Genomic DNA, 57,671 nt, shown 5'->3' with positions numbered 1-57,671 from the left:
GCATCGTGCTGAAGGACCGCAGTAAGCGCGGCAGCCTCGACGAGGTGCTGGCGAGCCTGCAGAACGATGCGGCCGACATCCCCGGCGTGGCGCTGTACTTGAAGCCCGTACAGGACGTGACGCTGGATACGCGCGTGGCCGCTACCGAGTACCAGTACTCGATGTCCGACGTGAATGCCGACGAGCTTGCGACCTACGCCACGCAGATGACGCAGGCGCTGCGCCAGCGTCCGGAGCTTGCGGACGTGGACAACAACCTTGCCAACCAGGGCGACGCGCTCAAGCTCACCATCGACCGCGACAAGGCCAGCACGCTGGGCGTGCCGGTGCAGACCATCGACGACACCTTGTACGACTCCTTCGGCCAGCGCCAGATCTCCACCATCTTCACGCAGCTCAACCAGTACCGCGTGGTGCTGGAGGTGGAGCCGCAATTCCGTTCCAGCACCTCGCTGCTCAACCAGCTGACGGTGAAGAGCAACGGCAGCGGCGCGCTGACCGGCAGCAATGCCACCACCTTCGGCCAGGCGGCATCGAGCAACTCCTCCACCACCACCGGCATCGCGGTGGCCAACACCGGCATCATCCTGGGCACGGGCGGCACCATTCCGCTGGCCTCGCTGGTGAACGCCACCATGACCACGGCGCCGCTGGTGATCAGCCACCAGCAGCAGCTGCCCGCGGTGACCGTGTCGTTCAATCTCGCGCCGGGCTATTCGCTGTCCGAAGCGGTGGATGCCATCCATCAAGTGGAGAAGAAACTCAACCTGCCGCCGCAGGTGCGCGGCGAGTTCATCGGCAAGGCGGCGGAGTTCTCTTCCTCGCTGAGCAACGAAGCGCTGCTGCTGCTCGCCTCGATCATCGTGATCTACATCGTGCTGGGCGTGCTGTATGAGAGCTACATCCATCCGATCACGATCATCTCCACCTTGCCGCCCGCCGGCGTGGGCGCGCTGCTGGCGCTGATCCTGTGCAACATGAGCCTGTCGGTGGACGGCATCGTGGGCATTGTGCTGCTGATCGGCATCGTGAAGAAAAACGCGATCATGATGATCGACTTCGCGATCGAGGCGCAGCGCACCGGCATGAAACCGCGCGATGCGATCCACCGCGCCTGCCTGCTGCGCTTCCGCCCGATCATGATGACCACCGCCGCGGCCATGCTCGGCGCCCTGCCGCTGGCGCTTGGCAACGGCATCGGCGCGGAACTGCGCCGTCCCTTGGGCGTGTCGATCGTCGGCGGCCTGCTGCTGTCGCAACTGGTGACGCTGTACACCACGCCGGTGATCTACCTGTACATGGAGCGTTTCTCCGACTGGCTGCGCGAACGCCGCGAACGCCGCGCCCTGCGCCAGGCCGCGCGCGGTGCGACCTGAGTGACCGGTTTGCGGCAAGGCTTTAGCCACGAAGCGAAAGCGCCACTCTCCCTCACACCGATCCCCTCCCCTACGTGCAGCAGGGGAGGGCTGGGGAGGGGTGAAGCCCTCACCCACGCGGCAAGCTTGAGCAACCCATCCCCAACCCTCCCCGGCGAGCAGAGGAGGGGGCCGATAAGCCTCAACCTTTCCGCCTCTCCCGCGTTGTTTCGAGCATGAACATCTCCGGCCCCTTCATCCGTCGCCCGATCGGCACCTCGTTACTGGCGATGGGGGTCTTCGTCGTTGGCGTGATCTGCTACGCGTTGCTGGGCGTCTCGGCGCTGCCGGACATGCAGTTTCCGGTGATCTTCGTCTCGGCCAGCCAGGCCGGCGCCAGCGCCGACAACATGGCCGCCACCGTCGCCGCGCCGCTGGAGCGCCACCTGGGCCAGGTGCCCGGCATCGACACGATGCGCTCGTCCAGTTCGTTGGGCAGCACGCAGATCTTCCTGATGTTCAACGCCGGCCGGAACATCGACGATGCCGCGCGCGACGTGCAGGCGGCCATCAATGCCGCACAGCCGGATCTGCCCACCGGCCTCAACAGCCCGCCCAGCTATGAGAAGGCCAACCCCAACGACGATCCGATCATCGCCTTCGCGCTGACCTCGCAGACGCAATCGGCGCGCGATCTGTACGATGTTGCCGATTCGCTGCTGGCACAGCGCCTGCGCCAGCTCACCGGCGTTTCGGAGGTGGATATTCTCGGCGCCGCCACGCCGGCGATCCGCGTGGATGTGAACCTGCGCGCGCTCAATGCCATGGGCATTTCGCCCGACCAGCTGCGCAATGCGCTCACCGCCGCCAACGTGTTCGAACCGCAGGGTTTCCTTTCCAACGGCAAGACCACCATGGCGGTGCAGGCCAACGATGCGCTGCATACCGCCGATGACTTCGCCAACCTGGTCATTGCCACCAACGGCAAGGGCGTGCCGGTGCGCTTAAAAGACATCGCCCGCGTCTACGAAGGTTTGCAGGATGCATACCAGGCCGCCTGGTTCCAGGGCAAGCCGGCGATCCTGATGTACGTCTACAAGCAGTCCAACGCCAACATCATCGGCACGGTCGACCGGGTGAAGGCCGAAGTGCCGCTGCTGCGCAGCTTCCTGCAGCCGGGCACCACGCTTACCCCTTACTTTGACGACACGCCCACCATCCGCGCCTCGCTGCACGAAGTGCAAGCGACCTTGCTGATCAGCCTGGCGATGGTGGTGCTGGTGATGGCGATGTTCCTGCGCCGGCTGGCGCCCACGCTGATCGCCGCGATGGCGGTGCCGCTGTCGCTGGCCGGCGCCGCGGTGATCATGTATGCGCTGGGTTTCACCTTGAACAACCTTACGCTGCTGGCCCTGGTGATCGCGATCGGCTTCGTGGTCGACGATGCGATCGTGGTGATCGAAAACATCATCCGCCACATGGACCAGGGCATGTCGCGGCTGGAGGCGGCGCTGACCGGCGCGCGCGAGATCGGCTTCACCATCGTGTCGATCACCGCTTCGCTGGTGGCGGTGTTTATCCCGTTGCTGTTCATGAGCGGCATTACCGGCATGTTCTTCAAGGAGTTCACGCTGACGCTGGTGGCGGCGATCATCGTCTCGGCGCTGGTGTCGCTCACGCTCACCACATCGCTGTGCGGCCGTTTCCTCAGCGGGCATGACGAGGCCAGTCCATCGAAACTCGGTCAGGCGCTGGAGCGGTTCCAGGAAGGGATGATCAAGGCCTACGAGAGCGCGCTGGATTTCTCGTTGCGCCACGCGCTGCTGCTGTCGCTGACGCCGCTGATGCTGATCGGCCTGACGCTGCTCATCGCCATGTCCGGCCAGATCAAGACCAGCCTGTTCCCCACCCAGGACACCGGCCTGCTGCGCGGCCGCGCCACGTCCGGCGCCACGGTGTCGTTCCAGGATTCGGCCAATCGCCAGCAGCGGCTGATCGACATGCTGCTGCGCGACCACGACGTCGCGGTGGTGGGCTCGCGCCTGGGCAGCACGCGCCAGGGTGCGGCGGGCACGTTCGATATCCAGCTCAAGACGCATGCCGAAGGCCGCAAGGACGACACCTTCGCCGTGCTGGCGCGGCTCAGCGCGAAGGCCGCCAAGTATCCGGACCTCAACGTGCGCCTGCGCGCGATCCAGGACTTGCCCAGCTTTGGCGGCGGCGGCACCAGCCAGGGCGCGCAGTACCAGATCTCGCTGCTGGGTAACGACACGGCCGAACTGCAGCAGTGGCTGCCCAGGCTGGTCGACGAGCTGCGCAAGAACCCCAAGCTGCGCGACGTCGGCAGCGATCTTGACGAAGCGGGCCTGCAGCAGAACATCGTGATCGACCGCGACAAGGCCTCGCGCCTGGGCGTAAACATCGGCACGATCGATTCGGTGGTCTACGACTCCTTCGGCCAGCGTCAGGTCAGCACCATCTACTCGGATCTGAACCAGTACAAGGTGGTGGTGAACGCGCTGCCGGGACAGACGGCCACGCCGCGTTCGATCGACGACGTGCTGGTGCCCTCCACCAACGGCACGATGGTGCGGCTGTCGGCGTTCGCGCATCAGGAACCGGGGCTGGCGCCGACGCAGGTGTCGCACATGAACCAGTACACCACCATGGATCTGAGCTTCAACCTCGCGCCGGGCACGAGCATGGGCGAGGCGCTGCAGATCGTGCAGGCCACGGCCACCAACATGCGCATGCCCGGCGACATCAAGCTCGATATCGGCGGCGACTTCCGCCGCTTCCAGCAATCGCAGAGCGGCATGCTGTGGCTGGTGTTCGGCGCCATCGTGACGGTTTACATCGTGCTGGGCATTTTGTACGAAAGCCTGATCCACCCGGTCACCATTCTCTCCACCTTGCCGGCGGCAGGCGTCGGTGCGCTGCTGGCGTTGTGGTTCACCAACACGGAATTGTCGGTGATTGCACAGATCGCGCTGGTGTTGCTGATCGGCATTGTGAAGAAAAACGCCATCATGATGATCGACTTCGCACTCGTCGCGCAGCGCGAGCACGGCAAGACGCCGCTGGAGGCGGCGCGCGAGGCGAGCCTGGTGCGCTTCCGTCCGATCATGATGACCACCATGGTGGCGATCCTGGCGGCGTTGCCGATCGCCATCGGCCTGGGCGAGGGTTCGGACCTGCGCCGTCCGCTGGGTATCGCGCTGATCGGCGGCCTGCTGATCTCGCAGAGCCTGACGCTGTTGAGCACGCCTGCGCTGTACGTGATCTTCTCCTGCCTCAGCGAGCGCTGGGCCGCCTGGCGCGCGCGGCGGCGCGCGCGCAAAGGCGGTGGCCGGCGCGTGCTGGTGCGCGAGACCTGATCGCCGCATCAGGATCACGCGCCATCCCATAAAAAACCCTCCCCTGCACGCAGGGGAGGGTTTGGATGCGGCGACGGCTGTTGCGCGGCCCTAGGCTCGAACTAGAAAAACTTCTGCTCGTATTTCAAATAAACCACGCGGCCGATGTCGTATTGCGGGTTGTATGGAAACTGGCTGTAGCCGTCGGTTCCGGTGGGCCCGAGCGGGCCGGCCACACTGAACACGCCGGTGTACGACAGCGGCGCCTTGCGGTTGAAAATATCCGTCGCGCCGATCGCGATGCGCCCGTGCCACGGCGCCTCCCAATTCAGTTGCAGATCGTTGAACGCGATGCCGCCCTGCACGTTGAGCCCCGTCGGCGAGATGCTTAGATCCTTGTTGGGGTTGTTGCAGGGAAACACTTCGCTCAACGCGGGATTGGGCGGAATGCACGGCTCCGACAGCGAGGAGTAGTAGCGCAAGGTCCAGGTTGCGCCGAAGTGCTTGTAGCTCCAGCTCAGATTGACGGTGGAACGGAAGCGCCAGATCGGACCTAGCACCGTGTCGTACGCGCCGAGCGTGTTGGAGGTGACCGGGCCGCCGGGCGTGATCTGCTCCTTCACCGAATTGATATACGTGCTGGTCGAATCGAACTTGAACTGGCCGACCGGCGTTTGCGGGAACAGGTAGCTCAGGCTTAGATCCTCGCCGCGCTCTTCCACAAAGCCCTGGTTGACCAGTGCCTGCAGCAGGTCGATCACCTGCCCGTACGAGGGGCCGGATGCGGTGTTGCGCTGGAACTGCGAGCACTGTTGCGTTTCGCCCAGCAGGTAGCAGTTGTCCAGAATGCTGCTGGCGGTCGGCAAGGTGATGACGTTGGCGATACGGATGCGATACCAGTCCAGCGTGGCATTGAAGCCGGTCAGGTAATGCGGACTGTAGACAATGCCGCCCGTGTAGCTGCGCGAGGTTTCCGGCTTCAGCGCGGCGTTCGCGCCGGTGAAATACGGCGTGGTGCTGGTGAAGTTCGGGTTCGGTATGGGTTGGCCGTTGGCGGTCAGCTGCGTGAAGCCGGCGGGCAGGCCCGGTAATCCGGCAAAGCCGTTCTGGCAGCGCTGTTTCACTACCGGATTGCCGGTGAGGCCGAAGTTGGCGTCGCAGGGATCGGTGTAGTTGGTGAAGCTCTGCATGGTGCCGCCGAACAGATTGGCGATGGCCGGCGCGCGAAAGCCGGTGCCGTAGCTGGCACGCACCAGGATGTCGTTGATCGGTTGCCACGACAGCTTGAACTGGTTGTTGTTGGTATTGCCGAAGTTGCTGTAGCGCGAGAAGCGATGCGCCAGGTCCACATCCAGCAGTTGCGCGCCGGGCATGTCCTTGAGCACCGGCAGGTTCACTTCCAGATACGCTTCGTTGAGCCCGTAGGCACCGTTACCCGGGTTTTGCTGCAGATTGGTGTTGAGGCCCAGCTGGGTATATGCGTCGGGCGTGGCGCCGCCGGAAACCGCGCGATGGTCGGCGCCGATGGCGAAGGTCGCATCGCCGCTGCCCAGCGATTGCGGGAAGGTGAACATGTCGCCGCTGAAATCCACGTTGGCGACCTTCATTTCGCTAAAGGAGCGCGTGCCGGCAACAATGTTGATGTAGTTGCTCTGCGCCTGCGTGATGCCGCCGGAACCGGAGAACGGATTGAGCGGTACGCAGCCGGCGATCACATGCCCCGGCGTACCGCACTCCACCACGCCATTGGGGCCCATGAACGAGGGGCCCAGTGCCTGATACACATTCACCAGGTTGAGATTGCCCGGGCCGAAGCTCGATTGGGTGTAGCGATAATCGCTGTAACCGGCGTCCCAGGAGAACTGCCGCTCGCCGATCGAGAAGTCGCCGTCGAGCCCGACACGTCCGCCGTATTGCTTGATCTTGTTGTCCACCACGCGGTTGGGATACTGCAGCGGCAAGTTGAACTGCAGGTCGTTGCCCGGCAACGGGTTGTAGTAACTATTGGCCGACAGCGTGGGGAAATACGTCGCGGGGAACGTGCCTGCCGGCAAGCCAAGCGCCTGGGCCAAATGCGGGCCATTGATCGGCGTGAGCGAACTGAGCGGATAGCCGCCGATGGCCACCGTCGAGTCGTTGCTGTTATACGTGCCGACGGCGCTGGCGGTGATGTCGTCGGTGATTTTGTAGTCGCCCTTGATCAGATACGAGCGCAGGCGGTTGTCCGGGATCAAGGTTTCCAGGAACGCCGAATTGGCGTAATCGTTCTTGAAATACGGCGACGGATACTGCGCGCCGAACGTATTGACATGGTAGTTGGCAATGTCCAGCCCGTTCTGGCCGGCATTGACCGTGATCGGACCGTTTGCCAGCTGCGGCAGGTTGACCGGCAGGCCGGTGGCCGGATCGAGCGCACCGGTGATCGTGCCGTAAGGCGACTGCTGCTGGCTCTGCGGATAGTTCGGACCGAAGCTGAAGTAACCGTACTTGCTATAGTCGCGATCGTCCGCGTTCAGCCCGTCACTGTTCTGCACGGTCATATTGACCAGGAACGAACCGCGCGAGAACTTCTTGCCGCCGGTAAGGCTGAACTGGCTGTTCCTGCCGTCGCTGCCGGGGGAGTACATGCTGTTGTAGGTATCCAGTTGCAGGCCGTCGAAATCCTTCTTGGTAATGATATTGACCACGCCGGAAATCGCATCGGAGCCGTAGATCGCCGAGGCGCCGTCCTGCAGGATCTCCACGCGATCGATGATCGAGCTGGGAATCGTGCTGAGGTCGGTCTGGCCGAAGATATCCGTGGTCCAGCGCTGGCCGTCGACCAGCACCAAGGTGCGCGGCGCGCCGAGCCCGCGCAGGCTGACGTATTGGCCCACCACGTTGCCCAGCGAACTCTGGTTGCTGGTGCCGGCCGAACCCACGGATGAAACATTCTGCAGAATCTGGCCGACGTTGACGAAGCCCTGCTGCTGCAAGTCGGCGTGCGAGAGTTCGGTCACCGGTTGGGCGGTTTCCACGTCCACGCTGCGGATCATCGAGCCGGTTACCGTGATGCCCTGCAGCGTGACGGTTTTCTGTTGCGCGGGTGCGGCGGCGGGAGTGGGTGATACGTTGGTTTGGGTTGCGGCCGGAGCCGGGGACGGTGTGGTCGCTGCCGTTTGTGCGGCGGCAACCGTCGTCAATGCACAGCCTCCTAGCGCCAGGGCCACCCGAATGGCCATGGCGAGATGTTGATATCTAGCGTTCACGACTAATCCTCCCTGCGAGCTTGGGTGTGGGGAACACGCATGCCGACTTCCTTCCCTGACGTTTGGGAATCACCAGGGTTGCGCGCGATGTGGGGTGTGGGGGATTTGCGCAACCCGTGAATGTTTTATGAAGAAACAGGGCGTTTCTAAAGAGCCAATTCGCCCGCGTTTGCGTTAAATGAAAAAGCCGCTATGAATCCTTTAAACGCCGCGCTTTTCTACCGGTCGCGGCAGTATTTGCAGGTTGAAACGTAGACGCGGCAGCCATGCGCACAAAAGCGCCGCGGACGCTTTGCGGTCCTTAACGTTCAAATGGCAAATAGACGTCTATGCCGCCAAGTAAGCGGTGGCGTCCCGCAGTGTTCGCTAGGGAGCTTGACCGATCGCCGACTTCAATCGGGCCAGGTCCGCGGCCGATACGTGGCAACGCAGCGGTGCCAGGCGCTCTCCCTGGTAGAGATAGAAGGTCGCCGCGCCATCGGTGTGTTCGTATACCGAAAGCCGGTCGCTCATGCCGCTGGAGTCCTGCAGCTGGAATTGCAGGGCGGGGTGTTGGGGAATGTCGGCGCTCATGCCCGAGCAATGGGTGTGGGTCTTGATCCAGGCGGTGAGGGCGGTGAGCTGGTCTCCGCTCAGCGCGCGGCCGGACGCGTCGTCGCTGTCGGGCTGCACGGTGACCTGCGCCGAGGTGATCTGGTGCACCTCCAACTGCTGGGCGCAGCCGGCAAGCAGGAGCAGACCCATCGATAACGGCAGCAAGGCGATACGTGCAGGCATGGTGTGTCCTCAGATACGGTGCGGTCGGCATGGCCGGGCCATGCGCGGGGGCGGTTACGCGTCCCCGGCGTCCCGCGCGAGCCGTTGCGGCCATGATTCCGTACGCTTAAGTACGTTTTATGACAGCCGTCAAGGCCTTGGATTTGGCCGGGCCAGCCCAAGATTCAAGCGCCACGTCGTCCCATCGGTTCGGAACACGCCCCGTACCCGGATGCACCCCTGTCACGCAGCTCCCGGCGGCGCTTTCGCGCTCCGGGTGAAAACGCGACAATGGGAAGCTTATTCGGACTTTCATCGCGTTCCCTGCCGATGACCGACCAGGAAGGCGCACTTTAAGTGTGCGCCATGCGCCGCCGCGACCGGTCGCGGCAGCTGCGCTCCCCATGAAATGTCGTAGCAACCAAAGGCCCACGCAGACCATGTCCCAGACGCCCAAGATCATCTACACGCTGACGGATGAAGCCCCCTACCTCGCCACGCAGTCCCTGCTGCCGATCATCAAGGCCTACACCGCCACGGCGGGTATCGCGGTGGAAACGCGCGACATCTCCCTCGCCGGCCGCATCCTGGCGCAGTTCCCGGACATTCTCAAAGATAACCAGAAGGTCTCCGACGACCTCACTGAGCTGGGCGTACTGGCCACCACGCCCGATGCCAACATCATCAAGCTGCCCAACATCAGCGCCTCCATGCCGCAGCTGAAGGCCGCGATCAAGGAGCTGCAGTCCCAAGGCTATCCGCTGCCCGATTATCCGGAAGAGCCCAAGGACGTCAGCGACTGGAACATTCGCGCGCGCTACGACAAGGTGAAGGGCAGTGCGGTCAATCCGGTGCTGCGCGAAGGCAATTCCGACCGCCGCGCGCCGCTGTCGGTGAAAAACTACGCACGCAAGCACCCGCACAAGATGGGCGCGTGGAGCAAGGATTCCAAAACCCACGTCGCGCACATGGACGGCGGCGATTTCTACGGCAGCGAAAAGTCCACCGTGGTCGATGCGGCCACCGTCGCCAAGATCGAATGGTTCGGCAAGGACGGCAGCAACACCGTACTGAAAGAGAAAACCAACCTCACCGCCGGCGAAATCATCGACACGGCCGTGATGAGCAAGAAGGCGCTGGCCGGCTTCATCGACGCGCAGATCGAAGACGCCAGGAAGCAGGGCGTGCTGTTCTCGCTTCACCTCAAGGCCACCATGATGAAGGTCTCCGACCCCATCATGTTCGGCAACGTGGTGACCGAGTTCTACAAGGACGTGCTGGCCAAGCACGCCGACACGCTCAAGCGCATCGGCTTCAACCCCAACAACGGCATCGGCGATCTGTACGCGCGCATCGGTACGCTGCCCGAAGACCAGCAAAGCCAGATCAAGGCCGACGTGGAGGCCGAGTACGCCAAGCGCCCGGCGCTGGCGATGGTCAATTCCGACAAGGGCATCACCAACCTGCACGTACCCAGCGACGTGATCATCGATGCCTCCATGCCGGCGATGATTCGCGATTCGGGCAAGATGTGGGATGCCCAGGGCAAGCTGCAGGACACCAAGGCAGTGATCCCCGACCGCAGCTACGCCGGTGTCTACCGGGCGGTGATCGAGGACTGCAAGGCCCACGGCGCGTTCGATCCGGCCACCATGGGCAGCGTGCCCAACGTCGGTCTGATGGCGCAGGCCGCCGAAGAATACGGTTCGCACGACAAGACCTTCCAGATCGCCGGCGACGGCGTAGTGCGCGTCACCGACGCCAACGGCAAGGTATTGCTGGAACAAAATGTGGAAACCGGCGACATCTGGCGCATGTGCCAGACCAAGGACGCGCCGGTGCAGGACTGGGTAAAGCTGGCCGTATCGCGCGCGCGCCTCAGCAACACGCCCGCGGTGTTCTGGCTGGATAAAAACCGTGCGCACGATGCGCAGATCATCAAGAAGGTCGAGCGCTACCTGAAGGATCACGACCTCAGTGGCCTGGACATCCGCACGCTGTCGCCGGTCGATGCCACCGTGTTCTCGCTGGAGCGCATTCGCAAGGGCCAGGACACCATCTCGGTGACCGGCAACGTGCTGCGCGACTACCTCACCGACCTGTTCCCGATCATGGAGTTGGGCACCAGCGCCAAGATGCTCTCGATCGTGCCGCTGATGGCCGGTGGCGGCTTGTTCGAAACCGGTGCCGGCGGCTCGGCGCCCAAGCACGTGCAGCAGTTCCTGGAAGAAGGTTACCTGCGCTGGGATTCGCTGGGCGAATTCCTGGCGATGGCCGCCTCGCTGGAACATCTTGGCAACCGCTACGCCAACAAGGCGGCCAGTGTGCTGGCCAAGACGCTGGACCAGGCCAACGGCAAATTCCTCGACAGCAACAAGTCGCCCGCGCGCAAGGTCGGTGAGCTGGATAATCGCGGCAGCCACTTCTACCTGGCGATGTACTGGGCGCAGGCCCTCGCCGAGCAGAACGACGATGCCGCGCTGAAGTCGACGTTCGCGCCGCTGGCCAAGGCGCTGACCGAGAACGAAGGCAAGATCGTCGGCGAACTCAACGGTGCGCAGGGCAAGCCGGTCGACATCCGCGGTTATTACCATCCGGATCTTGCACTGGTAAGCAAGGCGATGCGTCCGAGCGAAACCTTCAACGCGGCGCTTGCTGCGTTGTAAGCGGATCGTCATCGGCACAAAAGGGAACCGGGCCGTGTGAACTGCAGCCGGAAGTTGGACGCCTGTCCAAGTTCTGTGGTGCAGTTCAACCGGCCCCGTTTTTTGTCACGGATGGCACACGACGACGATGCGGCAAGCCATTAAGGTGGCGATGCATAGGATGGGATTTCCCGCGCTTCCGGAGTTGTCACGCATGCGCATCGTCATGGTTATGGTCATGGGATGGCTCGCCGCATGGCCAGCGGCGCCCACCTGGGCACAGTCCGCGCCGGTTGCGCCCGGCAGCGCGCCCGCGCCCGCGCGCGAAAACGTGAAGCTGCTGCAGGCCGTCACGGTCACCGGCGAGCAGCCGGGGCCGGGCCTGTGGAAGGTCAGCAAGGGCAATCATGTCATGTGGGTGCTGGGCACCTTGACGCCACTGCCCAGGCATATGGAGTGGCGCTCGGCCGAAGTGGACCGCACCCTCGCGCAGTCGCAGGAAATGCTCGAAGCGCCGAGCGCGGACCTGAAAGTCGACGCCGGATTCTTCGGCAAGCTCGCACTGCTTCCGTCCGTCTATGGCGCGCGCAAGAATCCGGGCGGCGAGAGCCTCCGGCAGATCCTTCCCCCGGACATGTACACGCGCTGGGAAGCGCTGAAATTGCAGTACTTGGGCGACGACCACGGCATCGAATACTGGCGGCCGATCCTGGTGGCGTGGAAGCTCTATCAGAAGGCGCTGGACAAGGCCGGCCTCACCAATGCCAATGACGTCCTCGCCACGGTACGCAAGCTGGCGGATCGGCACGATGTGAAACGCACGCCGGTCAAATACCAGCTGGTGGTGGAGCACCCGCGCGAAGCGCTGGATACGATCAAGGAGACCAACTTGCACGACATCAGCTGCTTTAACCAGACGCTGAACATCGTCGGGCAAGACATGGGCCAGCTGACCGCACGCGCCAATGCCTGGTCCACCGGCGACATCGCCACCTTGCGCAGCCTGTCGGTAGGCGACCGCCATGAGTCATGCCTGATCGCCGTGATCAATGCCGACGTCGCGCAGCAGCTGGGCCTGCACGACTTGCCCCAGCGCATGGAGGCGATGTGGCAGCAGGCTGCCGTCGCCGCGATCGCCCGCAACACGCAAACCTTCGCCGTTCTGCCGATGCGCGAAGTGCTTTCGCCGGACGGCTACCTCGCCCACCTCAAGGCCATGGGCTACACCGTGCAGTCGCCGGAAGACCTCGATCCCTAGTCCCGCGCACCGCGCTTTGCGCATCGGCCTCGCTACATGAGGCTGGAAATGGGGTGTGGCCAGGTGCAGAGGGAATGAAGCGGCCCTGCTTGGCGCCGCTCACGATCAGCGCCGCGCCGCTGTCGATCATGCCGATTTGTCCGGGCGGCGAGCGTTCGCGCGGCGTGCTGGTTCTTTCCCATCAAGCCCAACGCGCAACGGCGCGCTCTAAGGCGCGCCGCGCGGCGTGTCCGGCCACACATCGACGAAGGGAAACGTTATGCCCAGGCGCTCGCGGCGTTCAGCGCATCGATCTCATCGGCGGCAAGCGTCAGCCGCGCGGCGCCGATCAACTCCTGCAGTTGTTCTACACCGGTGGCACTGGCGATGGGGGCGGTGATGCCTGGACGCGCCATCAGCCATGCGAGCGCGACCTGCGCGGTGGTTGCCTTGTGCGCGGCGGCGATTTCATCGAGGGCGGAAAGCACCTTCAAGCCTTGCGCGTTGAGGTATTTCTTCACCGCGCCGCCGCGCGCGCTGCTCTTGTACAGATCCGCCTCGCAGCGGTACTTGCCGCTAAGGAAGCCGCTGGCCAGCGCGTAGTAATTGATGACGCCCACGCCTTCCGCGCGGATCAGCGGCTCCAGTTGCTTTTCGTAACCGGCACGGCTGACCAGGTTGTATTCCGGCTGCAGGCTTTCATAGCGCGGCAGGTGGTGATCCTTCGATACCTTCAACGCTTCGGCGAAGCGGTCGGCGCCGTAGTTGGATGCGCCGATCACGCGCACCTTGCCCTCCTCGATCAGACGCGCGAACGCGCCCAGGGTTTCGCTGAGCGGCACCGTCGCATCGTCTTCATGCGCCTGGTACAGATCGATACGATCGGTTTGCAGGCGCCTGAGCGAACCCTCCACCGCCTCGCGGATGTTGATCGGCGAGAGCCCGCGATGTTCCACCCACTTGGCCACCTTGGTGGCGATCGCCACGTGCTCGCGCTTGCCGCTGCGCTTGAGCCATTTGCCGATGATGGTTTCCGATTCGCCGCCACGGTTGCCCGGCGCCCACGCCGAGTAGACGTCGGCGGTATCGATCAGGTTGAAGCCGGCGTCGACGAAGGCGTCCAGCAGTTCGAACGAGCGCTGCTCATCGACGCTCCAGCCGAATACGTTGCCGCCGAAGGCGAGCGGTGCAATGGACAGATCGGAGCGGCCCAGTTGGCGCAGTGGCATGGTCAATCCTCGGAACAGGCAGGGGTGGCGCCGTCGTGCGGCGGCACAAGGCTATTCCGAGGTGGGTGCCTGCGCGCGTGAATCAAGCACCGCAGGCACAGTCATGTTCGTCGCGGCGGCTCCCCAGGGGGAGTCGGGCGACGTCCACCTCGATCCGGACGGCCACGGCTCGATCGCAAGCGGATGTATCAGGTCGCCAGGACAGCGGAGCGGGCGCAAGGTGGCCGTGCAGGAACAGCAGGTCGATCCATGGCGAGCGCATGGCGGGTTCCGGTCTGGGTTGGGGTATGTTCAACGTACTGGCCTGTGCGCGCCCGGAAAAGCGATATATTCGCAAGCCAGGTTTGAGGGGCATTCAACATGAGCCGGGTTCCACTCAGTCTTTTGCAGCAATTCGTGCACATTGCCCGCCTGGGCAATCTGTCGCGCGCGGCCGACCAGGCCAATCTCACCGTCAGCGCGCTCAGCCATCAGATGCGCCAGTTGGAGGAGCGCCTTGAGCGGCGCCTGTTCGAACGCGGCCCGCGCGGCGTGACCCTGACCGTGGAAGGTTGCGAGCTGCTCGAAGCGGTGGGCGAACACTTTGACGGCATCGAACACGCGCTGTCGCGCTACCGCGAACGCCGCCACGATGCGTTGAGCCTGAGCGCGAGTCCCGGCATCACCTCCAGTTGGCTGATGCCGCGCCTGCCACGGCTGCTCGCGGCGCATCCGGAGCTGCAGCTGAATTTGCAATCCACGTCCGCGCTGGTGAATTTCGAACGCGAAGCAGTCGATGCGGCAGTGCGTTATGGCAAGGGCGAATGGGAAGGTTTACGCAGCGAGCGTTTGTTCGGCGAATGGATCGCACCGGTGGCGGCGGCCGAGCTGGTGGCGCGCATGGGCGATGCCGATCCGCTGGATCTGGCGCAGTGGCCGCTGATCGGCGATCCCAACCGTAACAACCGCTGGAACGACTGGTTTGCGCACTACGGCGGCGAGCCGCCGCGCCGCTACGTGGCCCACGTCGATACCGTCGATGCCTTGCGCCAGGCCGCGCTGGAAGGGCTGGGCGTGGCGCTGGGGCGCATGGTCACCTCCAAGTCGCTGATCGACGCGGGGCGCCTGGTGGTGTTGGGCGATCGCTACTTGCCGGTGCCCGAGGCGTATTACCTGGTCTACCCGCCGCGTTCGCAAGACCATCGCGGCATGGCCACGTTTCGCCAGTGGCTGCTGGAGGAAGCGCAGAGGTATGAGCGCCAGATGCCGGTGTGGCAACCGCAAGCGTCGCCGCTTTAGCCGTCCGGTCGCGGCCCGGCCTTGCGCGCGGGTAAAGGCCCTGGGCACTTGTTGTTGCCAGGGCACCTGGGCGCGTGGACCGGGTACGTAGACCCGCCATTTTCCGTCGCTGTCCAGCGGCGAGCTGCCGAACGCGTGCAGGCTGAATTGCACGGGTATGCGAATGTCCCCCTACGCGTCCGCCGCATGCGGGCCCGTGGCGGGCAGGTTGAACGTCCACTGCTTGATCGCGTTCAGCGCTTCAAGCACATGCTCCGTCCCGTTGTTGGTGTAGTCCTATGGTGTAAGTCGCAGACGGCAAAATCTGACGTAGAACGACGGCAACCCCTACGGTACCTTCACGTAGAATACGCCGGTCGACCACATGGGAGTCGACATAAAGAAACCCTCTGCGACACTCATAAGGATTTTCTATGCCCAGCACCGCCATCCTCGTCGACGGCGCTTTCTTTCTTGCCCGCTATCGCAAGGTATGGGGCGACCGCGATGCCAACGACGCACGGACCGTGGCCAAGACCGTTTTCGGCATGGCGCTCGAACACCTCAAGGTACTGGATCGTCCGCGCGAAGCGCTGTACCGCATCTTTTTCTACGATTGCCCGCCGCTGGAAAAGGTGCTGGTGAAGCCGATCAGCGGCGAAAGCATCGATTTCGCCCGCACCTCCGCCGCTTCGTTCCGGCGCGACCTGCACGATCAACTGCGCCGCCAGCGCAAGATGGCGCTGCGACTGGGGCGCCTGGCCGACCGCGGCGAATGGAAGCTGCGCCACCAGGCTTACCAGCAGTTGCGCGAGGAATCCTTGTACTGGGACGAGCTGGGCGACGAGCATTTCGAGCCGGACATGCGCCAGACCCAGGTGGACATGAAGATCGGTATCGATATTGCCGCGCTCGCCTACAAGCGGCAGGTGGACCAGATCATCCTGGTTGCCGGCGACGCCGATTTCATCCCCGCCGCGAAGCTTGCCCGCTATGAGGGCATCGACTTCATTCTCGACCCCATGTGGCAGGGCATCGCGCCGGACCTGCACGAGCACATCGATGGGCTGCAATCGGTCTGCCCGCGGCCGTTCTGACGCGCAGGCGGGCGGGGCGCACCCGCCCGCCGCACAAGTCGGTCGCCGGGCGAAGTAAATTAAATGTAAAATGTCCACACCGGCTGTACACGACTGGCGGCATCATGCCGCGGACACCGATGCAAGGAGTTGTCATGAAAGCCACGCTCGCCTTCAGCTTGGCCGCCGCGCTGCTGCTCGCTGGCACTGCCCATGCGCAACAAGCCGCGCAGGACCAGCCCGTGCAGGATCAGCCCAAGGGAGACCTGGTGCCGCCGACCAGCGCCAGCGATTTCACCGCCTCCCAGCTCGATACCGTGCTCGCCGGCTCCTGGCGTTCGGCCGCCAACAAGGCGCGTGACGTCTATCGCCATCCCAAGGCGACCTTGCAGTTTTTTGGCCTGCAGCCGGACCAGACGGTGATCGAGATCACTCCCGGCGCGGGCTGGTATGCCCAGGTGCTCGCCCCGCTGCTGCGCGATAACGGCCATTACATCGCCGCGGTGGCCGACAACAACGCCGAGGCCAAGCAGGATGTCGCCGCCCTGCGCAAGGAGTTCGCCGGCGATTCGGCCCAATTCGGCAAGGCCGCCATCGTCACCTTCAACCCGCAGTCGCCGGTGTTCGGCCCGGCCGGATCGGCCGACATGGTGCTCACCTTCCGCAACGTGCACAACTGGGCGATGGCCGGCACGGCGCCGGCCATGTTCAAGGCCTTTTACGCCGTGCTCAAGCCTGGCGGCGTGCTTGGCGTGGTCGATCATCGCGCCGCGACCGGGGCGACGCTGGATGCGGTCAAGGCATCGGGCTACCTGCCCACCGCCTACGTGATCAAGCTGGCCACCGACGCCGGCTTCAAGCTGGACGCGCAAAGCGAGATCAACGCCAATCCCAAGGACACCAAGGACTATCCCAAAGGCGTGTGGACCTTGCCGCCGACGCTGGCGCTGGGCGACCAGGACCGCGCGAAGTACCAAGCGATCGGCGAATCCGATCGCATGACGCTGCGCTTCGTCAAGCCGGCGGCCAGCGGCGCGCCGGCCGCGTCGTCCTCGAGCGCGGCCTCGCACTGAGCGGCCTGTCTTCGCATGCTGATCGCGCTGAACAAGCCGTTCGGTGTGCTGTGCCAGTTCACCACTAACGACGGACGTCCCACGCTGGCCGGCTATGTGCGCCAGAAGGACGTCTATCCGGCCGGACGGCTCGATCACGACAGCGAAGGGTTGTTGCTGCTTACCGACGATGGCGCGCTGGCGCATCGGTTGACCGATCCGCGCCACAAGCAACCCAAAACCTATCTGGTGCAGGTCGATGGTGCGTTGAGCGATGTAGCTTTGCAGGCATTGCGCCGCGGCGTGGTGCTGAACGACGGGCCGACGTTGCCGGCGCTGGTCGAGCCAGCCGATGAGCCAGCATGGCTTTGGCCGCGCGATCCGCCGGTGCGTTTTCGCAAGAGCATTCCCACCAGCTGGATCTCGATCACGCTGCGCGAAGGGCGCAATCGGCAGGTGCGGCGCATGACGGCGGCGGTGGGGTTTCCCACGCTGCGGTTGATACGCGTGCGGGTCGGCGGTTATGCACTGGATGGGTTGTTGCCGGGCCAGACGCGCGTTCTGGCCGCGTAGAGGCGTTCTGCGGAAAATCGGCCTAAGTCATAAGCCAAAAAAAGCCTTGGCCGTGGCCGTACTGTTGGCCGCGGTTACTTCCACCGCCTCGCCACGGTCGCGTGCGATCTCTTCGCAGATATGCCTCAGATACATCGGTTCGTTGCGCCGGTGGCTCGGCTGCGGTCTCACCGTACGCGGCAGCAGATAAGGTGCATCCGTTTCGATCATCAAGCGGTCGGCAGGAATCTCGCGCACGAATTGGCGCAAATGCGTGCCGCGCCGTTCGTCGCAGATCCAGCCGGTGATGCCGATGTGGCAATCGAGCGCAAGATAATCGTGCAGCGCCTCGCGCGTGTCGGTAAAGCAATGCACCACGGCGGCGGGCACCTTATCGCGATAGCGCTTAAGCAAGGCCAGAAAATCGTGATGCGCATCGCGCTGATGCAGGAACAGCGGCTTGCCCGCATCGGCCGCGATGCGCAGTTGCCGTTCGAACACCTGCAGTTGCACCTCGCGCGGCGAGTAGTTGCGGTTGTAGTCCAGGCCCGTTTCGCCGATGGCGCGCACCTCGGGCGCACGCGCAAGCTCGCGCAGGCGCGCGTCGGTGGCGTCGAGGTAGTCGATCGCATGGTGCGGATGTACGCCTGCCGTGGCATACAACAGGCCCGGATGGGCGCGGGCCAAGTCCAGCGCATGTTCGCTGCCGGCGTGTGACGCGCCCGTGACAACCATTTTGACGACGGCGTGCGCGCCGGCACGGTCGAGCACGGCATCGAAATCGTGCCGGAACGACTCATGGGTGAGATTGGCACCGATATCGACGAGCTGCATGCGAACCCTTTTAAAGTTTTCATTGTCTCATTGAGGGATGCCTCGATCCATGGGCTGCCGTACGCATGCATGTGGATCGAGCCAGCCAGGCCCTACCGCCCACTCACAGCATGAACGGCCGGTCACACTATGCGCAGGCAGCCACTCCGCAAGGCTCGCCAGCCGCTTCACGGTTGTGCTACCAATGGGATTGGCCTGTTCGACGAGTGGGGACGCCGGGCGGCGAAACGTTATAGATGAGACGTCAGTCACAAGCGGGGTGATTATGTCGGCAGTCGTAAAGCCGGCGTCCGTCGGGGCAATGAAGGCCACGGATGACCATGAAGCGGCGGTGTGCGCACTGCTGGTGGCGCGTGGGCGCCTGAAAGACAACGACCTTGCGCGCGCCAGGCGCCTGCACGAGGAGGCCCCCGAAGGCACCCTGACTGCCCTCCTGGCACGCCTGGGGCTGGTGTCCGAGCGCGACCTCGCCGAGGCCTGGGCCGAGCGACTGCATGCGCCGCTGCTGGCCGCGCGCGATGCGCCGGACATGCCGCCCGCCGATCTGGATATCTCCATCCGCTTCCTCAAGCAGCAGCATGTGGTGCCGGTGCGCGCGGGCGACGACGGGTTGAGCTTGATGGTGGCCGATCCGGCCGATCCCTATCCCCTGCATGCGGTGCGCCTGGCGTCGGGCAGGCCGGTGTCCTTATGCGTGGGCGTGCGGTCGGAAATCGACGACTTGATCGAGCGTTATTACGGCCAGGGCCGTTCGGCCATGGGCACGATCGTGGAAAACCTCGACGGCAGCGCGGCCGAAGAGGACGACGTGGAGCATCTGCGCGACCTCGCTTCCGAAGCGCCGGTGATTCGCCTGGTCAACCTGATTCTGCAACGCGCGGTCGAGCAGCGCGCCTCGGACGTGCACATCGAGCCGTTCGAGAATCGCCTGAAAGTGCGCTACCGCATCGACGGCGTGCTGCACGAGGTCGAAGCGCCGCCGTCAAGTTCCACCGCCGCGGTGATCAGCCGCGTGAAGATCATGGCCAAGCTCAACATCGCCGAGCGCCGCCTGCCGCAGGATGGGCGCATCCAGTTGCGCGTGCAGGGCAAGGAGCTGGACCTGCGCGTGTCCACCGTGCCGACCAGCTTCGGCGAGTCGGTGGTGATGCGTATCCTGGACCGCGAAACGGTGGTGTTCGATTTCGCCTCGCTGGGCTTCACCGAAAACTTCCGTCAACGTTTTGTGGAAGTGCTGCAACGCCCGCACGGCATCCTGCTGGTCACCGGTCCCACGGGCTCGGGCAAGACCACCACGCTGTACACCGCGCTATCGAAGATCAACACGCCGGGCGTGAAGATCATCACCGTCGAAGATCCCGTCGAATACCAGCTCGAAGGCATCAACCAGATCCAGGTGAAACCGCAGATCGGTCTGGATTTCGCCAACGCGCTGCGCTCGATCATGCGTCAGGATCCGGACGTGATCATGATCGGCGAAATGCGCGACCTGGAAACCTGCCGCATCGCGATCCAGTCCGCGCTCACCGGCCATCTGGTGTTGTCCACCCTGCACACCAACAGCGCGGCGGGCGGCGTCACGCGCATGCTCGACATGGGCGTGGAAGATTACCTGCTCGGTTCCACCGTCAACGGCATCCTCGCCCAGCGCCTGGTGCGCCGGCTCGATCCGGATACGGCCATTCCTTATGACGCGCCGCCGGAGGTCATCAAGGAATTCGAGCTGGACAAATACACCGACGAACGGCCGATCCGCCTGTGGAAGCCGGGCAGCAGCCAGGCCAATCCCACCGGTTATCGCGGCCGGCGCGCGATCATGGAATTTCTGGTGATGAGCGATCCGTTGCGGCGCCTGGTGATGCAGCGCGCCGACGCCGGCGAGATCGAGCGGCAGGCGCGCGCCGAAGGCATGCGCACCATGTACGAGGACGGCATCGCCAAAGCCGTGGCAGGCATCACCACCATCGAGGAGGTGTTGCGTGTCACGCAGGAGGGATAAACGCCTCGCGCCACAGCGGATAATCCTCTCCCCCGCGTGCAGCAGGGGAGGGTTGGGATGGGTTGAAGCCCATCAGCAGAAGCAAGAGCGTCACCCCCTCCCAACCTCCCCCTGCAAGCAGGGGGAGGGGCCAAGAGCGAGCGCGGGCGCGAATCAAAGACGTAGCATTTTCATCTCGCCGCGACCTGCCCCCTCCCCTGCGTGCAGCAGGGGAGGGTTGGGGTGGGGTGAAGCCCACCAGCGGAAGCAAGAGCGCTACCCCCTCCCAGCCTCCCCCTGCAAGCAGGGGGAGGAGCCAAGAGCAAGCGCGAGCGCGAATCAAAGACGTAGCGTTTCCATCTCGCCGCGACCCGCCCCCTCCCCTGCGTGCAGCAGGGGAGGGTTGGGGTGGGGTGAAGCCCTCCAGAAGAAGCAAGAGCACCTCCCCCCCTCCCAACCTCCCCCTGCAAGCAGGGGGAGGGGAAAAGCTCAGGCTTCGGCGGGGTCAAAGCGCCCATTGCGCAAAAATTGACCACTCAGCCGCGCCACTTCCGCCGAAAACAGCAGCCCGGTATGGCTGGTTTCGACTACGCAGTGGTCGGCCAGGCCAGGCAGGCGGGTCTCCTCCACGGCGACGGTGCCGTCGTGCTCCCCGTGGATCTGGCTGAGCATGGCACCCAGCCCGATCGGCATGCAGCCGGCGATCATGCCCACCTCGCGCGGCCCGCTCCAGGATTCAAAACCCTGTTCCAGCAGCATGCGATTGTTGCCCAGAAGTACCTCGCCGCCACGCCACAGGCCGGCGAAGGCCCGCGCCGCCGCGCTGCCCTTGAGCGGTGAACCCAGGCACACGATGCGTCCCGGCGGCAGGCCTTGCATCTCCAGGCAGGCGCGCAACGCCAATAGTCCGCCCAGGCTGTGGCCCACCAGGTGCACCGGCTCCGGCGCGCACTCGGCCATGCCGCTGCGCAGCCGCGCGAGGATGTGTTGCTGGGTCGCCGCCACGCTCATGTAGTCGAAGCGGTGGACGCGGAAGCCGTCCTCCATCAGGCGGCGATGCAGCAGGCCAAGCGCGAAACCGCGCATCCACAGGCCGTGCAGCAGGATGATGTGTTCGGTCATGAGTCAGGCGATGGCGATGTCGCAGCGAGCATGCCATGCCGGATCGCCCGGCATGGCATACATGCATCAACCTTTCGCGTTTTCACCCATCGCGACCGCCACGTGCAGCTCCTTGAGCTGCGCGTCGCCGACGGGCGAAGGGGCATCGGTCATCAAGTCTTGCGCGCTGGTGGTCTTGGGGAACGCGATCACGTCGCGGATCGATTCGGTGCCGGCCATCAGCGCGGCGATACGATCGATGCCGAAGGCCAGTCCACCGTGCGGCGGCGCGCCGAACTTCAGCGCCTTGAGCAGAAAGCCGAATTTCATCTGGGCCTCATCCGGACCGATGCCGAGCAGGTCGAATACCGCGCTCTGCATATCCGGGCGATGGATACGGATCGAACCGCCGCCGATCTCGGCGCCGTTGAGCACCATGTCGTAGCCGCGGCTGACCGCGTTGGCGGCGTTGGCGCGCAGCTGGGCGATGTCGTCGACCTTGGGTGCGGTGAATGGGTGATGCAGGGCGACGAAACGCTTTTCTTCCTCGTCGTATTCGAACATCGGGAAGTCGGTGACCCACAGCGGCTTCCAGCTGTTTTCCACCAGACCACGATCCTTGCCGACCTTCAAGCGCAGCGCGCCCATGAAATCGGTGACGGTTTTCCACTTGCCCGCGCCGACGAACACGATGTCGCCCGATTGCGCGCCGGTAGCCTTGAGTACGGCATCGAGCGCCGCATCATCGAGAAACTTCGCCACCGGCGAATTGACGCCTTCGCGGCCCTTGGCCAGATCGTCCACCTTGATCCAGGCCAGGCCCTTCGCGCCGTACTTGGCGACATATTCGCTAAGCTGATCGATCTCCTTGCGGCTCAGCGCGGCGCCGCCGGGCACACGCAGCGCGGCCACGCGGCCGGCCGGATCGTTGGCGGGCTCGGCGAACACCTTGAACTCGACGTGCTTGAGCGCGTCGGCCACGTCGGCCAGTTCCAGCGCAATGCGCAGGTCCGGCTTGTCCGAACCGAAGCGACGCATCGCTTCCTCCCAGGTCATGCGCGGGAAGGTCGCGGCCAGTTCCGCGCCGATCACCTCCTTGAACACATGGCGAATCATCGCCTCGACGAAATCCTGCACATCCTTTTCTTCGACGAAGGCGAATTCGAGGTCGAGCTGGGTGAATTCCGGCTGGCGGTCGGCGCGCAGGTCTTCATCGCGGAAGCAGCGGGCGATCTGGTAGTAGCGATCGAAGCCGGCCATCATCAGGATCTGCTTGAACAGCTGCGGCGACTGCGGCAGCGCGTAGAACTGCCCCGGATGCACGCGGCTGGGCACCAGGTAATCGCGCGCGCCTTCGGGCGTGGCCTTGGTGAGGATCGGGGTTTCGATGTCCTGGAACCCGCGCGCGTCCAGATAGCGGCGCAGCGCCTGCACCAGCTTGATGCGGGTGCGCATCATGGCCTGCATCTCCGGACGGCGCAGATCCAGGTAACGGTAAGTCATGCGCATGTCTTCGTTGGGATTCTCGTGCAGCGCGAAGGGCAGATCCTTCGCGGCATTGAGAATCTCCACCCGCTCGGCCAGCAGCTCCACCGTGCCGGTCTTGAGCTTGTCGTTGGCCGACAGGCGCTTGCGGACGCTGCCGGTGACGCGCACGCAATACTCGTAGCCCAGCTCGCCGGCCACGGCGAAGGCCGCGGCGTTTTCGCGCTCGATCACTACCTGGGCCAGCCCCTCATGGTCGCGCAGATCGACGAAAGCAACGTGGCTTTGCAGGCGCAAGGTGTTGACCCAGCCGCAGAGGGTGACGGCCTGGCCGACCAGCGATTCGTTGATGAGGCCGCAGTAATGCGTGCGCATGCGCTTGAAACTCCGGGCCGACGGGGCGGCGAATTAGCGTGGAAAAGACCGGAATGTTAACACCGTTGCCCCTGGCCCCTCCCCCTGCCCAAGCAGGAGGAGGCTGGGAGGGGTCGCCCGCACTTGCGCAAGCCTATGAGCAACATGAAGGGCTTCCCCCCTCCTCACCCCTCCCCTGCTGCGCGCAGGGGAGTTTTTAGTCTGTGGTGGTGGCCGGCTTGCTGGCTGGCGCCGGCGCCGGTGCAGGCGACGCGGCAGCGCCGCCGGCTTCGGCCGGTTTGCCGGTACCGCCCTCGCCTGCCAAGTTGCGTTTCTTGTCGCCGTCTTTCTTGAAATCGGTTTCGTACCAGCCGCCGCCGGCCAGCCGGAAGGATGGTGCGCTCAGCTGGCGCTGCACCCTGGGTTCGCCGCAATGCGGGCACTGGGCCGGATCGGGATCGGACAGTTTCTGCAGGCGATCGAAACGATGGCCGCAGGCACTGCATTGGAATTCGTAGATAGGCATGGACACACTCCGCAGCGCCATCGGCCTGGCGGCCTCGGGCAGCGGGCATTATCGGGTCGTGGGCCAGGATTTCAACCGCGGCGATGGCTCAATGCACGGCCAGCGCCACCAGCACCGCCGCTTCCACCATTTCGGCCAGCGCGCCGGCCGTGTCGCCGGTAAAGCCGCCCAGGCGCCGCTGGCAGGCATGCCGCCACAGCCCGAACACCAGCACCGCGACCAGCAGCGCCAGCGCGCCACGCCACTTGGCCAATGCGCACAATCCGGCCGTCATGGCCAGCGAGATCGCGCAGGCCCGGCCCGGCGCGTTGGCAAGCGCCGCGCCAAGTCCACGGCTGCGCACGTAGGGCGTGGTGATGAACAGCGAGACCAGGCTGGCGCGCGCCAGCAACGGCGCAAGCAGCAGGGCCAACCACTGGAACGTGCCCAGGCTCTGAATCGCCGCCACCTTCAGCAGCAACACCAGGATCAGCGCCACCACGCCGGCGGGGCCCGAGCGCGGATCCTTCATGATCGCCAGCGTCTTCTCGCGATCGCCCAGACCGCCAACCCAGGCGTCGGCGCTATCGGCCAGGCCATCCAGGTGCAATGCACCGGTCATCAGCACCCACGCCAGCACGATCAGGGTCGCCGACAACACCATGGGCGAATTGCGCAACAACCAGGCGAGCATCGCCAACACCACGCCGATCAGCAGACCCACCAGCGGATACCACGCCAGGGAATGCGCTTTCGCGCGCTCATCGTCGAACACGCCGGCGGGCACCGGCAGTCGGGTCAGGAAGCCAATCGCCACCAAAAGGCTGCGCATCATGCGGCTACCGAAACGGGCCAGCACACACGATGCAGGGAAGCGTGCGGCACTTCAATGCCGGCCATGTCGCCATAGCCGCGCCGCTCCACCCGGCAGCGCAACAGGCGGATCGCGCCGCCGTGGGTAATCACCAGCGCGCGGCGCGCGCCTGCTTGCGCCGCCACCTCGTCCAGCGCCGCGCCGAGGCGATCATGAAATGCCGCGAAGCTTTCCGCGCCCGGCGGCGGATGCGCCACCGGATCGGCCCAGAAGCGACCCAGCGCGTCGCCTTCTTGTTCGGCGATACGCTCGATCGGCACGCCCTGCCAGCGACCGAAGTGATACTCCGCCAGGCGCGGATCGAGCCGCAATGGCAGGCCGCGCGCCGATGACAACTCGCGAGCAAAAGCCGCGCAACGTTGCAGGCTGGACGCAACGATGAGATCCCATTCGCGTCCCTCGACGGCGGCGCGCAATTGCGCCCATCCCAATTCGGTCAGCGCGTCGTCGAGCTGGCCGCGATAGCTGCGCTGCCCGGTTTCGCCGTGACGCAAAAGATCGATGCACACGCTCATGCCGTGGACACGCCCGCCTGCGCGAACGTCGCCATGCCGTTGTGCAGCGCGCAGGCCAGGCGCAGCAACGGCACGGCGGCCGCCGCACCGCTGGCCTCGCCCAGGCGCAGGCCAAGATCGAGCACGGGATCGGCTTGCAGCGCACGCAGCAGCCGCGCGTGTCCGTGTTCTTTGGAACGATGCGCGAACAGCAACCACGGCTGTACCTGGGGCTGCAGGTGCACCGCCACCAGCGCGGCGGTGGTGGTGATGAAGCCGTCCACCAGCACCGGCATGCCGACCTGCGCCGCCATGACGAACGCGCCGGCCAGTGCGGCGATTTCGAAACCGCCCAGGCAGCGCAACTGCTCCAGCGCGCCCTGTGCACCGGCATGTTGCGCCAGCGCGCGCTCGATCACCGAAACCTTGTGCAGCACGCCGGCCGAATCCAGTCCGGTGCCGGCACCGGCCAGGCACGAAGGCGGCTCCTGCAGCAACGCGCTGGCCAGTGCCGCGGCCGCGGTGGTATTGGCGATGCCCATCTCGCCGCCGATGAACAACTGCGCGCCGGCCGCCTTGGCCGTGCGCACGCTTTCCGCGCCGATCATCAGCGCGCTGTCTAGCTGCTGCTCGGTCATCGCTGGCTGTTCGCAGAAATTGGCGGTAGAGGGCGCAATGATCTGGCGCCGCACGCCGGGAATCTCGCCCGGATCGTTCACCGTGCCCAGGTTCACCACGTCCAGCGTCGCGCCCAGGTTGCGCGACAACACGCTGATCGCGGCGCCACCGCTGGCGAAGTTGCGCACCATCTCGCCAGTGACCACCTGCGGAAACGCCGATACGCCTTCCGCCGCGACGCCGTGGTCGGCCACGAACACACTGATCCACACCTTGTCCAGCGCGGGAGTGGGCGTGTGCTGCAGCGAGGCCAGATCAACCGCCAGCGCTTCGAGCATGCCCAGCGAACCGGGCGGCTTGGTCAGCTGTTCCTGGCGATCGGCAGCCTCGCCGAGGATGGCCAGGTCCGGTTGCGCACAAGGGGCGGTAAGCCAGTGGAAACTCATGACATTGTTCCTTTCAAGACCATGGGCAGCCCCGCCGCGACGAACAGCACGCGTTCGCAGATCGCGGCCAGGGATTGATGCAGGCGCCCCGCTTCGTCCACGAAACGGCGCGTCAGTTCACCTAGCGGCACAATGCCCAGGCCAACTTCGTTGCTGACCATCAACACCTCGCCGGGCAACCCCGGCAGGATATCGAGCAAGGCCGTACGCTCCCTTTCGAAACGCTGTGCATCGGCGTCGCCGAGCAGATTGCTCAGCCAAAGCGTCAGGCAATCGACCAGCACAATGCGATCCTCGCGCACATGCGCACGCAACGCATGGGCCAGATGGAGTGGTTCCTCCACGCTCAGCCACGACGCCGGACGGCGCGCGCGATGGTGCGCGATGCGCGCGGCCATCTCCGCATCGCCCGCCTGCGCGGTGGCCAGATACACCACCTCGCGCCCGCTGCCGTGGGCCAGCCGCTCGGCGAGCGCGCTCTTGCCGGAGCGGGCGCCACCGAGGATCAAGGTACGCATGTGGTCATGCCCAACAGTCGTTCCAGCATAGAAATATCCAGATGTCGTTCGACCGCGTCGGCCAGCCGGTCGATGGCCGCTTCGCGCAACGCATGCACATCGACCGTAGTGGCATCGTGCAGCCCCGCCCACCGCAGCAGCGCAAGCAGGGCTTGCGCGTCATCGAACAGTCCGTGCAGATAACTGCCGATCACCTGTCCGTCGGCAGAGCGTGCGCCGTCGGAGCGGCCATCGTCCAGTCGCGCGAACGGAAGCGCCAGCGCAGGTCCCTGGCTGATGCCGCAATGAATCTCGTAACCGGCCACAGGCGCATCGGCGAAGGTGAGCCGCCCCTGCGCGCGATGCAACTGCTTGTGCGGCGCCAGCGTGGTTTCCAGGTCCAGCCAGCCCAGCCCTTCACTGGAACCGGGCTCGCCCTCGATGCCGAGCGGATCGTGCACGGCACGCCCGAGCATCTGCAGACCGCCGCAGATACCGATCAGCTTGCCGCCGTAGCGCAGATGCCTGGCGATCCCGGCGTCCCAACCTTGCGCACGCAGCCACGCCAGATCGGCGCGCGTGGATTTGGAGCCCGGCAGGATGATCACCTCGCACGGCGGCAGCGCCTGGCCCGGAGCGACCATGCGCAGATCGACCTGAGGATGCGCGCGCAACGCGTCGATATCGGTGTGGTTGCTGATGCGCGGCAGTGCGGGCACCGCGACGCGCAGCACCGCTTCGGGCTTGGGGGCGTATTCGCGCGGCAAGGCGTCTTCCGCCTCCAGGTGCAAACCTTGCAAGTACGGCAACACACCCAGCACGGGCTTGCCGGTTTCGCGCTGCAACCAGTCCAGTCCCGGTTGCAGCAGACCCAGATCGCCGCGAAACCGGTTGATGACCAACCCCGCCACGCGCGCACGCTCGCTTTCCGATAACAGGGCAAGCGTGCCGACCAAGTGCGCGAACACACCGCCGCGATCGATATCGGCAATCAGGATGACCGGACAATCCACCGCCTCGGCATAACCCATGTTCGCGATGTCGCGATCGCGCAGATTGATTTCGGCCGGACTGCCCGCGCCTTCCACGATCACCGCATCGTAGGCGGCGATCAAGCGCGCATGCGATGCCATCACCGCATCAAAGGCGATGCGCTTGTAGTGGTGGTAATGACGCGCATCCATATTGGCCACGGCATGCCCGTGCACGATCACTTGCGCACCGGTGTCGCTGTTGGGCTTGAGCAGCACGGGATTGAAATCCACGCGCGGCTCCAGGCCACTGGCCTGCGCCTGCACCGCCTGCGCGCGCCCGATTTCGCCGCCATCGGCGGTGACGGCCGAATTCAAGGCCATGTTCTGCGGCTTGAATGGCGCCACGCGCAGGCCGCGCCGATATGCCCAGCGGCATAGCGCGGTCACCAGCGCGCTTTTGCCCGCATCGGAGGTGCAGCCCTGCACCATCAGCACGCGTGCCGTCATCGCATCACCTGGGCTAGCGCCGTATCCAGGCGATGGAATGCCGCTTCATCCGGCGGCAGACCAAAACGCAGGCTGGGCACGTCCTCGAACAGCCGTGTGAGGATGCCCATCCGCGCCAAGGCGCGATGCACGGTTTGCGCGGCATCGTGCCGGCACCATTGGAACAACGCGCAACCTGCGCTTGGCTCAAGGCGGTGTTTTGCAAGCAAACGCGCCAGCTTTTCGCTAGTCTCGATCAGCATCGCCCGCGCCTGCGCGTGCCACGCGCGATCGCCCAGCGCCTGCCGCAGCACGTAACGCGTCGGCCCGCTCAGCGTCCATGGCCCAAGCCTTTCCTGCAACGCATGCAGCAACGCCGCCGTCGCGCAGACGAAGCCGGCGCGCGCACCGGCCAGGCCAAAAAACTTGCCCACCGAACGCAACACGATCAATCCGTCGCGATCGGCATGCGCACAAAGGCTCTCGCCCGGCGTCACATCCATGAACGCCTCGTCCACCACCAGCCAGCCCCCGTGCGCAGCCAGTGCCGCATGCAGCTGCAGCAGCGCCTGGACACCGAAACGTTCGCCGCCGGGATTGTTCGGATGGATCAGCACCAGCACATCCCACCGCTGCGGGTGGGCCAACAGCGCCTGGGCCGGATGACGCTCCACCGCATGGCCCGCGCATTGCCAGGCTTGCGCGTGCTCGGCATAGCCGGGCGCAATGACTCCAACGCGACATGGCGCACGCAGCAGCGGCAGGGCCTGGATCGCCGCCTGCGAACCGGCCACGGGCAGCACGTGCGGTGCGCCGTAATAGCTGCGCGCGCAGTCGATCAGGCCATCGTCGTCCTCGGGCAGGCGCTGCCACGCCGAGGACGGAATGGCCGGCACCGGCCAGCCGAACGGACTGATGCCGGTGGACAGGTCCAGCCAATGATCCAGCGCAATGTCGTATTCGCGCGCCGCGCGCTGCAAGCGGCCACCGTGTTCAAGCATGCACGCCTCCATGGATCGCCATCCCCAGCAACAACGCCACCACCAGCCAGGCGATCACACCATCGCGCAGCAAACGCAAGGCGCGAAGCACCGACGCGGCACTCGGTGCATCGCCCTCGCCCAACGGCGGCCGCTCTTCCCACACGCCATGGTAGGGCGCCGCGCCGCCCAGGCGCACGTCCAGCGCACCGGCGCCGGCGGCCATCACCGGTCCTGCGTTGGGGCTGTCCCATTGCGATGCCTGCGTGCGCCAGCAACGTAACGCGCGATGAAAGTTTCCGCACAAGGCGTAGGTGAGCGCGGTGAGCCGGGCTGGCACATAGTTCAACGCATCGTCGATGCGCGCGGCGGCCCAGCCGAAGCGCTCGTAGCGCGGTGTGCGGTAACCCCACATCGCATCGAGCGTGTTGGCCCATCGATAAAGCAGCGCACCCGGCGCGCCGAGCAGCGCGAACCAGAACAGCGTACCGAACACCGCATCGTTGCCATTCTCCAGCACCGATTCGGTGGCCGCCGCGGCGACCTGGCCGGCATTCAATACCGCCGTATCGCGACTGACCATGCGTCCCACCGCGCTACGCGCCGCATCCAGCTCGCCGGCCTGCAGCGCCGCCGCCACCGGACGGGCGTGCTCGCCCAGGCTGCGCAAACCCAGCGTGAAATACAACACCAGCACGGCGATCACTTGCGACGCCCAGCGCGGCGCTACGCACTGCAACCCCCACACCAGCAGCACCGATGGCAGCACCGCCAGCGACCACGCCAACACGCCCGCCATGCGCCGGTCGGCATGCATGCGCCGCTCGATCGCGTTCGTCATGCGTCCGAATGCCACCAGCGGATGCGCCCGCCGCAGCTCGCCCAGCAGCCGGTCGGCGAGCACGGCGGCGATCATCAGCACCGCGATGTTCATGGCAGAAAAAGCTGCATGGCAGCCTGCGGCTGCGACGGGAAATAGAAATGCACGAAGCTGGCCGTAAGCCGCCGGTCGCGATAAACCGCTTCCTTACAGGGCCCCTGGTTCGGATTGCTGGCATGCGCGAGCGGCTGGGCGCTGATCCAGGCTTGGGCATAGTGAAAGGTGTGCCCGCGCAAAACGCCCTCCGGCAACGCCACGCTTTGCAGGCCCAGCGCCGCGAGGCGCGCTTGCACAACCGCGTACCCGGACAGCAGGCCGGCCATGGGTGCCTGGTTGCCGTCGCGGTCGGCCAGCGAATTGAGCGCAAACAGCAAACCGCCGCATTCGGCCAGGATGGGTTTGCCCGCATCGCGGTGCGCGCGCAGGGCCGCGTGCAGGTGATGGCATTGCGACAGCGCAGCCAAGTGCAATTCCGGATATCCGCCCGGCAGCCATACCGCCTCGCAGTCGGGCAACGCGTCGCCCGCCAAGGGCGAAAAGAAATGCAGGCTGGCACCGGCGGCGCGCAACAGGTCCAGATTGGCCCTATAAATGAAGCAAAATGCCGCGTCGCGCGCGATGGCGATGCGCACACCCGTCAACGAGGGCGCGATGGCATCGACGGCCGGCAACGGGAAACTCACCGGCGGCGGAAGCGTCGTCGCCGCGTGTGCGGACCACGCCTGGGCCAATGCATCCAGGCGCGCATCGATATCGGCCAGTTCACCCGCGGCGATCAGACCCAGGTGACGTTCCGGCAACGCCAGCGCATCCTCGCGCGGTAACGCGCCCAGCCATTGCAACGACGCGGGCAGGCTCTGCTGGAGCAGTTGCGCGTGATAAGCACTGCCGATGCGGTTGGCGGCCACGCCGTACATCGCCAGGCCGGCGCGATACGTGGCAAGGCCGCAAGCAAGCGCGCCGAAGGTCTGCGCCATCGCCGCGCCGTCGATCACCGCCATCACCGGCAAGCCCAACTGCTGCGCCAGATCGGCACTGGATGGCGCACCGTCGAACAAACCCATCACACCCTCGACCAGAATCAGGTCGGCGTCCGACGCTGCATCGTAAAGCCGTTGGCGTACATCCGCCTCGCCGCACATCCACAGATCCAGCTGATACGCCGGCGTACCCGCCGCGCGCTCCAACACCATGGGATCGAGAAAATCCGGCCCGGTCTTGAACACGCGCACGCGACGTCCGTGCCGGGCATGCCAGCGCGCCAGCGCGGCGGTGACCGATGTCTTGCCCTGCCCCGACGCGGGCGCCGAAACCAGCAGGGCCGGACAGCGGCGCATCGCGCTCACAGCTCCACGCCTTTCTGCGCCTTGATGCCTGCGTCGAACGCATGCTTGACCACGCGCATTTCGGTCACCGTATCGGCGACCGCGATCAGCCCGTCGGGTGCACCGCGCCCGGTGATCACCACGTGCTGGCGCGGCGGGCGCGCCGCGACCGCCTTCAACACCTGCTCAAGCAATACGTATTGCTTGACCAGTGCGATGTTGAGTTCGTCGAGCAGGACGAAATCGTAAGCCGGATCGGCCAGCATGCGCGCGGCCTGCATCCAGGCCGCCTGCGCGGCGGCGATGTCGCGCGCCTTGTCCTGCGTTTCCCAGGTGAAGCCTTCGCCCATCACGTGATAGTCGAGCAGGTCGCCGGCGAAACGGCGGAAAAACGCCTCCTCGCCGGTGGAAAACGTACCCTTGATGAATTGCACCACGCCGCACTTGAAGCCATGTCCGAGCGAACGGGCAAGCATGCCGAAACCGGACGAACTCTTGCCCTTGCCGTTGCCGGTGTTCACCACCAGTACGCCGCGATCGATGGTGGCAGCGGCGATCTTGCGATCGACCAGCGCTTTCTTGCGCTGCATGCGTTCGCGGTGACGCTCCTGGGGCGTCATCAGGTCGCGCGAGATCCGATCGTTCATGCGCGTGCCCCGCGCGTGACGGATGCTGATCGCAACTTCACCATTTCCACTCTCCTTCCTGCGCCCGCGTACACGGCCTGGCTATGATCGAACGGACGCGGAGGCAAGGACACCGGCTGCGAACGCAGCGGTCACCCGATGGCCCTCCGCCGTCCGGTTGGTTACGCCTCAAGGCCGGTCTCCGGGCTTGCGAGCGAGGCCAAGGGCCTGCGATCCACGCCTTCCCGCGCACGCTTCGCAGTGGCTTGGTGTGGAACGCTTGCTCGCCTACCGTTGCGGGGGCAGCTCCGGCTTGGGTTCGCGCGAACGCACCGGATTCCCGTTTCAACCACCGTGCAATGCCGGCGGTCACCTCAGGCGCAGGCATGGTAGTGCTTGGGGCCGATGCACGCCTAGCCCGGCAGCGAAGCGGCGCATCTAGACGCTATCTACACCGCACCGCGATGCATGCTTGTCACCGGCGCGCGCTGGCGCTGACGCGCGCACGCGGCGGGGGCCAGAATCGGTATACAAGCAGCTGTTTGCGCTCAATATTCCCAATTGGACTTTGAAACGCCCAATCATCCGTTGCCGCGAGGGGACTTTGTCACTAATCTGAAATTGTTGCATAGCAACAAAGACACGCTAGGGGATACATGGGATGAAGAAACTGCTCGATAAGACCACAACGCCGCCGCTTACCGTCGCCATCTTGCTCGCCATCGCCACGCACGCGTCGGCACAGGACGCCAGCCAGGCCACCCCGGCCAGCAACGCCAAGAACCTGCAGGCCGTGATCGTCACCGGCACGCACTCGCAGAACCGAACCGACAGCGCGTCGCTGTCGCCGATCGACGTGATTCCGGCCGCCCAGCTGCAAAGCACCGGCACGAATGAACTGGCCACGGCGCTGGCGCGCCTGATCCCTTCGCTCAACTTCCCGCGCCCGGCGGCCACCGACACCACCGATTCGCAGCGCCCGGCACAATTGCGCGGCCTGGCGCCGGATGAAGTGCTGGTGCTGGTGGATGGCAAGCGCTGGCATACCAGCGCCCTGGTCAATACCGATGGCAGCATCGGCCGCGGTTCGGCGCCGGTAGACCTGAACACCATTCCGCTATCGGCGATCGACCACATCGAAGTGCTGCGCGACGGCGCGTCGGCGCAATACGGCTCCGATGCGATCGCCGGCGTCATCAACATCATCCTCAAGCATGGCGCGCAGGGCGGTTCGGTAGAACTGGACGGCGGCCAGTTCCAGCGCGGCGGCGGCCGGCAGTGGCTGGGCTCGGCGAACGTCGGCATCCCGCTCAGCGGCGACAAGGGCTGGCTGCGCATCAGCGTGGACGATGGCCACCAGGATCCGACCAACCACGGCGGCGCCGACGTGCGCTATCCGCAGTTGGGCGAGAAGCAGGTCTTTGGCGATCCGTCGATCAGCCAGCACAACCTGTTCCTCAATGCGCAGTACGACATCACCAGCAACGTGCAGTTCTACGCGTTCGGCAGCTACCACGAGCGCGACGCGATTTCCGATGAGCTGTACCGCAACCCGTATCTGTATCCCTCGTCGGTAAAAACGGCGCTGAGCGCGATCTATCCCGACGGCTACCAGCCGCTGCTGCAGGCGCACAGCACCGACCAGGCGCTGGTGGCCGGCGTGCGCGGCACTACCGACGGATGGCGCTGGGACGTGAGCGCCAACTACGGCGGCAATCGCGTGGCGCTCGATACCATCGACACCGCCAACTATGCCTTCCTGCACGATTTCGGCTACACGCCGACCCATTTCTTCGACGGCATCGTCTCGGCGGCGCAGGAAGCGGTGGACGTGGACGTCGCCAAAGATCTCAACGTGGGCTGGCTGCCCAACGCGGTGACGCTGGCGTTCGGCGCGGAGTATCTGCGCGACACCTACAGCATCGGCGCGGGCGATCCGGATGCCTACTACGTGGGCACCTCTGGCGTAAGCGGCGGCGCGCAGGGCTTTAGCGGCTACAGCCCGATCAACACCGGCTCGTGGAGCCGCAGCGACGTGGCCCAGTACGTCAGCCTGGAAACCAATCTCACCGACAAGCTCGGCACCTCCATCGCCCTACGCCATGAGGATTACAACGACTTCGGCAACACCGTGTCCGGCGCGCTGGCGGCGCGCTACGACTTCACCGACCGCTTCGCGCTGCGCGCCAGCGCATCGACCGGTTTCCGCGCGCCCTCGCTGGCACAGGAAGACTATTCGCAGGTCGGCTCGCTGTACCTGACCCCCAGCAGCGCCGGCCCCGGCATCGCGCCAGGCATCTACCAGACCGGCTTGCTGCCGGTGAACAACCCGGTGGCGCAGTTGCTGGGCGCGCAGGCGCTGCGGCCGGAGAAGTCGCACAACTACACGATCGGCGCGGTGTACAACCCGATCGATCCGCTGACGCTGACCTTCGACGTCTACCAGATCCAGATCTACAACCGCATCGTGCTATCGAGCACGTTGAGCGGCCTGAACGATCCGGCCGTGGTGGCCTACTTGGCCGCGCACGGCATCACCGACATCGCGTTCAGCTCGGCCCAGTACTTCACCAATGCGGTGAACACGCGCACGCAAGGCGGCGACCTGGTCGCCAGCTATCGTTCGGATTTTGGCAACGACGGCCTGCTCGACAGCACCCTGAGCTACAACTACAACCGCACGCAAGTCGTTGGCGTCGCGCCCAATCCATCGCAACTGGATGCACTGGGCCTTGAGCTTGAGCGCGTGAGCTACCGCGACATCAAGGGCCTGCTGGCCAACTCCACGCCGCGCAGCAAGCTGATCCTCAACGAGAACTACACGCTCGGGCACTGGGCGTTCAACGGCAACCTCACGCGCTATGGCAGCTTCACCGCCTACAGCAACAGTACGTATCTGCTCAACCAGACCTTCAGCCCCCAGTGGGTGCTGGATCTGGCCGGCAGCTACAACCTCGGCAACTGGACTTTCACGCTCGGCGTGGACAATGCCAGCAACAGCTATCCGGACAAGGTGATCGCGGCCAACAACAACGACGGCACCATCCCGTATTCAGAATTTTCACCCAACGGCTTCAATGGGCGTTACTATTACTCCAAAGTGATCTATCACTGGTGACCCAACAAGCCCACTGCCAAGCACTGCGATGCATCGCATCGGACATCCCGGCCAACGTGCCGGGATTTTTTTGCCGGCGAAACACAACGCGCGCTGCGTCGCCCTGCGTGTTCAGCGCACGCCCCAAAGCGTGACCCTGACCGCCTTGACCTGGCCGCCCTCGACGGCGGTCACGCGCCTGCCGGTTGTCGAGGTGCCAAAGCGCCCGCTCAATTGGCCTTGCGTCAGCGCACCGCCGACATGCCGGCCTTGCATCGATCGGCCAAACGGCGCGTGAAATATGCCCTCGGTGCGGCCGATTTCCGCGCTCCTGCTGATCGCCTTGCCATAGTGTTCGATGAAGCCCTCCTGCCTGGCGGCCAATGTCACATCCCGGTCCACGCGCAGGTCTTTGACGTGCTCACGCGGGCCAGGACGCGCTGGGTTGGAGACGTTCTGCGCGTACGCCCGCAGCACGCTGGGGTCGTACGCGTCCCGTTCGACGGTCAGTTCGTACGTGTGACCGAACTGAAAATCGATAAGGGTGCTGTTGCTGGCGCCGCAACCGCCGTCAGCCTCCGGCCTTCCTTCGAGCGCGGAAAAACGGGGGCCGCTGCCGGAGAACACGACCAATGCCTTGCCGTCCTCGCGCGGCTGGAGGCCAATGTACCCGCAGCCGACCGACGTGCCGTCAGCGCCGTTGACGCCGAACTGCATGGCGTAGAAGTCGCCCGCGTCGTGGGCTCCCTTTCTTTGTTCGGCCCGACGGATGGCGATGGGAAAGGTAAGGCTGCGCAAGCCAGCTTTTGGCGCGTGCAGCACATAGGACAGCTCATACAATCGGTTCGGCGACGTCGCCTTCGCCTTGGCTTGCGGCACGGCGTCCGGATTGAGCAGCGTGCGCAACACGGCCATGCCCCTCGCCCGCTGCTGCGACGGCGCCACCGGCGCGTGCCATCGACGGCCAGGTAGCCACGGCTCAACGTCTTTGCTGACCGCCGGTGCCGAACCCACGCTGTGCGTCGCTTCAGCGGTGCTATCGGTATCGCCAACCTTAAAAGAGATATCGCCGGGCCCGGGGGATCGCACTTGCATCGGTCTTCGCCTGATGAGGAACGGGTTGGGATGGCGCAGTTTGTCCACTCGCTGCCGTGCGCGGGTGGTAACCCATGCATTCGTATGGTTTCGCACACAGGGCTGCAAAAAAATCCCGGCTTGCGCCGGGATGTTCTTCGTTGCACGTTTCGCAGCGATCAGCGAAAAATCATCCGTTCTTGCGGAACGACAAATGCCCGCCTTCGGCGCCCACCTCGATCGTATCGCCGGAAATAAAACGCCCTTCCAGGATCTCCTTCGCCAGCGGATTTTCGAGCTGCTGCTGGATCGCACGCTTGAGCGGACGCGCGCCGTATACCGGATCGAAGCCGACGTTGCCAAGCAGGTCCAACGCCTTCTCGCTGATTTCCAGGCGCAGCTGGCGCTCGGCCAGACGTTTTTCCAGCTGCACCAGCTGGATCAACGCGATCTTGCGGATCTGCGCTTTTTGCAGCGGGCGGAACACCACCAGCTCGTCGAGGCGGTTGATGAACTCCGGACGGAAGTGCGCCTGCACCACGCCCAGCACGGCCGCCTTCATCTGCAGGTAGTCCGCTTCCGAATCGCCGGCATGTTCCTGGATCAGCTGCGAACCTAAGTTGGAGGTCATCACGATCACGGTGTTGCGAAAATCCACCGTGCGGCCCTGGCCATCGGTCAGGCGGCCGTCGTCGAGCACCTGCAACAGGATATTGAACACGTCCGGATGCGCTTTCTCCACTTCGTCCAGCAAGATCACGCTGTACGGACGGCGACGCACCGCTTCGGTGAGGTAACCGCCTTCCTCGTAGCCGACATAGCCGGGCGGCGCGCCGATCAGCCGGCTCACGGAGTGCTTCTCCATGAACTCGCTCATATCGATGCGCACCATGGCGTCCTGCGTGTCGAACAGGAATTCGGCCAGTGCCTTGCACAACTCGGTCTTGCCGACGCCGGTCGGACCCAGGAACAGAAACGAACCGTACGGGCGATTCGGATCGGACAGCCCCGCGCGCGCGCGGCGGATCGCATCGGACACCGCGCGCACCGCTTCGTCCTGGCCGACCACGCGCTTGTGCAGCGATTGCTCCATGTGCAGCAGCTTCTCGCGCTCGCCTTCAAGCATCTTGCTGACCGGGATGCCGGTCCAGCGCGATACCACCTCGGCGATTTCCTCTTCGGTGACGCGGTCTTGCACCAGCTTGAAGTCCTGCTTTTCGGCGGCCTGCGCGGCGGCGAGCTGCTTTTCCAGTTCGGGCAGCTTGCCGTACTGGATTTCGCTCATCTTGGCGTAGTCCTGCCGGCGCTGCGCCGCTTCCAGTTCCAGGCGCGCCTGCTCGATCTGCTCCTTGACCTTGGTCGTGCCCTGCAGCGCGGCCTTTTCCGATTTCCACACTTCGTTCAGATCGGAGAACTCGCGCTCCAGCTTGCCGATGTCGGTATCGAGGTCGGCCAGACGCTTCTTGGACGCCTCGTCGGTTTCCTTCTTCAGCATCTCGCGCTGGATTTTCAGCTGGATCAGGCGGCGTTCCAGCCGGTCCAGTTCCTCCGGCTTGGAGTCGATTTCCATGCGGATGCGCGAAGCGGCCTCGTCCATCAGGTCGATCGCCTTGTCCGGCAGCTGGCGGTCGGTGATGTAGCGGTTGGACAGCGTGGCCGCCGCGACGATGGCCGGGTCGGTGATTTCCACGCCGTGATGCACCGCGTAGCGCTCCTTCAGACCGCGCAGGATGGCGATGGTGTCTTCCACGCTGGGCTCGCCCACGAACACTTTCTGGAAGCGGCGCTCCAGCGCGGCGTCCTTTTCGATGTACTTGCGGTATTCGTCCAGTGTCGTGGCGCCGATGCAATGCAGCTCGCCGCGCGCCAGCGCGGGCTTGAGCATGTTGCCCGCATCCATGGCGCCCTCGGCCTTGCCGGCGCCGACCATGGTGTGCAGTTCGTCGATGAACAGAATGATCTGGCCTTCGTTCTTGGCCAAGTCGTTCAGCACGGCTTTCAAGCGCTCCTCGAATTCGCCGCGGAACTTGGCGCCGGCGATCAGCGCGCCCATGTCCAGCGCAAGCACGCGGCGGTCGCGCAGGCCCTCGGGCACTTCGCCTTTCACGATGCGCTGGGCCAGCCCTTCGACGATGGCAGTCTTGCCTACGCCCGGTTCGCCGATCAGCACCGGATTGTTCTTGGTGCGGCGCTGCAGTACCTGGATGGTGCGGCGGATTTCCTCGTCGCGGCCGATCACCGGATCGAGCTTGCCGCTCTCGGCGCGCGCGGTGAGGTCGATGCAGTATTTTTCCAGCGCCTGACGCTGGTCCTCGGCGTTTTCGCTTTGCACTTTCTCGCCGCCGCGCAGTTTTTCGATCGCCGCTTCGAGATGTTGCCTGGCGGCACCGGCGGCCTTGAGTGCGGCGCCAAGATCGCCCTTGTCCTCCAGCGCGGCCAGCACGAACAACTCGCTGGCGATGAATTGGTCGCCGCGCTGCTGGGCCAGCTTGTCGGTGAGGTTGAGCACGCGGGTCAGCTCGTTGCCGGCGTGGATGTTGCCTTCCTGCCCGCTCACTTTGGGCAGGCCATCGAGCAGCTCGCCCACGCGCTGGCGGAACGCCGGCACATTCACGTGGGCCTGGGTCAGCAGCGGTCCGGTGGAGCCGCCCTGCTGGTCGAGCAGTGCCGCCATCACGTGCACGGGCTCGAGCATGTTGTTGTCACGCCCCACGGCCAGCGATTGCGCATCGGCAAGCGCTTGCTGGAAACGTGAAGTCAGTTTGTCCATGCGCATTGAAATATCCCCAAAAAGGTTTGGCGGACACGCCGCCACTGCCGCCAGAGATGCGGACAGCGCCGAACGATTCAAGCGAATGGGAGCGCGGCGCCGCGCCCGGCTTCAGCCTGGAGCCGGCTCGGCAATCAGCAGGGATGCTCCGATCCATGCTGCCCAGGGCACCCCTAGTGTCCGGCCAGCCAGATCAGGCTGGCGAAGCGACCGCTGCGTGCACCTTCGCGGCGGTAGGAATACAGGCGCGCGTCGGCGCGGGTATCGAACCCGCCGCCGTGGATGCGCGTGACGCCGGCCGCCAGCAGTCGCTGCCGCGCCAGCACGGCAAGGTCGCATAGCCAGTGGCCCGGCCGCGTGGCCACGAACGCGCCCTCGGCCGCGGGCCTGGACTGGTTGAACGCCGTATGGACTTCTTCACCCACCTCATAGGAAGCCGCGCCGATGCAGGGCCCAAGCCACGCCATCAGGTCGCCGGAACGGCGTTGCATCTGCGCGACGGTCTCTTCCAGCACGCCGGCGGCCAGTCCGCGCCAGCCGGCATGCGCCGCGCCGATGGCGCTGCCGTCGGCGGCGCAGAACAGCACCGGCAGGCAATCGGCGGTAAGGATCGCCAGCACCGTGCCCGGCACGCGCGATACCGCGGCATCGGCTTGCGGTTCCTCCGCCGTCGGCAAGGGCCCAAGCTCGGCCACCACCGTGCCGTGCACCTGGCGCAGCCAGCGCGGTTCGGCCGGCAGATCCAGCACTTGGCGCAGGGCGCCGCGATTGCTGAGCACGGCCTGCACATCGTCGCCGCTGCGCAGGCCAAGGTTGAAGCGGTCGAACGGCGGCTGCGAAATGCCCGGACCCTCGCGCGTGGTGACCGCCGTGTGCACACCGCGCGGTGCGGGCCAATCGGGAAAGATCCATGCCTCGTTCATGCGTATCAGTACTCGTCCGGGCCGTTGGCGGCCAGGTCGGCGCGCAGGGCGGCGATCAGCGCATCCATGTCTGCCGGGCGCGGCGTTGCAAAACTCAGGGTTTCACCGCTCACCGGGTGCGTGAACGACAACCGCTCGGCATGCAGCGCCTGGCGCCGGAAGCTGCGCAACGCGGTGACCAGCTCGGGCGTGGCCCGCTTGGGCAGCTTCAGGCCGCCGCCATACAGGGGATCGCCCACCAGCGGATGCCCAATGTGCGCCATGTGCACGCGGATCTGATGGGTGCGCCCGGTTTCCAGGTTGCACTGGATCAGCGAATGCGCGCGGAAACGTTCGCGCAACCGGTAGTGCGTGACCGCGCGCTTGCCGTCTTCCTCGTCACGCACCGCCTGGCGCAGGCGATCGCCGATATGGCGGCCGATCGGGGCATCCACGGTGCCGCCGGCGATCAGCGGGGCGATTACGATGGCCTCGTACTGCCGCTCCACCGCGTGATGCGACAGCATGTCCACCAGCGCGGTGTGCGCGGGCAGCGTCCTGGCCACCACCATCAGGCCCGAGGTGTCCTTGTCCAGCCGGTGCACGATGCCGCCGCGCGGCAGCTCGGCCAGCTTCGGATCATGGTGCAGCAAGGCGTTCAGCAGCGTGCCGGCCGGGTTGCCGGCGCCCGGATGCACCACCAGGCCCACCGGCTTGTTCAGCACCAGCAGGTGCGGATCCTCGTGGACGATGTCCAGTTCGATGGCCTCGGGCGCGCTGGTGACCTCGGTTTCCAGTTCCGCCTCCAGCACCACTTTCTCGCCGCCCCGCAACAGGTGGCGCGGTGCGGCCGCCGCCCCGTCCAGGGTCACCGCGCCGGCCTTCACCCAGGCGGTGAGACGCGAGCGGGAATAGTCGGGGAACATCTCGGCCAGGGCTTGGTCGAACCTGCGACCGGCCGCCGACAGCGGCACGACCGCCTCGTGACGGATGGCGGTCATGGCAAGTCCCCCGGCCGGGTGCCGGTTTGGGCTATCATCCCTTTTCGATCAAACATCTGAACCCCTTAACTCATGCGCGTAACCAAGCTGCCGGCAACCCCGACGCCTGTTTTGAAAGTACTGATCGTGCTCGTCCTGGCTTTGACGATGAGCGCCTGCTCATGGTTCAGGCACCACGGCGACCCGCTCGACACCTTGCCTTTGCCGCAGCTTTACGGGCTGGCGCACAACGATCTGATCCATTCCGATTATTCGGCCGCCGAGAAAGCCTACCAGCGTCTGATCGCCCGCTTCCCGTCCGGCCCGTTCAACGAGCAGGCCCAGCTGGAGCTGGCCTACGCCCAGTACCGTAACAACAAGCCCGATGACGCGTATTCCACGATCAACCGCTTCATCAAGTCCAATCCGCTCAACCGCCATGTGGATTATGCCTATTACCTGCGCGGCCTGATCAATTTCGATCGTACCGCCGGGGTGATCGAGCGCGCGTTTGCCAGCGAGCACAAGGGCGCGCAGACCCGCCGCGACCAGGGCTACAACCTCAAGGCGTTCGACGATTTCTCCGAACTCAGCCGCCGCTTCCCCGACAGCGCCTACGCGGCCGATGCGCGCCAGCGCATGATCTACCTGCGCAACGTGCTGGCGCAGTTCGAGATCAACGTGGCGGAGTTCTACATCCGCAACAAGGCCTACGTGGCCTCGGCCGACCGTGCGCAGTACGTGATCGAGCACTACCAGGAAGCCCCGCAGACCGGCGACGCGCTGGCCATTCTGTGCCGCAGCTACCTGGCGCTGGGGCAGAAGGAGCAGGCCGCGCAAGTGCGCCAGGTGCTGGCGCTGAACTATCCCGATCATCCGTACCTGAAGGATCCGAAGTGGCCGCACTCGCCCTCGATCCTGCGCAAGATGATCCCGTTCTCGGGTCACTACTGATCCCAAGCGCGCAAGGGTGACGAGCAAAAAAGCCGGCGAGCCTTAAGGGCCGCCGGCTTTTTTCGGGTCGCGTTCTTTGGGTCGCGCGGCTCCGGGCCATGGGGTTACCCGCGCATGGCCCCACACTTACCTTGCAACGCGGCTCACTTCCAGCCCGAGGTGATCGGGTAGCGCCGCTCGCGGCCGAATGCGCGCGTGGTGACGCGCGGCCCCGGCGCCGCCTGCCGGCGCTTGAACTCGTTCGCCAGCACCAGCCGCACCACCCGGTGCACGGTGTTTTCGTCGAAACCTGCCGCGATGATTTCCGCCTGGGACTGCTCCTGCTCGATGAAGCGCTCAAGGATGGCGTCCAGTTCGTCGTAGGGCGGCAGCGAATCCTGGTCGGTCTGGTTGTCGCGCAGTTCCGCCGACGGCGGACGTTCGATCACCGCCGGCGGAATGATCCAGTCGCCGGCGCTGCCGGTGATGCGCGCCTCGCGCTGGTTGCGCCAGCGCGAGAGGCGATACACCTCGGTCTTGTAGACGTCCTTCAGCGGCGCATAGGCGCCGCACATGTCGCCGTACAGCGTGGCGTAGCCGACCGCCATTTCGCTCTTGTTGCCGGTGGAAAGCAGCAGGCGGCTGTGTTTGTTGGACAAAGCCATCAGCATCACGCCGCGCGTGCGCGACTGCAGGTTTTCCTCGGTGAGGTCCGGCTGCTTGCCTTCGAACACGGGTGCGAGCGAGGCGATGAAGGCGTTGTAGGTCGGCTCGATGTCGATCACCTGGTAAGCCACGCGCAGCCGCTCGGCCTGTGCGCGCGCGCCGTCGAGCGAGAGCTGCGAGGTATAGCGCATGGGCATCATCACCGCGGTGACGCGGTCGGGCCCCAGTGCATCGACCGCCAGCGACAGCGTCAAAGCCGAATCGATACCGCCGGACAACCCCAGCAGCACGCCGCCGAAACCGTTCTTGTCGATGTAGTCGCGGATGCCGCGCACCAGCGCGGCGTACAGCGTGGCTTCGTGCGAGCTGTCACTCGCTACCGGCCAATGGCGCGGGTGCAGGGTGCGGTCGGCGGCGTCGAAATCGGCCCACAGCAGGGCATCGACGAACGCGGGCGCACGCGCGGCGATGCTGCCGTCGCCGTTGACCATCAACGAGCCGCCATCGTAGACGACCTCGTCCTGGCCACCGACCAGGTTGACGTAGGCCACCGCGCAACCGGTTTCCCGCGCGCGCGCGACCAGTGCCTGTTCGCGCCCGGCTTCCTTGGCGTCGTCCCAGGGCGAGGCGTTCATGACCACGATGAGTTCGGCCCCGGCTGCTGCCGCATGCGCCGCGGGCTCGGCCTGCCAGATGTCTTCGCACACCAGGTAGCCCACGCGCACGCCATCGATCACCGCGATGGCGCTGGTATGGCCGGCGCGAAAATAGCGCTTGTCGTCGAACACGCCGTAGTTGGGCAGCGCCTGCTTGTGCGTGATCTGCACGACCTCGCCCCCGCGCAGGAATGCCGCGGCGTTGTAGACCTCGCCCTGGCTATGGGGAAAGCCGACCAGGGCAGCCAGGCCGTTGGTGTCGGCGGCCACTTCGTTGAGCGCCTCTTCGCAGGCGGCCAGGAAGCTTGGGCGCAGCAGCAGGTCTTCGGGCGGGTAGCCGCTGATGGTCAGTTCGGGAAACACCGCCAGTGCCGCGCCGCCGGCGCGCGCCTGGGCCATCAGCTGCCGCACTTTTGCGGTATTGGCGGCCACGGCGCCGACGGGGAAATCGTGTTGAGCCAGTGCCAGACGAAGAACAGCCATCGTTGTATCGATCCAGGATCAATGGGGCTCTAAATGGTATTCGAACTACAACGCCACAAGTCCTGATTACCGGTTTTCCTTCAAGGAAATACGCCGACACCTACACGCCGGCCGGTGCTACCATCGCCGGACGCAGACTGGCAAAGGGGCAGCTTTGCGCCATCACATGCACGCGCAGGGGTCCGCGTCGTTGCGGCCGGCTGGCCGTGGCTGGGCCGCGCTGTTGCTGTTTCTGGTGGGCATGCTGCTGAGCCCGGCAGGGCGAGCCGAACAGCCGTTTCCGTTGTTCGGCCCGGCCGCGCAGGAACCCGCCCTGGCCACCTATATGGCCGCACCCGGCGAGCACGTGCCGCAGAGCTACGCCGGGCTCGCCCCCTGGCTGGCCCAGCGCCAGCCCGTCGCGCACGTAAACATGCTCGGCGGCAGTTTCTGGCTGGTGGCGCGGTTCGATCCGGTGGGCGATTCGGACTGGGTGGTGACGTTCGACAACACCTGGTACGAGCATGCCCACATCGTGGTGCTGGGCGACGATGGTCTGCGCCGGGCGTTCGACACCGGCTCGGGACTTGGCACCAGCGAAGCGCCGCGCGGCGTGGCCCCGGTGACGCTGGTGCCCGGCCACCATTACGCGGTGCTGGTCCAGGTCACCTCGACGTTCTTCACCGCGATGCCGCGTATCGACGTGCAGACGCGCGCCCAATACCGCAAGCGCCGGATCAACGAACTGGCCTTGATGATCGGCTCGCTGGGCGTGCTGTTCGGCCTGGGCGTATTCATCCTGTTTGTCGGGCTATGGATCCGCGATCGCAGCTATACCCTGTATGGGTGCCAGGCACTGATCCTGGTGCTGGGCTGGGGTTCGTTCTTCGACCTGCCGCAGATCTGGCTGGGCATCAACACCGGCCCGATCAATTTCACGCAGTGGTTCATCCTGCTGCCGGTCGTGCATGCGCGTTTCACCATTCGCTTTCTGGACCTGTGGCGGCATGCGCCGCAGATGGCGCGCGTGGGCTACGGCATCGTGGCCGCGTCCATCGCCGCGCTGCCGTTTTCGCTGTTCTTCCCCTCGCTCGCTTTCCTGATCGCCACCTTTGCGGTGGCCACCGTGGTGCTGTACTCGGCCTTCACGGGCTGGTGGGCGCTGCTGCGCGGGGTACGGCGCGCGCGCTTCTTTACGCTGGCTTACATGGCCGTGCTGATCCCGGGCATGATCATCCTGCCGGTGAATTTCGGCCTGGTTCCCAGCGCGGTGGACAATGCCGACCTGCTCACGCTGATGGGCAACAGCTGCGAAGCGATGTTGCTGGCGTTCGCGCTGGCCGATCACGTAAAGCTGGTGGAAGACGGACGCGAACGCTTCCGCCGCGGCATGCAGGAAGCCATCGCCAAGGCGTCCATCGATGCCCTGACGGGGCTGGGCAATCGCCTGGCTTTCAATGTGATGATCGAAGAGATCACGCGTCGCGAAAATGTCGATCCCGCGCAAGGCACGTGGCAGATCGCGATGATCGACCTGGACGGCCTGAAACTGGTCAACGACAGCCAGGGCCACGAGCGCGGTGACGAATTGCTGCAGAAAGTCGGCGAAGGGCTGGCAAGCCTGGGCGACTTGATCCGCGCCTTCCGGTTGGGCGGCGACGAGTTCGCGGTGATCGCCTACGGTGACGAACTTAGCCAGCAACGCCTGGCGCGTTCGCTGGCGGAGCTGGACAAAACCTTGAGCGAAAGCGATTTTCCCGGCACCGGCGTGAGCTACGGCATCTGCAGCGCACCGGCCGATCAGCGGCGTTTCAGCAATGCGGACTTCGCCGAACTGGTGCGCGAAGCAGACCGCAGCATGTACGCGCACAAATCGCGCCGCCGCATGGAGCGCGTGGCCGAACCGCAGCTGCCCGAGGTGGGTAGCGGCGATTAGCGGCGCCGCAGGTGACCCATCGCGACGTCACCAGCCGTGCTCGCCCTGGATGTTTTGCGGCAAACCGCAGATCGCCCTGCTCGCCTGCATGCCGCCCATCACGGCCGCTTCCACGCAGCCGGCGTCGAGCCCGGTTTTAAGCCAGTCGCCGGCGAGAAACAGGTTGGCGAAGCCGGACTCATCGGCATGCAGCCGATAGCGACTGGTATCGACCAGCGACAGTACGTAACGCTCCGAAGGGTCGATGTTGGCGCGCCAGAACTGGCTGTCGAAACGTGCCACGCCCGAAGCGCCGGCCGGATCGACCAGCCACGACCAGTCAAAGGCGTCTTTTTCCACCTTCGTCCACAGCGCCTGGATCTGCGTCTGCAGTTGGTGGATCGCGGTGGCCTTGACCTGCTCGGCGCAGCGCGCCGGAAAGCCATGGTCGTCCGGTGGCGGATACCGGGTAAGCGACAACGCGTTGCAGAAATAGCTGATGTTTTTCGGTTCGCTGCCGGCCGGCCAGGTTTCCCTGCACAGCAACTGATCCATCGAGGCCCAGGTGTCGAAGGGTTCGGTGAACCCCGACAGCACCGGCTCCTGGCCATGCTCGTCCGGATAATTCCAGCCGATGCCGTTGAGATCCTGGTTCAGCCACACCTGATACGCCTGCGTGGCAACGGCCGCCACGTTCTCGCTGCATTGGCGCAGCCGCGCGTTGAGCGCCAGCAGCGGCGCGGCGACATCGACCAGGCTCGCTACCGACAAGCCCAATACGATCTGGTCGAAATCCACGCCCACACGCAGCGTTTTGCGCGGCAGCGGCACACCGAATGCTTGCCGGTAAAGCGCCGGCCAGTCCGACCAATGGCATTCCAGATTGACCTGGTGTTGCTGCAGCAAAGCAGCCTGGCGCGGATCGATCTGCTCGTAAAGCGGCTGCGAGGGCCAGCATGGCAGGCCGTTGACGTCCACCAGCGGATCGTAATCCGCGCCGCTGAGCGCGGTCTGCTGCTCCAGCTCGATCTCGGCAACGCTGCCGCCTGCCGCATCCGGGCGCAGCTGACACAACTTGTGGAAATAATGAAAACGCACGCCGCGTCGCTTGAGCACCTCGTACAAGGGTGCGAACACCACATCGCCCATGCCCGCCTGCATCTTGTACATCAGCGCGCCGCGATAACACAGGCCGACTTTAAGCATGCCGCGCAGCATGGTGCCGGCTTCGATCTCAGGTTGCAGCGGATCGCCATGGCGATAGGCAAAAACCAGGTCGTAGAAACCACGCACCGGCGCACCGTCGATGCTCACCGGCTGCGCGCCATGGCGAGCTAGCCATGCGCGGAAATCGATGTCGTTGATCGCCTCGAAGCCCTTGCCGAGCACATCGTCCACCAACATGCCGATGCCTACGGCCAGCGACAGGTCCATGGCCAGGTAAAGCCTGCGCCAATCGTCGGACCACGTATCGGGATTGCCGAACGGCGCGGCGACATCGTGCAACGCGTGCTGCAGATCCTGCAGCAACTTGAGCACGGTGGGCCAGTCGGCGGTCGTGGCGCTGTTCGCGTTGGGCGTGCGCGCGGATGCGTGCGCCAGATCGCGCGCCTTGCTCGCCACCACCAGCGGATCGCCGACGTCCTCGAATGCGGTCAGCCCGGCGCGCGCGGCGGCCAGCAGGTCGTGCAGCCGGCTTTCGCGGTGTTCGCCCATGCGAAACGGCGATCCCTTGTGCTTCAGATACGTCAGCGCCCAGGACTCGATCCACGAGCGCTGCCACTCCATCAGCTCGGCAATGGCGGCGCCCGGCGTTTCCGGCTCGCGCGGCGTGCCCGGTGTGCCAGGCAGTTGCGGCGTCTGCACCGGCCACACGCGCCAATCGCTCTGGATCCATTCCGCCAGGCACACGTAGTTCTGCGGCTTGAACGCATCGGTCCAGCTCGCCAGCGGACGACCCGGCGGGCGGCCCAGCTCCTGGTACGCCCGCTGCATCACCTGGAACGCGTTGTCGTAGAAACCGAACCAGATATGCAGGCCGTGTTCTTCGATGCGCTGCGCGATATCGGCGTTGCGCCCGCTGGCGCCCTTGCCGCCCAGGCGCCAGCCCATCTGATATACATCGACCTGATAACGCTGCTGCCAGTCTTCGCTGCTGGTCAGCCAGAATGCCGCCGTCATGGCGCCGACACCGCCACCAAGAATGGCGATGCGCTTGGGTTGATCGACCATCAAGCTTCTCCCGCGATGATGGAATTGTTGACCAGCTCAACGCCGTCCTCGACGTTGAAATCGAAATCGATGCGAAAACCGCAATGCGCCGGTTGCGTACCGATGTTCCAGCCCAGCGTGCGATCGAGCGGAAAGCTGTCAAAGGCGTGCAGGCGCAGGTCGTATTCCCCGGTCAGCAAGGACAGCCCGCGAATGTCCTTCACCTTCGCCGGTGCGGCCACAATGGCCTGATACACCGCGCGCTGGCCGCTGCCGTCCGGAAACTGCTTTAGAAACACCTGGCTTACCCCGGGGAAAAAATTGAACCATTCGTCGAACGTTCTGCGCCAGCCAGGATGCGTATCCCAGAAACCGGGCGTCCTGTGCATGCACTCGATCAGTCCTTCGCGCCACACGTTGACGTCCTGCGTCGGCTCGTCCTTCAGGCCCGGCTGCGCATCGAGGTCGATCAACGGATGCATCGCCAGTTCTGTCTCCGGCGAATACGGTTGGAAACCTTTCGCGGCAAGACGGAAGGTCGTGGGCAGTTGATCGGGGCCAGGCATCGCGTACAGGCATTCGTATTTCGGATAGCCGTACAACTCGCGGCCGTTGATCAACGCCATGCAGTCATCGACCCAGATGTGCAGCGGATAGGCGTAAAAGGACGGCCATATGTCGCCGGGCCTGGTCGCACCCACCATCACCCAGGTGACGATGTCGACCTCCACGCCCCATCCTTTGACGATGTCTTCGGGATAGGCGCTGTGCGCGTGGCTGATCTGGGCGAAGCTCAGCAGCACGTAATGCGTCAAGACGGTGAAGTGCAGTTCGCCGCGGCTGCATGCGTTGAGCGTGCGATCGACACTTGCCTGCAGCTTGGCCAGATCGCCGGCCACCCAGAAGCCGTACAGGCGCGCCTTGTCCAGCGCGAGCGGCGGGTGCATCAACGGCGAGCCCGGCGGATAGAGGAACAACGGACGTGAAGCCATGCGAAGCACCCCCCAGTGCGGCTATGCGTGGAGCTTAACGCTGGCACGAAATGTCGTGTTTGTCGATTTCCATTCAATGACGGCCATGCCAGGCGGCTGCCGGCGCACGTTTTCACTTTTCATTGACACGGTCGCAGGCGTGCCGCGGTCCGGCGCGCATGGACGTCCATACGAGGTCGGCGCAAGCACGCCTGTCGATCAAGGCATCGTTGCCATGACGATGGGCCGCCACATCCGGCGTCATGCCATGAGCCATCTCATACTTGCCTACATTTGATCCGATAACGCGATACAGCCAGTTGCCGGCCACCCACGCGTAGGGTCGCCATACCCAAGTCGCGATTGCATGCCATGAACGCCATCCCGCCCACCTCCCGCGCGGACGACTATCGCAACGTCTCCGCCGACGGCGACAAAACGTCCTCATCGAGCCAGGCGCAACCTAGATCGGCAGGACCGGACGTATTCCATCAAACATCGCCTTTCGGCGGCGCACCGGCGGTCGATAAGCCCAAGCAATCCATACCGATGCATCCCCTTGGGCAACAGGCCGCCGCGCCCGATTCCATCACTCAACGCATCCATGAACTGGGCCACACACCTGCCTCGCCCACGCCCGAAGCCTCGCTGTCGCACTGGATAAGGCAAACCTTCAAGCAACACGGGCAAGACATCGACCCTGACCACACCTATTTGGTGAGCTTGAACTACAACACCGGCGGCAAGCCGGATCAGGGGCCTTATCCGGGTCAAGTCGTGCGCAAGGAATCGTTGTTGACGGCCGCAGCGATGAACAACACCCAGGAGGCCGATGTCGGGAAAGCGGGCAATACGCTGGTTCCGTATCGGCCCGGCGGCCCCGACATCCAGATCACGGCGAACCTGCCGATCAAAACGCCCCGTGGCGTGGGCGATCTGATCGATCGTTACTGGGTGCACGGCCACGATGAGCAGGCCGATTACACCTACACCCACGAAGGCATCTACAAAGACGGCGACGACGCTCGCTACAGTGCCGCAACGCAACTGCCAATCGATCCCAAGGACTTCCGGTCGATGGTATGGAAGAACGACCCTTCCAAGGTTGTCAGCACGCAGTTGGATACCTTCTGGAGCGAACACGAAAAGACTTACGCGCAACAGGCGCGCGTGTCGTTTTTTGCCGCTGCCAGCCAGTTCATTCCTTCCGCTCCCGTGGCGAACGCCGAACCGGGCGACTTGAAGCCCCAGGACAAGAACCTGGCGGCACAATGGCTCAAACCGTCCGCCGTCCCCGAGGTGGAACGCGGGCTGTTGAGCATCCATGGCTACGCCGCGACCGACGTGCTGTATGCCCACGACAAAGCTACGGGCCGTATCCTGCTTTATGTACCGGGCGAAGAGCACCCCCTGCATGGCTTCGATACCGCCGATCAGCTCCACGGCTGGCTGGCCGGGGAGATGAAAGATCCGGCGAAGCGGGCGGCATTTGCCGCGCACTTTTCCGCCTACGATCGCCAGGACGGCACCAGCAATCTGTTTTCCCGCAGCGGCGTGGAGAGCGCACTCGCCGGCATCGCGGCGTATCCGCAGGCTTACGCACCGAAAAATCTGCTGTGGCACAAAGGGGTGTGGGATCCCGGCGCGGAGATTGCACTGCTGCCCAGGAACGGCGATCCCTTCGACAGCCTGGCTCAGCAAGTCAAAGACCGCAGCTATCAAGACGCCAGCACGCAGGTCACATCCGACAAGGATGTCACCGAGCGGAGCGTCATGAAATATCTGAACATCGCCAGCACCGTCATGAGTGCCGCACTGATGCCCTTGTCCATGGCCGGTCAAGGTGCGCGGGTACTCAGTACGCTGGCGATGGGCACCGATCTGGCGAGTGGCGCGACCAACATGGGTATCGGGCTGGATGAGGAAACTCGCAGCAAGGCTCGCTGGGCCGACGATGTCATCAATGGCGTAATGCAGAGTGCGCTGGCGGGCGCACCCAAGATGCTGGAAAAGGTGCAAGCCAAACCAAACGCCCCTGCACGTGTGGCACAAACTTTATCGCCCGATCGCGCGCACGCATCTGTTAAATCCGACGACAGCACTGGCGGCAAACACATCCCCGATGGCATGACGGCAGTAACGCTGCCGGATGATTCGACCACCTATTTGGCCTATCGCAACGCCGATCCAAACCGCCCGCGCGAACTGTATACGCTCGACCCGAGCGGCCATCTGACCGGAACCGGCAAGCATGTCCGAACCGGTGGAAAAATCCTGGGGACCAAGGGCGGCATGGACCGGAACGACCAGGCACCGACGGGAGCCGGTGCCCCGCGCCCATCGCCGCAGCCTGAGCGCAGTTTGGATGAAGACCTGGACGAAATCATTGCCATCTACGATCAACTTACGTCGCAGGCTCAAGGCACATTCGACGCACGCACAGTTGACCACCCCGCCCCGGTCACGCAGCAACTCCATCGGCCAGAAGTACTCCATCCCCAGGCAAACCATGCACAAGGGAACCCTGCGCAGACTTCCTCGCAAGCGGGAAGCTCTTCGCAAACTTTCGGGCCTCGTGCATCGGCCACGCCGTCCTGGGGTTCGCGGCATCCGACGTGGGCGGCCAGCCTCACCTATCAACAAGCGCTCCCCGGCGCCAGCGGCAGGCCGGCGGCAATCCATCCCGCTCGCTCATCGTCTGCCGCGCCTCAACGACCGCAACACCCATTGCAAACGGTAGCCGGCGAAGCCACGGCGCGAGCATACCCCGCCCCGGCCTCATGGCATGTCACCTCCATCGGCCAGCTTCCTCTTTTGGAAGCCGCATGGCGCCGCGGGCAAATGTCTTACCCCGGCGATGAGCGAGCCATCGCCGGGCTTCATAAGTTTGCTGACTTTACTTCAGGACAGCTCCCGTACCGTTCACCCAATGGCACGTTTTCGGCACAGCCAGGCAAAAATACGGCCTATGGCGCCCAAGTAGTCGAATCGCTGCTGCAGCAGCAAGGCTACCGGACCGAAATGACTGGCAATTCAAGTCCAAGGAGTGCGTTCATGATCAAGGCCACCGATCGGCGGAGCGGCCAATCGTTCTATGTTCACCCGCGAATGACCTCCATTAACAAAATTGTGATCCCGACGGTAAATTCCAACCTCAACGACGCGCCCCACGTCGTGGCAAGAATGACGTTCGACCGCCACGATGGTTCCCTGGCACGCCTTTACTTGATCCCGTTCCGTCCATCAAAGCCGTCAGCCTCTCATTTAACGGGTCATGTCCATCCCATAAATACCCCGGCAGCCGGCGCAGCCGCGTTGCGACAAAACCCCGCCCCGGCCTCATGGCATGTCACTTCCATCGGTCAGCTTCCCATTCTGGACGCCGCATTGCGCAACACGGCGATGGCTCACGCCAGGGAATTGATATCCACCGACATTCTTCACATGTTTGCTCGCTTTACGTCAGGGCGACTCCCACACCGTTCCGCCAATGGCGAATTTCCACAAAGAGCGCGCGAAAACACGGTCTATGCGACTGAAGTAGTCCAATTGCTGTTGCAGCAGCAAGGTTATCGAACCGAAATGACTGGCACTGCAGGTTCAATGGATCCTTTCATGATCAAGGCCACCCATGCGCAGAGCGGCCGATCGTTCTATGTTTACCCGAGAATCACTCGCATTGACCGCATTACCATCCCCATCGGTGACCTCCCCTCGCATCGACGCGCCGCACATCCAAGCAATAGTGAAGTTCGATGAGTACGATGGTTCGCTGGCAGGCCTTTACTTGATTCCAGTCCATCCCATGAACCCGCAAGCCTCTCATTGAATTGGGCCGCATCCATCCGATAAATAGCCAAGCATGAATCGACACCCGGGCCGCGCATGAAAAAAGGGCCGCGTCGCCGCGGCCCTTTTGCCAATCGCTTGCGGCGACGGGCTTATTTCTTCAACAGACCCGCCAGCGTCTTGCCGAGGTCGGCCGGCGACTTCACCGTCGTCACGCCCGCCTTTTCCAGCGCCGCGAACTTGGCTGCCGCCGTGCCCTTGCCGCCGGAGATGATGGCGCCGGCATGGCCCATGCGCTTGCCCGCCGGAGCGGAGGCGCCCGCGATGAACGACACCACCGGCTTCTTGACGTATTCGCCGATGAATTCGGCCGCTTCTTCTTCCGCGCTGCCGCCGATTTCGCCGACCATGATGATGCCTTCGGTCTGCGGATCGTCCTGGAACAGCTTCAGGCAGTCGATGAAGTTCAGGCCGTTGATCGGATCGCCGCCGATGCCGATGCAGGTGGACTGGCCCAGGCCTTCGTTGGTGGTTTGGAACACCGCTTCATAGGTGAGGGTGCCCGAACGCGACACGATACCGACCTTGCCCGGCTTATGGATGTGGCCGGGCATGATGCCGATCTTGCATTCGCCCGGGGTGATGATGCCGGGGCAGTTGGGCCCGATCAGCACGGTTTCCGGATGCTGCGCCAGCACGTTCTTCACGCGCAGCATGTCCAGCACCGGGATGCCTTCGGTGATGGTGACGATGACGCGCACGCCCGCATCGATCGCTTCGAGGATCGAGTCGGCCGCGAACGGCGGCGGCACGAAGATCACCGACGCGTCGGCGCCGGTTTCGTCGACCGCTTCGGCCACGCTGTTGAAGACCGGCAGGCCGATGTGCTCGGTGCCGCCCTTGCCCGGGGTCACGCCGCCGACCACCTTGGTGCCGTAGTCGATCGCCTGCTCGGCGTGGAAGGTGCCCTGCTGGCCGGTAAAGCCCTGCACGATCACCTTGGTGTTTTTATTGACCAGAACGCTCATGGTTTACTCGCTCCTCACTTCGCGGCAGCCACGGCTTTCTTCGCCGCGTCGTTGAGATCGTCGGCCGGCGTGATCGCCAGGCCGGAGTTGGCCAGCAGTTCGCGGCCCTTCTCCACGTTGGTGCCCTGCAGGCGCACCACCACCGGAATCTTCAGGCCCACTTCCTTGACCGCGGCGATGATGCCCTCGGCGATCAGGTCGCAGCGCACGATGCCGCCGAAGATGTTCACCAGAATGGCGCGCACCTTGTCCGAGGAAAGAATCAGCTTGAACGCCTCGGTGACGCGCTCCTTGGTGGCGCCGCCGCCGACGTCGAGGAAGTTGGCCGGTTCGCCGCCCGCCAGCTTGATCACGTCCATGGTGGCCATCGCCAGGCCCGCGCCGTTGACCATGCAACCGATGTTGCCGTCCATCGTCACGTAGTTGAGGTTGTGCTGCACGGCCGCGGCTTCGGCAGCGTCTTCCTGCGTGAGGTCGCGCATCTTGGCCAGGTCCGCGTGGCGGAACTCGGCGTTGTCGTCGGAGTTGACCTTGCCGTCGAGCGCGGCGAGGTTGCCGTCTTCGAGGATGGCCAGCGGGTTGAGTTCGACCAGCGAGAGGTCTTTCTCGTTGAACAGCTTGTACAGGCCCAGCATGATCTTGGTCAGCTGCGCGACCTGCTTGGCATTGAGGTCCATCGCGAAGCCAAGCTGGCGGCACTGGTAGGGCTGCAGGCCTTCGATGAAATCCACCACGATGGTGTGGATGTCGTCCGGCGTTTCCCTGGCCACCTGTTCGATGTCCACGCCGCCGTGCTTGGAGGCGATGAAGGTGATGGCCTTGCTGTCGCGGTCGACCAGGATCGACAGGTACAGTTCCTTGGCGATGTTGGTGGCATCGGTCACCAGCACCAGGTTCACCGGCAGCGCACGGCCGGCGGACTGGTAGGTTTCCATGTTCTTGCCAAGCATGCCCTTGGCGGCGGCATGCACGTCATCCAGGCTCTTGCAGAACTTGACGCCACCGGCCTTGCCGCGACCGCCTGCGTGGATCTGGGCCTTGACCATCCACTGCGAGCCGCCCAGGTGCTTGGCGGCATCGACGGCGGCGTCGGGGGAATTGGCGACTTTGCCCGGCGGCACGGCGATGCCGTACTGCGCGAACAGCTCTTTAGCCTGGTACTCGTGGAAATTCATTCGATACCTCGAGTGAATGGGGAAAGATCGAGCCTGCGCGATGGCAACGGCACAGGCGGGGACGAACGAACGGCGGTGATACGGCACTGCCGGCGTGCAGTGCGCCGCACGCATGGCTGGATGGGCCCAGACACGACGAAAACCGCGCAATACGGCCCGGTATTTTCGCAGCAGCCGGACCCGATGGAAAGGGGCGCGCCCCGAACCCGTGCCCCAAGGGGGCGAAAAAGGGCCGCAAACCGGCCTGTGATCAAGCGCCCACCCCAGCCGGCCAAGGGGGCCGTAGACAGGCCCGGCGCTGTCGATACACTGGTCCGAACCTGCCGCCGAGGTGTCACAACCCGTGTCCAGCCGCGTGATGTCCGACCCGCCCAACAGCACGACGACCCGCCACGAATTGTTGTTCCTGAATTATTTCAGGCTGGCCCAGGCGCTGGTGTACGTGGGCCTGGCCTTCACCCCGGCCGGGATGGGCTGGCCGCACCTGGACAGCGCCGGGCTGGCGCGCCTGGTGGCGGTGGTCTACCTGCTGTTCGCCATCGCGGTGGTGTCGATCAACCATATGTCCCGCGCGCTGGGCTGGCTGGCGGTCCTGGGCACGCTATTGGTGGACATCGGCGCGGCGGTGCTGGCGATCACCGCCATGAACGACGCGCGCATCGGCATTGCGATGATGCTGGCGGTCAACCTGGCCGCGGGCGCACTGCTGTTGCCGCTGCGGCTGGCGCTGTTTCTCGCCGCGCTGGCCACGCTGGGCGTGTTGGGCCGCACTCTGCTGTCCCTGCCGCACATGGCTTCGGCCGACGATCGGGATCTGCTCGAATCGGGCCTGTTCGGCATGGCCTATTTCTCGATCGTGGTGCTGTGCAACGTGCTCGGCCGCCAGTTGCGCGCCAGCGAGGCGCTGGCCGAGCAGCGCAGCATCGACCTGGTCAATCTGTCGCAGGTCAACGAATTGATCATCCGGCGCATGAAAACCGGCGTGATGCTGGTCGATGACGCCAACCGCATCCACCAGATCAACGAATCGGCGTGGATGCTGCTGGGCAACCCCTCTTCGGACCAGCGCGACCTGGGCCGCGTCGCACCGGAGCTTTCGCGCCGCCTGTATCACTGGATCACCTCGGGCAAGCTGGACGAAACGGCCACGCAACTGGCCGATGGCATGCCCGAAGTGGTGCCGCGCTTCAGCCGCCTGGCCCCCAACGACGATTCGCTGGTGCTGATCTTCCTGGACGATACCTCGCTGGTGTCGCGCCGCGCCGAGGAGCTGACGCTCAGTTCGCTGGGGCGCCTGTCAGCGTCGATCGCACATGAAATCCGCAATCCACTTGCGGCCATCCGCTATTCCGCGCAGCTGTTGGCCGAATCGACCGACATGAACGCCACCGACCTGCGCATGGTGGAAATCATCAACAACCATTGCAGCCGCCTCAACGAAATCATCGAAAACATCCTGCAGCTGTCGCGGCGCGAACGCTCGCGTCCGGAAACGCTCAATCTCGGCGACTGGTCGCATTCGTTCGTCGAGGAATACAAGCAGGGCAACGACCTTGGCGCCGATTCGCTGCGTGTGATCGACAACAGCGCCTCGCCGGTGGTGGCGGTGGCCGATCCGCAACAGCTTCAGCAGGTGATCTGGAACCTGGTGCAGAACGCGCTGCGCTATGGACGCATGCCGGGCGAACCCGCGCGCGTGATGGTGGTGGTGCGCCACGGCGAACATGGCGTGCCGATTCTGGAAGTGATCGATCGCGGGCCGGGCATCGCACCGAAAGTCGCGGCGCAGATTTTCGAGCCGTTCTATACCACGCACGAATATGGCACCGGGCTTGGCCTATACCTGGCGCGGCAGATGGCCGAAGCAAACCAGGCGGCGCTGGAATACGTGCGCGTGGCCGGCGGCGGCAGTTGCTTTCGGCTGGTGCTGACGCCGCCGGCGCGCATCGAGCCGGCGGTTTGAAGGATCCGGCCATTGCGCCGTTGTACCGGCGCAGTGCCGCCCTGCTTACGTCGGCCATCGCCGGAACGCGCCCCATGATGCCACCCTGGCAACGTGCGGCGCATAACGTAATCACTGGCGCGATTATCCTCCCTGCAGATTCGTCAACTGCTGCGCCAACGCCTGCTCCTCCTGACAGGCTTCTCGATACTCCCGATCGGCGCCCTGGGATTTTGCTCGCGCCGTCCCTAGCGAAAATGCAACCTTAGCGTGCTCGAACTTGGCGTTCCACCAGGCACGATGGGATTGAATGAAGGCCTCGGTGCACGTGTAAAACCGTTGCTCGGCGGCAGCCACCTCGCTGCTACTTCCATGACGTTTCACCGTGTCTACTTTGCGCTCGGCATCCTGCATCTCCCCGCGCATAAGCTCTCTGTACATTTCTGCGCCGCTAACTGCGTCGCTGCTGGCTGATACTTTAGCCTCAGCAGAATGGAGTTCCGCCTGCGCTTCATTCTTTTTGGCAAGCTTTTCCTCGACCTGCCGGTGCATCTGATCCTTTAGCGCTTGGACTCGCCTGATTTGCGCACTCCTTGACGTGGAGGCCTCGCTGCCCGATGCGCCCGGTTCCCCGCCAGCCCACGGGTGCCGCGTGGTGCTTTTTTCCCACGGGCGCCGCACCCCGCCCTTGAGGCCATCGTCCAGCTTCACCCCGCCCTTGCCATCGTAAGTGCCCTGCTTGGACGTCTGCTTGAGGCCGCCTTCGGCGTTCTGGACGTAAAGCGGCTGGGACGTGCGGGTATTGGAAGGATCCTTGATGAGGTAATTCAAAGGGTCGCCCGACACCTTGACCGGCGTTATCTGCATCGCGCGCGCCGCA

41 protein-coding genes and 1 riboswitch (1 of these 42 running past the window's edge) are annotated in these 57,671 nt (G+C 64.7%); of the genes, 15 read left to right on the top strand and 26 right to left on the bottom strand.

Features of this window, described 5'->3' with window-relative positions; all coding sequences use genetic code 11:
* Positions 1-1,376: the final stretch of an efflux RND transporter permease subunit gene (locus VME63_RS08015; protein ID WP_325432052.1), read on the top strand. It extends 1,864 nt beyond the left edge of the window; 1,376 of the gene's 3,240 nt are visible here — the last part of the coding sequence; its start codon lies beyond the left edge, outside the window; it ends in the stop codon at positions 1,374-1,376.
* Between the two features lie 215 nt (positions 1,377-1,591).
* Entirely contained in the window at positions 1,592-4,732 is a 3,141-nt protein-coding gene (locus VME63_RS08010; RefSeq protein ID WP_325432050.1) for an efflux RND transporter permease subunit, read from the top strand.
* A gap of 101 nt (positions 4,733-4,833) precedes the next feature.
* On the opposite strand, the gene VME63_RS08005 is transcribed toward VME63_RS08010, so the two are convergent.
* Together VME63_RS08005 and VME63_RS08000 are read right to left on the bottom strand one after the other, a co-directional pair.
* Positions 4,834-7,959, bottom strand: coding sequence for a TonB-dependent receptor plug domain-containing protein (locus VME63_RS08005; RefSeq protein ID WP_325432048.1), 3,126 nt, complete (start codon positions 7,957-7,959; stop codon positions 4,834-4,836).
* A gap of 366 nt (positions 7,960-8,325) precedes the next feature.
* The gene (locus tag VME63_RS08000; protein WP_325432046.1) at positions 8,326-8,736 is read right to left on the bottom strand and encodes a hypothetical protein; all 411 of its coding nucleotides are present in this window, start codon (positions 8,734-8,736) and stop codon (positions 8,326-8,328) included.
* Positions 8,737-9,155: 419 nt separating this feature from the next.
* On the opposite strand from VME63_RS08000, the gene VME63_RS07995 reads away from it, so the two are divergent.
* The gene (locus tag VME63_RS07995) at positions 9,156-11,381 is read left to right on the top strand and encodes an NADP-dependent isocitrate dehydrogenase (RefSeq protein WP_325432044.1); all 2,226 of its coding nucleotides are present in this window, start codon (positions 9,156-9,158) and stop codon (positions 11,379-11,381) included.
* A 193-nt stretch (positions 11,382-11,574) separates the two neighbouring features.
* Positions 11,575-12,618 (top strand): TraB/GumN family protein, encoded by a 1,044-nt coding sequence (locus VME63_RS07990; protein ID WP_325432042.1) that lies wholly within the window; start codon positions 11,575-11,577, stop codon positions 12,616-12,618.
* Positions 12,619-12,875: 257 nt separating this feature from the next.
* Here VME63_RS07990 and VME63_RS07985 read toward each other — a convergent pair whose 3' ends face one another.
* Positions 12,876-13,826 (bottom strand): aldo/keto reductase, encoded by a 951-nt coding sequence (locus VME63_RS07985; protein ID WP_325432041.1) that lies wholly within the window; start codon positions 13,824-13,826, stop codon positions 12,876-12,878.
* A gap of 360 nt (positions 13,827-14,186) precedes the next feature.
* On the opposite strand from VME63_RS07985, the gene VME63_RS07980 reads away from it, so the two are divergent.
* From VME63_RS07980 to VME63_RS07965, 4 genes are all read left to right on the top strand, one after another.
* A complete protein-coding gene (locus tag VME63_RS07980; protein WP_325432040.1) occupies positions 14,187-15,104 on the top strand; it encodes a LysR substrate-binding domain-containing protein in 918 nt (305 codons plus the stop codon).
* Positions 15,105-15,517: 413 nt separating this feature from the next.
* Complete coding sequence (locus tag VME63_RS07975; RefSeq protein WP_325432039.1) at positions 15,518-16,180, top strand: NYN domain-containing protein; 663 nt, start codon at positions 15,518-15,520, stop codon at positions 16,178-16,180.
* Between the two features lie 134 nt (positions 16,181-16,314).
* On the top strand, positions 16,315-17,232 hold the full coding sequence (locus tag VME63_RS07970) for a methyltransferase (protein WP_325432038.1): 918 nt from the start codon (positions 16,315-16,317) through the stop codon (positions 17,230-17,232).
* Positions 17,233-17,247: 15 nt separating this feature from the next.
* Positions 17,248-17,784, top strand: coding sequence for a pseudouridine synthase (locus tag VME63_RS07965; RefSeq protein ID WP_325432037.1), 537 nt, complete (start codon positions 17,248-17,250; stop codon positions 17,782-17,784).
* Between the two features lie 27 nt (positions 17,785-17,811).
* On the opposite strand, the gene VME63_RS07960 is transcribed toward VME63_RS07965, so the two are convergent.
* Entirely contained in the window at positions 17,812-18,597 is a 786-nt protein-coding gene (locus VME63_RS07960) for a TatD family hydrolase (protein ID WP_325432036.1), read from the bottom strand.
* Between the two features lie 265 nt (positions 18,598-18,862).
* Between VME63_RS07960 and gspE the strand changes: the two genes are divergently transcribed.
* The gene (gspE, locus tag VME63_RS07955) at positions 18,863-20,596 is read left to right on the top strand and encodes a type II secretion system ATPase GspE (RefSeq protein WP_325432035.1); all 1,734 of its coding nucleotides are present in this window, start codon (positions 18,863-18,865) and stop codon (positions 20,594-20,596) included.
* Positions 20,597-21,064: 468 nt separating this feature from the next.
* Here the strand turns inward: gspE and VME63_RS07950 are convergent, their stop codons facing one another.
* From VME63_RS07950 to cobO, 12 genes are all read right to left on the bottom strand, one after another.
* A complete protein-coding gene (locus VME63_RS07950) occupies positions 21,065-21,697 on the bottom strand; it encodes an alpha/beta hydrolase (protein WP_325432033.1) in 633 nt (210 codons plus the stop codon).
* Positions 21,698-21,763: 66 nt separating this feature from the next.
* On the bottom strand, positions 21,764-23,536 hold the full coding sequence (gene aspS, locus VME63_RS07945) for an aspartate--tRNA ligase (RefSeq protein WP_325432031.1): 1,773 nt from the start codon (positions 23,534-23,536) through the stop codon (positions 21,764-21,766).
* A 196-nt stretch (positions 23,537-23,732) separates the two neighbouring features.
* Positions 23,733-24,041 (bottom strand): zinc ribbon domain-containing protein, encoded by a 309-nt coding sequence (locus VME63_RS07940; RefSeq protein WP_325432029.1) that lies wholly within the window; start codon positions 24,039-24,041, stop codon positions 23,733-23,735.
* A gap of 88 nt (positions 24,042-24,129) precedes the next feature.
* On the bottom strand, positions 24,130-24,855 hold the full coding sequence (locus tag VME63_RS07935) for an adenosylcobinamide-GDP ribazoletransferase (RefSeq protein ID WP_325432027.1): 726 nt from the start codon (positions 24,853-24,855) through the stop codon (positions 24,130-24,132).
* Positions 24,852-25,409 (bottom strand): histidine phosphatase family protein, encoded by a 558-nt coding sequence (locus tag VME63_RS07930; RefSeq protein WP_325432025.1) that lies wholly within the window; start codon positions 25,407-25,409, stop codon positions 24,852-24,854. The genes VME63_RS07935 and VME63_RS07930 overlap by 4 nt, the downstream gene beginning before the upstream one ends.
* Positions 25,406-26,452: a nicotinate-nucleotide--dimethylbenzimidazole phosphoribosyltransferase gene (cobT, locus tag VME63_RS07925; RefSeq protein WP_325432023.1), complete on the bottom strand. Its 1,047-nt coding sequence runs from the start codon at positions 26,450-26,452 to the stop codon at positions 25,406-25,408. The genes VME63_RS07930 and cobT overlap by 4 nt, the downstream gene beginning before the upstream one ends.
* Positions 26,449-26,970, bottom strand: a complete 522-nt coding sequence (cobU, locus tag VME63_RS07920) for a bifunctional adenosylcobinamide kinase/adenosylcobinamide-phosphate guanylyltransferase (RefSeq protein ID WP_325432021.1) — start codon at positions 26,968-26,970, stop codon at positions 26,449-26,451. The genes cobT and cobU overlap by 4 nt, the downstream gene beginning before the upstream one ends.
* Entirely contained in the window at positions 26,958-28,430 is a 1,473-nt protein-coding gene (locus VME63_RS07915; protein ID WP_325432019.1) for a cobyric acid synthase, read from the bottom strand. The genes cobU and VME63_RS07915 overlap by 13 nt, the downstream gene beginning before the upstream one ends.
* Positions 28,427-29,410, bottom strand: a complete 984-nt coding sequence (gene cobD / locus VME63_RS07910) for a threonine-phosphate decarboxylase CobD (RefSeq protein ID WP_325432017.1) — start codon at positions 29,408-29,410, stop codon at positions 28,427-28,429. Before cobD ends, VME63_RS07915 begins: the two co-directional genes overlap by 4 nt.
* Positions 29,403-30,323 (bottom strand): adenosylcobinamide-phosphate synthase CbiB, encoded by a 921-nt coding sequence (gene cbiB, locus VME63_RS07905; RefSeq protein WP_325432015.1) that lies wholly within the window; start codon positions 30,321-30,323, stop codon positions 29,403-29,405. The genes cobD and cbiB overlap by 8 nt, the downstream gene beginning before the upstream one ends.
* Positions 30,320-31,606 (bottom strand): cobyrinate a,c-diamide synthase, encoded by a 1,287-nt coding sequence (locus tag VME63_RS07900; protein WP_325432191.1) that lies wholly within the window; start codon positions 31,604-31,606, stop codon positions 30,320-30,322. The genes cbiB and VME63_RS07900 overlap by 4 nt, the downstream gene beginning before the upstream one ends.
* A 5-nt stretch (positions 31,607-31,611) precedes the next feature.
* On the bottom strand, positions 31,612-32,214 hold the full coding sequence (gene cobO, locus VME63_RS07895) for a cob(I)yrinic acid a,c-diamide adenosyltransferase (protein WP_325432189.1): 603 nt from the start codon (positions 32,212-32,214) through the stop codon (positions 31,612-31,614).
* Positions 32,215-32,396: 182 nt separating this feature from the next.
* A riboswitch (cobalamin riboswitch) is annotated at positions 32,397-32,612 on the bottom strand.
* 269 nt (positions 32,613-32,881) lie between these two features.
* Here cobO and VME63_RS07890 point away from each other — a divergent pair.
* Positions 32,882-35,338 carry a TonB-dependent receptor gene (locus VME63_RS07890; RefSeq protein WP_325432014.1) on the top strand — a complete coding sequence of 819 codons (2,457 nt, stop codon included), beginning with the start codon at positions 32,882-32,884 and terminating at the stop codon, positions 35,336-35,338.
* Between the two features lie 111 nt (positions 35,339-35,449).
* Here the strand turns inward: VME63_RS07890 and VME63_RS07885 are convergent, their stop codons facing one another.
* The 4 genes from VME63_RS07885 to rluD all read right to left on the bottom strand — a co-directional run bounded on the left by VME63_RS07885 (position 35,450) and on the right by rluD (position 41,064).
* Positions 35,450-36,232: a hypothetical protein gene (locus tag VME63_RS07885; RefSeq protein ID WP_325432013.1), complete on the bottom strand. Its 783-nt coding sequence runs from the start codon at positions 36,230-36,232 to the stop codon at positions 35,450-35,452.
* A gap of 349 nt (positions 36,233-36,581) precedes the next feature.
* Entirely contained in the window at positions 36,582-39,167 is a 2,586-nt protein-coding gene (clpB, locus tag VME63_RS07880) for an ATP-dependent chaperone ClpB (protein ID WP_325432012.1), read from the bottom strand.
* Between the two features lie 167 nt (positions 39,168-39,334).
* Positions 39,335-40,084 carry a peptidoglycan editing factor PgeF gene (gene pgeF, locus VME63_RS07875; protein WP_325432011.1) on the bottom strand — a complete coding sequence of 250 codons (750 nt, stop codon included), beginning with the start codon at positions 40,082-40,084 and terminating at the stop codon, positions 39,335-39,337.
* Positions 40,085-40,089: 5 nt separating this feature from the next.
* Positions 40,090-41,064: a 23S rRNA pseudouridine(1911/1915/1917) synthase RluD gene (gene rluD, locus VME63_RS07870; RefSeq protein ID WP_325432009.1), complete on the bottom strand. Its 975-nt coding sequence runs from the start codon at positions 41,062-41,064 to the stop codon at positions 40,090-40,092.
* A 72-nt stretch (positions 41,065-41,136) separates the two neighbouring features.
* On the opposite strand from rluD, the gene VME63_RS07865 reads away from it, so the two are divergent.
* Entirely contained in the window at positions 41,137-41,997 is an 861-nt protein-coding gene (locus tag VME63_RS07865) for an outer membrane protein assembly factor BamD (protein WP_325432007.1), read from the top strand.
* Positions 41,998-42,140: 143 nt separating this feature from the next.
* Here the strand turns inward: VME63_RS07865 and VME63_RS07860 are convergent, their stop codons facing one another.
* Positions 42,141-43,781: an NAD+ synthase gene (locus VME63_RS07860; protein WP_325432005.1), complete on the bottom strand. Its 1,641-nt coding sequence runs from the start codon at positions 43,779-43,781 to the stop codon at positions 42,141-42,143.
* 166 nt (positions 43,782-43,947) lie between these two features.
* Here VME63_RS07860 and VME63_RS07855 point away from each other — a divergent pair, with 166 nt between their 5' ends.
* The gene (locus VME63_RS07855; protein ID WP_325432003.1) at positions 43,948-45,696 is read left to right on the top strand and encodes a diguanylate cyclase; all 1,749 of its coding nucleotides are present in this window, start codon (positions 43,948-43,950) and stop codon (positions 45,694-45,696) included.
* Between the two features lie 27 nt (positions 45,697-45,723).
* Here the strand turns inward: VME63_RS07855 and VME63_RS07850 are convergent, their stop codons facing one another.
* Entirely contained in the window at positions 45,724-47,907 is a 2,184-nt protein-coding gene (locus tag VME63_RS07850; protein WP_325432001.1) for an NAD(P)-binding protein, read from the bottom strand.
* Positions 47,907-48,878 carry a hypothetical protein gene (locus tag VME63_RS07845; RefSeq protein ID WP_325431999.1) on the bottom strand — a complete coding sequence of 324 codons (972 nt, stop codon included), beginning with the start codon at positions 48,876-48,878 and terminating at the stop codon, positions 47,907-47,909. Before VME63_RS07845 ends, VME63_RS07850 begins: the two co-directional genes overlap by 1 nt.
* Positions 48,879-48,933: 55 nt before the next feature.
* Between VME63_RS07845 and VME63_RS07840 the strand changes: the two genes are divergently transcribed.
* Entirely contained in the window at positions 48,934-49,155 is a 222-nt protein-coding gene (locus tag VME63_RS07840) for a hypothetical protein (RefSeq protein WP_325431997.1), read from the top strand.
* A gap of 74 nt (positions 49,156-49,229) precedes the next feature.
* Complete coding sequence (locus VME63_RS07835) at positions 49,230-52,616, top strand: dermonecrotic toxin domain-containing protein (RefSeq protein WP_325431995.1); 3,387 nt, start codon at positions 49,230-49,232, stop codon at positions 52,614-52,616.
* Positions 52,617-52,798: 182 nt separating this feature from the next.
* Here the strand turns inward: VME63_RS07835 and sucD are convergent, their stop codons facing one another.
* Together sucD and sucC are read right to left on the bottom strand one after the other, a co-directional pair.
* Positions 52,799-53,674 carry a succinate--CoA ligase subunit alpha gene (gene sucD, locus VME63_RS07830; protein WP_188797202.1) on the bottom strand — a complete coding sequence of 292 codons (876 nt, stop codon included), beginning with the start codon at positions 53,672-53,674 and terminating at the stop codon, positions 52,799-52,801.
* 14 nt (positions 53,675-53,688) lie between these two features.
* Positions 53,689-54,849 carry an ADP-forming succinate--CoA ligase subunit beta gene (gene sucC / locus VME63_RS07825; RefSeq protein WP_325431991.1) on the bottom strand — a complete coding sequence of 387 codons (1,161 nt, stop codon included), beginning with the start codon at positions 54,847-54,849 and terminating at the stop codon, positions 53,689-53,691.
* A gap of 358 nt (positions 54,850-55,207) precedes the next feature.
* Here sucC and VME63_RS07820 point away from each other — a divergent pair, with 358 nt between their 5' ends.
* Complete coding sequence (locus tag VME63_RS07820) at positions 55,208-56,812, top strand: sensor histidine kinase (RefSeq protein WP_325432187.1); 1,605 nt, start codon at positions 55,208-55,210, stop codon at positions 56,810-56,812.
* 123 nt (positions 56,813-56,935) lie between these two features.
* Here VME63_RS07820 and VME63_RS07815 read toward each other — a convergent pair.
* Positions 56,936-57,671, bottom strand: a 736-nt coding sequence (locus VME63_RS07815) for a hypothetical protein (RefSeq protein ID WP_325431989.1), incomplete at its 5' end; no start/stop codon positions are given.

Source organism: Dyella sp., from assembly GCF_035503745.1.
GTDB lineage: Bacteria > Pseudomonadota > Gammaproteobacteria > Xanthomonadales > Rhodanobacteraceae > Dyella_B.
The sequence above is the reverse complement of the archived record's forward strand: the minus strand, read 5'-3'. Positions and strand labels throughout refer to the sequence as shown.

Excerpts from the sequence above, each read along its gene's own strand:
- VME63_RS08010 (WP_325432050.1), top strand. The coding sequence starts at position 1,592 with ATGAACATCTCCGGCCCCTTCATCCGTCGCCCGATCGGCACCTCGTTA.
- VME63_RS08000 (WP_325432046.1), bottom strand. The coding sequence starts at position 8,736 with ATGCCTGCACGTATCGCCTTGCTGCCGTTATCGATGGGTCTGCTCCTG.
- VME63_RS07995 (WP_325432044.1), top strand. The coding sequence starts at position 9,156 with ATGTCCCAGACGCCCAAGATCATCTACACGCTGACGGATGAAGCCCCC.
- VME63_RS07990 (WP_325432042.1), top strand. The coding sequence starts at position 11,575 with ATGCGCATCGTCATGGTTATGGTCATGGGATGGCTCGCCGCATGGCCA.
- VME63_RS07985 (WP_325432041.1), bottom strand. The coding sequence starts at position 13,826 with ATGCCACTGCGCCAACTGGGCCGCTCCGATCTGTCCATTGCACCGCTC.
- VME63_RS07980 (WP_325432040.1), top strand. The coding sequence starts at position 14,187 with ATGAGCCGGGTTCCACTCAGTCTTTTGCAGCAATTCGTGCACATTGCC.
- VME63_RS07975 (WP_325432039.1), top strand. The coding sequence starts at position 15,518 with ATGCCCAGCACCGCCATCCTCGTCGACGGCGCTTTCTTTCTTGCCCGC.
- VME63_RS07970 (WP_325432038.1), top strand. The coding sequence starts at position 16,315 with ATGAAAGCCACGCTCGCCTTCAGCTTGGCCGCCGCGCTGCTGCTCGCT.
- VME63_RS07965 (WP_325432037.1), top strand. The coding sequence starts at position 17,248 with ATGCTGATCGCGCTGAACAAGCCGTTCGGTGTGCTGTGCCAGTTCACC.
- VME63_RS07960 (WP_325432036.1), bottom strand. The coding sequence starts at position 18,597 with ATGCAGCTCGTCGATATCGGTGCCAATCTCACCCATGAGTCGTTCCGG.
- gspE (WP_325432035.1), top strand. The coding sequence starts at position 18,863 with ATGTCGGCAGTCGTAAAGCCGGCGTCCGTCGGGGCAATGAAGGCCACG.
- VME63_RS07950 (WP_325432033.1), bottom strand. The coding sequence starts at position 21,697 with ATGACCGAACACATCATCCTGCTGCACGGCCTGTGGATGCGCGGTTTC.
- aspS (WP_325432031.1), bottom strand. The coding sequence starts at position 23,536 with ATGCGCACGCATTACTGCGGCCTCATCAACGAATCGCTGGTCGGCCAG.
- VME63_RS07940 (WP_325432029.1), bottom strand. The coding sequence starts at position 24,041 with ATGCCTATCTACGAATTCCAATGCAGTGCCTGCGGCCATCGTTTCGAT.
- VME63_RS07935 (WP_325432027.1), bottom strand. The coding sequence starts at position 24,855 with ATGATGCGCAGCCTTTTGGTGGCGATTGGCTTCCTGACCCGACTGCCG.
- VME63_RS07930 (WP_325432025.1), bottom strand. The coding sequence starts at position 25,409 with ATGAGCGTGTGCATCGATCTTTTGCGTCACGGCGAAACCGGGCAGCGC.
- cobT (WP_325432023.1), bottom strand. The coding sequence starts at position 26,452 with ATGAGTTTCCACTGGCTTACCGCCCCTTGTGCGCAACCGGACCTGGCC.
- cobU (WP_325432021.1), bottom strand. The coding sequence starts at position 26,970 with ATGCGTACCTTGATCCTCGGTGGCGCCCGCTCCGGCAAGAGCGCGCTC.
- VME63_RS07915 (WP_325432019.1), bottom strand. The coding sequence starts at position 28,430 with ATGACGGCACGCGTGCTGATGGTGCAGGGCTGCACCTCCGATGCGGGC.
- cobD (WP_325432017.1), bottom strand. The coding sequence starts at position 29,410 with ATGCTTGAACACGGTGGCCGCTTGCAGCGCGCGGCGCGCGAATACGAC.
- cbiB (WP_325432015.1), bottom strand. The coding sequence starts at position 30,323 with ATGAACATCGCGGTGCTGATGATCGCCGCCGTGCTCGCCGACCGGCTG.
- VME63_RS07900 (WP_325432191.1), bottom strand. The coding sequence starts at position 31,606 with ATGCGCCGCTGTCCGGCCCTGCTGGTTTCGGCGCCCGCGTCGGGGCAG.
- cobO (WP_325432189.1), bottom strand. The coding sequence starts at position 32,214 with ATGACGCCCCAGGAGCGTCACCGCGAACGCATGCAGCGCAAGAAAGCG.
- VME63_RS07890 (WP_325432014.1), top strand. The coding sequence starts at position 32,882 with ATGAAGAAACTGCTCGATAAGACCACAACGCCGCCGCTTACCGTCGCC.
- VME63_RS07885 (WP_325432013.1), bottom strand. The coding sequence starts at position 36,232 with ATGGCCGTGTTGCGCACGCTGCTCAATCCGGACGCCGTGCCGCAAGCC.
- clpB (WP_325432012.1), bottom strand. The coding sequence starts at position 39,167 with ATGCGCATGGACAAACTGACTTCACGTTTCCAGCAAGCGCTTGCCGAT.
- pgeF (WP_325432011.1), bottom strand. The coding sequence starts at position 40,084 with ATGAACGAGGCATGGATCTTTCCCGATTGGCCCGCACCGCGCGGTGTG.
- rluD (WP_325432009.1), bottom strand. The coding sequence starts at position 41,064 with ATGACCGCCATCCGTCACGAGGCGGTCGTGCCGCTGTCGGCGGCCGGT.
- VME63_RS07865 (WP_325432007.1), top strand. The coding sequence starts at position 41,137 with ATGCGCGTAACCAAGCTGCCGGCAACCCCGACGCCTGTTTTGAAAGTA.
- VME63_RS07860 (WP_325432005.1), bottom strand. The coding sequence starts at position 43,781 with ATGGCTGTTCTTCGTCTGGCACTGGCTCAACACGATTTCCCCGTCGGC.
- VME63_RS07855 (WP_325432003.1), top strand. The coding sequence starts at position 43,948 with ATGCACGCGCAGGGGTCCGCGTCGTTGCGGCCGGCTGGCCGTGGCTGG.
- VME63_RS07850 (WP_325432001.1), bottom strand. The coding sequence starts at position 47,907 with ATGGTCGATCAACCCAAGCGCATCGCCATTCTTGGTGGCGGTGTCGGC.
- VME63_RS07845 (WP_325431999.1), bottom strand. The coding sequence starts at position 48,878 with ATGGCTTCACGTCCGTTGTTCCTCTATCCGCCGGGCTCGCCGTTGATG.
- VME63_RS07835 (WP_325431995.1), top strand. The coding sequence starts at position 49,230 with ATGAACGCCATCCCGCCCACCTCCCGCGCGGACGACTATCGCAACGTC.
- sucD (WP_188797202.1), bottom strand. The coding sequence starts at position 53,674 with ATGAGCGTTCTGGTCAATAAAAACACCAAGGTGATCGTGCAGGGCTTT.
- sucC (WP_325431991.1), bottom strand. The coding sequence starts at position 54,849 with ATGAATTTCCACGAGTACCAGGCTAAAGAGCTGTTCGCGCAGTACGGC.
- VME63_RS07820 (WP_325432187.1), top strand. The coding sequence starts at position 55,208 with ATGTCCGACCCGCCCAACAGCACGACGACCCGCCACGAATTGTTGTTC.